Here is a 57,671-nt window from a genome sequence, read left to right as displayed (position 1 = left end):
GCGACGGCCGCGACGAAGCCGCTGGCGAGCCCGGACATCGCCATCGGGCGAATATCCTCGAACAGCGTGACCAGCATCGACGGGCGCAACGCCGCCGTGACACTGTAGTTGCCGGAGGAGGGAGTGGCGAGAACGGAGTCCAGGAGAGAGGTCCTGACTGCCATGGATTTTGACCTCGACACGATGTCGCGATGGCTGGCCGCGCCCGCACGGCGCGTAGCGGAAGCGCCGGCAAGCCGGATACGCGCGACATTACCATGAAACACGGGCGGCGCGGGGTGCCCGGGCACATGGCAGCGGCAGTGCGTCGACACTGGACATCGCGCCGGCCGCTAGTCGTAAACCACGCCTGCGAAAGTCTTGCGCATTCGACGGGGCGGGGGCAGCATCGTTGCGAACGGAACAATGTGCGGTGGCCGACCGGGGACCGGCCGCGATGCGTGGCGAGCTTGCCCGTCGACAGATGTCGATGCCGGCCGAAGCCGATGCGACGGGACGCAAACGCGCGCACATCGACGACGCATTGCGCGCCGCGACCGTCCGCCGCAGCCCGTATGAATCCCGTTATAAGAAATTCAATAAGTATTTCATGCGAGAAATACTATAGGCGATATATCTAAAACAATGCCAGAATGCGCGCCGCTCCGAACGCCGCGACACCCGATCGCCGTCCGAGCCGCATCAGGAGGTTCCCCCACATGAAAAACCACGGCCTGTCACGGCGGGGTTTTCTGAAAGCCAGTGTGCTGGCGGGCGTCGCAGTGTATGTCGCGCCCCTGGGCAGCCGCGCATTCGCGGCGCTCTTCGAAGAAAAACTCCTCACCCCCGTCAAATGGGATAGCGTCACCGGCATCCCCCAATTCCGCATCGACGGCATCGCGAAGGTCACGGGCGCGAAAGTGTTCGCCCGCGACGTCCGCGCGGCCGACATGCCGCACTGGCCGCAGCAGCAGTCGCATGCGCTGATCCTGCGCGTCACGCAGGCCGACCGCACCTACGAAGGCTTCGACCTGTCGCTGCTCGGCGACGACCTGAAGCCGGACCGCGTGGTCACGGCCGACGATCTCGCACGCGACGGCGTCGCGTTCCCGACGTTCTACGGCGACGACATGCTGTTGCCGGCCGGCAAGACGCCCGCGTATCTCGGCCATGCGGTCGCGATCCTGATCTATCACGACTTCGCGCGCTTCCGCTTCGCGAAGAACACGCTCAAGTTCCGCGACGACGTGATCCGCTACGGCGCGGTCACGGGCCCGCTCGAGCGCGATCCGTGGGGCACCTTCCGCTACGTGCGCGTGGGCGGCAAGACGGCCTATGACGACGACGTCTATTCGAGCCTGAAGGATGCGCCGATCTTCCCGAGCATGATGCGCAAGCACCTGCCGGTCTGGCCGGACGGCAAGGAGCACGGCAAGCTCGACGAGCAGGGCATGTTCCTCGCGGGGCAGATCGCGAGCGAGCTCGATCATCCGTCGGCCGACTGGCTCGTGTTCGACCGCGAGTACAACACGCAGTCGGTCGATACGGCCGCGCTCGAACCCGACAACGCGAACTGCTGGTACGACGCCGCGACGCAATCGCTGCACCTCGTCGTGCCGACGCAGTCGCCGCTCGAAGTGGCGGAGAACGCGGCCGCGATGGTCGCGAAATGCCGCTTCCCGGTGAAGAAGCTGTTCGTGCATCCGTGCTACACGGTTGGCTACGGTTCCAAGGATCACTTCAACGTGCCGTTCTACGGGCTCGTCTGCGCGCTGTACGCGGACGGCCGCCCGGTGCGTTTCGCGAACGACCGCTACGAGCAGTTCCAGACTTCGCTGAAGCGTCACGCGTTCAAGATGCATTACCGGATCGCGGTCGACCGCAACACCGGACTGCTGCAGTCGTTCAAGGGCGACTTCGAGGCGAACGGCGGCGGTCGCATGAACTTCTCGCCGTCGGTCGCGATGGTCGGCGCGACGGCCGCGCAATCGATCTACTACTTCCCGAAGAGCGACCTCGCGGCGGTCGCGATCGCGTCGCGCGCGATCGACGCCGGTTCCGCACGCGGCTACGGCACGCTGCAGAGCATGGCCGCGACCGAGATGGCGGTCGACGAAATCGCCGCGCAACTGAACCTCGACCCGATCGATTTCCGGCTGCGCAACGCGCTGCGTTCGGGGATGAAGAACACGCAGGGTGCGATTCCGGCCGGCGCGCTGCGCGTCGACGAAGTGCTGGAACGCGCGAAGCAGCATCCGCTGTGGACACGCCGCGTCGCGCGCAAGGCCGAATTCGAAGCCGCGAACCCGGGCAAGCGCTACGGCGTCGGCTTCGCGTGCGTGCAGAAGGATTTCGGCACGGGCGCGGAAGCGTCGTTCGCGAAGGTCGAATTCGACGAGCACGGCAAGGTGTCGCTGCAGCACACGGCTGCCGAGATCGGCACGGGGATGTCGACGTCGCAGGCCATCGCGGTCGCGAAATGGCTCGGCCGTCCGGCGACCGACGTACGGGTTGCCGTGACCGAGTGGCCGGACCTGCCGGTCGAGACGAGCGGCGATCCGTACCTGATGTCGCAGGCCGACCAGGATCGCCTCAGCGCGAACCCGCGCTGGTCGCCGAACTATGCGTCGCCGTCGAGCGCGACGAATTCGGCGTACTACTTCACGCACAGCACGCGCGAAGCCGCGCGTGCGGTATTCCGCTACGGGCTGTGGCCGGCCGCGATGTCGATCTGGACGCGCGGCCTCGGCGGCGGCCAGGCCGCGCCGTACACGATCCGCATCGAGGATGCGCGCTGGGTCGACGGCAAGCTGACCGCCGACGGCCTCGAGCCGCTGACGTTCGAACAGCTCGCGAAGCAGGCGCATGCGCTCGGCCTGCCGACCGGCGCCGTCGTGCACGTGTTCAACCGCTGGCAATGGACCGACGCCGAGTTCGAAGTGGGCGGCACGATCGAACGTTTGCCGATCGACGGGCTGTCGCTGCGCGTCGGCGCGCCGAAGACGGGCGACCAGACCGGCGACGACAACGGCCCCGTGCCGGGCACCGCCGCGCCGGCCGGCGCGACGACGATGCGCGTCACGCTCGCGCCGACCGCGAACGGCTATCGCGTGCTGGACCGCAAACGCGTGTTCATCCCGCCGACGAGCCGCAACAACGCGGCCGTCACGTACTACACGGCCGTCGGCACGCTCGTCGAGCTGGCCGTGCACGAAGCGACCGGCAAGGTCGAACTGCTCACGCACCACTCGATCATGGAGTGCGGCAACCAGATCTCGCCGCAGCTCGTGTCGGGCCAGTTGCAGGGCGGTCTCGCGATGGGCATCGGCCATGCGCTGCATGAATACCTGCCGCTCTACGAGGACGGCCCCGGCAACGGCACGTGGAACTTCAACCGCTACCCGTTGCCGCGCGCGTCCGACGTCGCCGTGTGGTCGCAGACGGGCGACATCCTGCCGCCGTTGTCCGAGACCGATCCGCCGAAGGGCGTCGCCGAAGTGGTGATGATCCCCGTCGTCGGCGCGATCGTGAACGGCATCGCGCACGCGATCGGCCATCGTTTCACCGACCTGCCGGTGACCCCGCAAAAGATTCAGGAGGTGCTCGCATGACGACCGCCCAAACCGCGGCTTCGGCCGCGAGCGCCAGCGCCGCCGCGACCGGCGCTTCCGCGCCGACCGCGGCTTCGGCCGCCCCGGCGTCCGCCCCGGCGGCTGCGCCGGCCGCCGTCGAGCGTCCGCTCGTCCGGTTCCAGCAGAAGCCGCTGTCGGTCAACATCAACGGCAAGTCCGTCGGCCCGATGCAGGTGCCCGAAGGGCTGATGATGATCGAGTTCCTGCACGAGTACGCAGGCCTCACCGGCTCGCGGCTCGGCTGCGGGCAGGGCGTCTGCCACGCATGCGTCGTGATCGTCGACAAGCCGGACGGCACGAGCGAGGAAATGCGCACCTGCATTACCGGCGCGCACTTCTTCCACGGCCGTTCGATCCGCACGATCGAAGGCCACGCGAAGCGCAACGACGCGGGCGAAGTGGTCGAGCTGTCGCCCATCCAGCAGAAGTTCCTCGAGCACTTCAGCTTCCAGTGCGGCTACTGCACGCCGGGCTTCGTCAACGCGGCAACCGTGCTGATCGAACGCCTGAAGCGCGAGCCGGTTGCGAAGGCCGACGTCGAACGCACGATCACCGACGCGCTCGACGCGCATATCTGCCGCTGCACGGGCTACGTTCGCTACTACGAAGCCGTCAAGGACGTGGTGCTGACGACGCCGGGACTCGTGAAGGACGCCGCATGAAACGCACATTCGCCCATCGTGTCGCGCGGGCCGCGGGCCTGCCCACGCTCGCGGCGGCCTGCGCGCTGCTGCTCGCCGCCTGCGGCGGCCATGACGCGCCGGCCTCGAACTCGGCATCCGGCGCACCCGGTGCCGATCAGGTCGCGCGCGGCCGCTATCTCGTGAAGGCCGCCGACTGCGCGGCATGCCACACCGCGAAGGACGGCGCGCCGTTCGCCGGCGGCGCGAAGCTCGATTCGCCGTACGGCACGTTCTACGGCTCGAACATCACGCCCGACAAGGGTCACGGGATCGGCAACTGGAGCGCGGACGACTTCTACGCCGCGCTGCACGACGGCAAGGCGCCCGGCAAGCGGCTGTATCCGTCGATGCCTTACACGTCGTACCGGCAGCTCACGCGCGCCGATACCGACGCGATGTACGCGTACCTGATGACGGTCAAGCCGGTCGCGCAGGAAAACCGCGCGCACGAGCTGAAGTTCCCGTACAACCTGCGCTTCGGCATGGCCGTGTGGGATCTGTTCTTCCTGAAGGACAACCTGCCGGACGCGTCGGCCGGGCAATCCGCCGACTGGCAGCGCGGCCGCTATCTGGCGAACGCGCTCGGCCACTGCGCGGAATGCCACACGCCGCGCACGTTCACGGGCCAGCTCGACAGCGCAAAGCCGCTCGCGGGCGCCGCGCTCGGCCGCGTAGCCGCGCCCGACATCACGCCGGCCGGCCTCGCCGCGCGCGGCTGGACCGGCGCCGACCTGCAGACGTTCTTCGGCGTCGGCATCGCGCCGCAAGGTTCGGCGTTCGGCGAGATGTATCCGGTCGTGCACCTGAGCACGCAGTACCTGACGAAGGACGACCTGCGCGCGCTGTCCGTGTATCTGCTCGGCGATACGCCGCCCGCGCCGCAACCGGTGAAGCCGGTGTCGGCCGACGCCGCGCAGCTCGCGGCCGGCCGCTCGGTGTATCTCGCGGTGTGTGCGGGCTGTCACGGCTTCAACGGGGAAGGCAAGCCGCACGTCGCGGTGCCGATGAACGGCAACTCGACGGTGCGCCAGGGCGATGCTCGCAACTTGCTGGTCGCGATGCTCGACGGCATCGAAGAGCAGAAGTTTGCCGGTTTCGAAAACCTGCAGCCGATGCCGGGTTTCGCGTACACGCTGAGCGACAACGAACTCGCCCAGCTCGCGAACTACCTGCGCGCGACGTGGGGCGGCCAGCCCGCGAGCGTCACGCCGGCCGACGTGAAGGCGATGCGTTAAGTCCAGGTCGTGCCGCAGGGCGGGGCGTCGCGCGCGATATAGCCGGCTTCCGGTGATCGCGCGCGATGTGTCGCCCGACTTGTTGCGGCGGTTTTTCAGTAGCCGCCGCCACCTCCACCGCCACCTCCGCCTCCACCGCCTCCCGCCCCGCCGCCGCCGTAGCGGCTCATGCCGGGCCCTTGAGAAGCGCCGCCGCTCGACGGCGTACATCCCGTCGACAGCACAAGCATTAGCGCCGCGATCAGCGCCGCGGCCAACGTTGCCGATTTCATTGCAATCTCCTTGCAGCGCGCAGGCCGCAGGACAGGCCGGTTCGCGTGAACCGAGCGTCTGCGCGATGAAGAAACGGATCGGGCGAGCCGCTTATTCCATGCTTTTTGCGTATCGTCGCGCACGATGGTGCCGGATCGGATCCGCCGCGCGGTGCGTTGGTACACTCCAGCACGCCGCCATTCCGATTCCGAATACAAAAACCATGAGTGCCACTCTCGAGCGCCCTTCGCGCAAACCGTTGCGTGCGTCCGGCCGTGCCGTGTTCGGCTGCCTGTCATTTGCCGTCGGCGGCCCGCTGGTCGCGTCGCTCGTCTGGCCGGCCGTGATGCTGATCGCGTGGACGTTAATCGACGGTCCGTCGTGGGACGAACTGAAAATCAGCGCCGGCATGGTGCCGCTGATCTTCTTTGCGTCGTTCCTGTTCGGCTACTTCCTGCCCGCGATGGTGACCGGCGGCATCATGGGGGCGCTCGGCACGCGCATCCGGCGCCGCTGGTTCGTGTTGCTGGGCGTGATCGTGGGCGCCGGCACGATGGTCGGTTATGTGCTGCTCCAGACCTGGCTGATCAAGGCTGACAAGGTAGGCGATATCAACGCGATCGCCACGCTCGATGCGATCGTCACGTCGGCCGTGATGTCGCACTGGCTGCATCGGCGGCTCGAGCGCCGGCGATGAGCGGGAGGTGCCGCGCATCGGGCGCATGACCGGTGACGCGCATGAACCCCGCGAGCCGAATGGCACTGCCCGGCCGCGACTGCGGCCCGCGGCCCGCTACGCATGTCCGATGCTTTCCTTTACGCGGATGCCGCCGTCGCGGCGATGTCCGCTCAACGATAGACGAGATCGGCGCGGCGGTTCTGCGCCCACGAATCCTCGTCGTGGCCGAGCGCGACCGGCTTTTCCTTGCCGAGACTGACCGCTTCGAGTTGCGTGGCCGGCACGCCGAGCGTTTCGAGTGCGCTCAACACGGCTTGCGAACGGCGTTGGCCGAGCGCGAGGTTGTATTCGGACGTGCCGCGTTCGTCGGTGTTGCCCTGGATCAGCACGCGCCGCGACGGATGGCTGCGCAGGTAGCCGGCGTGCGCCTGCAGCAGCGACTCGTATTCGGGCTTCACGGAGTACGCGTCGAAATCGAAATAGACGCTGCGCTTCGCGAGCGGGCTGTTCGGATTGTCGAGATCGTCGGCCGTCACCGTTGCGACGGCTTCGCTCGACGGCGTCGGCGCCATGCCGGCATTCTCGGGTGTCTTCGCCGCGTGATGGCAACCGGCCAGCAGTGCGACGGCTGCCAGGACCGCAAATCGGTTCGTCTTGCTCATCGTTCGTCTCCAGCAGTGGACTGCGTGGGAAGCGTGGCGCGTGCCATCTGCACGTACGTATCCGGCTGCAACGGCGCGAAAGGTCCGGCTTCGTCGACGCGATGCATGTCCGTAAGCCGGTGGTGCGCCATATGAAAGATTGTTGCGCCCGGAACGCCGGATTTCGGCGTCGCTGCAAACAGATTAGGAAAAATGTCACAACGTCACCAGTTTCTCCGCATTTTTTGCGCAGACGCGACAGTTCGGAAGGCATTCTTGCGCTCGCCGTCGCCGCACGGCACGCAATGACACAGCGCAAAGGCCGCGCACGGGCGCGGCCGTTTCAGCGCGGGTCGCGACGATCACGCGGGGCTTGAAACGCGTGCCGTACGCAGCCGGCGACGCGGTGAAGCGGCGAAGCGCCGCGTCGTCAGAACTTGTGCCGCAGCCCCAGTGCGACGACGACCTGGTTGCTGTTCGCCGAAGGCGTCAGCGTCCAGACGGTCGCGTTGAACGCGGGATTGCCGTTGCCGCCGCTCACGCTCTGGTAGACGCCTTCGAGATACGCGTCCGTGCGCTTCGACAGCGCATAGTCGGCCTGCGCGACGACCTGGTTCCATTTCGGGCGCGTCTGGCCCGTACGCGTGTCGAAGCGGCCCATCGTGTACGTGTACGCGGCGGCGAGGCTCAATGCGCGCGTGACGAAGTAGCGCCCGTCGACCGTGAAGTTGTCGAACACGAGCGATTCGCCCTTCAGCGGCGCGATATTGCCGCCCTGGAGCACGCCCGTCACGCCGTCGGTGGTCGAGTGCGACCACGCGGCGCCGACCGAATGCGGCCCGAACGCATAACGGCCGGCCGCGGCCCAGATCTGCTGGTTGCCGCCCGTGATCGTCGCCGAGCCGTCGACCGTGCTCAGCGCGCCGTCCGGGTTCGGCGAATTGCGGTCGCGGCTGATCTTCAGGTAGCCGGCGCCGAGTTTCAGCGGACCGTTCGCATACGACAGCCCCGCGCTCCATGCCGCGTTGTTGGCGAACTGGCCTGCTGCGTTCGAGAAACCGAACATCGCGCCGAACGTCAGCCCGTGGTATGTCGGGCTCGTGTATTTCACCGCGTTGTTGATGCGCAGGTTGCGGTTCGAATCGTCGTTGTCGTACGGATGGACCGCGAGGTTGCCGCCCCAGCCGGGGCCGGACGCACCGAGCGGCGTCACGAAGTCGAGGATCAGGTCGTACTGGCGGCCGAACGTCAGCGTGCCGGCCGCCTTCGAGCTCACGCCGATCCATGCCTGGCGGCCGAACATGTCGACGCCTTTCTGCGACAGCTTGCCGGTGGTGCCCGAGAAGCCGTTTTCTAGCGTGAAGACCGCGGCCATCCCGCCGCCGAGATCCTCGCGGCCGCGCAACCCCCAGCGCGACGCGTTCAGTGCGCCGCTCGTCATCGCGACGCTGCCGCTGCCGGGCGAGCCGGCGCCCTGCGTGCGCTGGTTGGTCGAGTAGGTGATCGACGTGTCGATCAGGCCGTACAGCGTCACGCTGCTCTGCGCGTGCGCGATGGCCGGCGCGAAGCCGGTCAGGCATGCGGCAATCACGGTCCCCGCGACACGTGTGCCGGCATGCTTGTTCATCTGGTAGGAATGCATAGGAGTTTTTATCGTTGGTCCGGCCCGGTGGCCGGCGGGTCGCGTCGGCGCGCCGGCCGACGGATCGAGCGGCCATTATTGGAGATCGTGCGACGGTCGATTAAGGCGTTGCACAGGAAAGGTCCTCTGCGGAATCGAGCGGAATCGCGGCGTGTCGGTGCCGGGGGCGGCGTCGGGGATTCAGTCGGAAGCGGGGCGCGTGCGGCGCAGGAGGCGCGCGTCGACGCGATTCAGATTCAGTTTCAGTGTGACGCCGAGCGGTTCACGCCGTCGGCGCGTAATCGACGGTCGAACGATTAACGGCGTGCAACCGGAAGTGCAGCGTCGACGCCGCCGCTTCGATACGCTGCACGAACGGCGATCGCTTTGGCTTCGATCGCCTCCGGCGACGGGCAGGGTCTCAGGCGAACGGCAACGCGCGGCAACTCGGCAAGCTGATTGCGAAGATGCACGATCGATCGGCAGCACCGGAATGCCGACGACGACGCATCGGCACCCGACGCGGCTTCGGCAAGCTCGGCCGCCCACTCGACACCGCGATGGCGCCTGACCTCGTCGAGATGCGGCAGGTAGCGTGCGTCGCCCGATAACGCGATCAGCAGCGCGGCCCAATGCGCGCCGCGCCATCCGTGGTTCATGTCGCGCGTCAGGTCGGCGAGCAGCGCGTCGGCCAGCACGGACAGGCTTTGCTGGCAAAGGTAGTGGAAATCGAGCGGCTGGTAGCGGACATGCGGGTAGTCGCGCAGCACATGCCCGAGCTCGGCGCCGGTATCGACGGCGGCGGCCAGGAACCGTTCGGCCGGCGCGGGGCGGTTCAGCAGCAGCGTCGGCACGCTCACGAACAGCCGGCCGATGTCGTCGGGGTGGTAGTGCATCGCGAATGTCGCTTTCGATGAAGTGTTGTCGTTCGTCGTTCAAGCCACCCGGAAACGGCGACGAACGTCGAAGCAGTGCCGCGACCGCCGCGGCTTTCGCCAGACCAATGAGTATGGATGGCCGGCACCGCCGCAGGCAACGGGAAAATTTACCGCTCGTGCGGCACCGAGCCGGCATCGGCAAGCAACGGCGGTTGCCCGCGTCATATTCGTAGCGCACGTTTCCCGGTGCCGGCGTAACGGGGCCGGCGACTACGTAATTCGCGACTTTTTGCGCGTTCCCGGTTCGGCACAATGGATCGTTGCGCGTGGCGGCCTGCCGTTTCCCGGTACGTCACGCATGCCGCGGGAGAACGGACATGGTGTTGATGGCAGTGGGAGGAGGCGGGGGCGGGCCGGTCGACGTGCCGCAGCCGCAGAACGACAACAACCCGACGAACAACAACGGGACGAACAGCAACGCTGCCAGTGCCCCGCCGGCCCAGACACCCGAACAGAAGGCCCTCGCCGCGGCGCAGGCCGAGACGCAGCGCCTGCTCCAGCTGGCGCAGGCGGAAATGGCGACGCTCAAGCGCCTGAACGACCAGGGCGCGTCGCAAGCCGACCTCGACAACCAGGTCAAGAAGGCCGAATCCGCGTGGGGCGCGGTGCAGGTGGCCGTCGAGAACCAGATGCGCGTGGCCGCCGACGGCGGCGGCGACACGAACAAGGCGATCGCGGGCGTCGCGGCGGACCTACGCAACGCGACGCCGAACGATCCCGTGCTCGGCGAAGTCCTCGACGACGCGCAGAAGGCGGTCTCGGCGGAATCGGCGCCGCAGCGGGCGACCAACGAGAAGGCCTTCCAGCTTGCGCAGGCCGCGCAGCAGGACCAGAACGCGAATGCCGACTTGCAGCAGTACAACGCGTTGCCGGGCGGGATCCGGCGCGACGACCCCGATACCGGCGCGCAGTTGCGTCAGGCGGCCAGCACGGCCGATACGAACAGCAATACCGCCTACACGGCACTGACGAACGCATTGCGCCACGAATACAGCGCGTCGGCCGCGACGCTGCGCCTGAACGACGCGAAGGCCGATTACGCGGCGTGGCAGAAGGAACCGGGCGGATTGCGCCGCGCCGACGAGGCCGACATCACGCAGGAACTGTCGCAGGCACAGAGCCAGTACGACAAGGTGGTGACGGGCGGCGACGACACCGCGCTGACCTACGTGACGCCCGACGAGCAGAACCAGGCCGTCGCGTCCGTGAAGCAGAACCACGACGGCATGTGGTACACCGGCCTCGTCGACGTATTCGGCGAGCAAAGCCAGCTCAAGCGCACGATCGCGACGATCAATCCCGACGATCCGTCGTTGTCGCCGCAGATGAAGCAGCTCGCGCAGTCCGATCCGGTCACTTTCGCGCTGCTGCAGGACACGGGCCAGACCGTCGATCCGAAAGACCCGAAGCTGTCGAACCAGGAACAGGCGCTGGCCGCGCAGAATCCGCTCGCGGAGGCGTTCGTCAAGCTGACGGGCGTGCCGGTGAACCCGGCGGGCCTGAGCGAGGCGGATGCCAAGGCGTTGAACGCACAGATCGCCACGGCGGGCGGCGTGTTTGCGTATGCGATGGCGCACGTCGACAAGAACTCGCCCGCGTACCAGAAGATCCAGACGCTGCTCGCGGCGGCGCCCGACGTTCGGCTGCAGTACACGAAGCAGCAGGTCGACCAGCTGATGCAGAACCCGGGCAGCAATCCCGGCGCCGCGCTGCAGGTGCTGAAGACCAACATGGACGCGTCGTTCTCGCTGGACGAGCGCCAGACGCTGTGGACGCAGGCCGGCCAGCCGCATTTCGACGCGAAGTTCATCCATTCGCAGATCGATCCGCTGATGCAGAAGCCCGATGCGGATGCGACGGATCAGGCGAGCATGCGTGCGCGTTACGACGACACGATGAACGCCGACAAGGCGGGCAAGTGGATGCAGGACATCCTGAACAACGCGCCGCCCGAGTTCGCGGGCGTCGTGCTCGACACCGTCGAGAAGGATTTCAGCAACAAGTGGATGCAGACGAACACGGGCACGCCGCAGCCCTACGGGCAGGGCACCGAGTTCTACAAGGGGCTCAGCAAGGCGGTCGGGCTGGCCGACCAGCAGCCGACCGCGAACGGCGTGCCGGTGCAGCGCGAGGACGACGTCGCGAACTGGCTGCTCGACGACAAGAGCAACGCGAAAGCGGTGATCTACACGCTGCGCGGCAGTGACACCGGCTACGGTTTCGACAGCGTGCGCGTGGCGCTGTCGTCCGGCGTCGATTCGTCGCTGTCGAAGGCGCTGCTGTCGAAGATGCAGGGCGACGACCGGTTCCGCGGGAACTTCGCGGTCGACTTCCAGCTGCGTTACCAGCAAGGGGCCCAGAACGCGCAGAACAAACAGAACAGTCAGGCCGCAACGGCCAGCTACAACCTGTTCAAGTCCAATCCGGACCAGCAGCTGCAGGCGTATTTCAACGACTTCCAGAAGAACTTCGACGGCCAGTCCCGCACGTTCACGGTCGGTTCCGACCAGTTCACGAACTTCGTCGGCGTGGGGCTCGGGATTCAGCCGGACGACCCGGGCGCGGTGCCGACCGACCGGAACGACGTGCCGTCGATGGCAACGCTCGAGCAGATGATCGTCAGCAACGGGCAGTTGCAGAATGGCACGGCGGTGAACAGCCAGTCGTTGTACGCGAAGAATTCGGCCGCAACGCAGATGATCCAGACCGTCGTCGACCAGATCCGCAAGGTCGGCGGCGATCACGCGGTCGTGTCGCTGGTGCCGATCTACTACGTGTCGAAGGGGACGGGCACTGCGCCGAGCGCGCTGTTCAAGGTGCAGGTCGCGGGGCATCCGGACCAGTACCAGCTGATCGACGATCGCGGCTGGAAATACGACAGCGTCGACAACTACCAGCACAACAATGCGCTGTCCGACGACGGCCAGCTGTATGTGCCGAAAAGCATGACGACCGATTCCGCCACCGGCGGTTTCTCGCAATACCAGTCGATCGACGCGCACAAGACCGAGTGGTACCAGCACGTCGAACACTACCTCGAGATCGGCACGGGCATACTCGCGGCGGCCGGCGGTGTCGTGCTGGTCGCGAGCGGGATCGGCGCGATCGGCGGCGGCCCGCTGATCGGTTATTCGATGGCGGCCATCGGCGCGGGGATGGCGGTCGGCGTGCCGACCGCGATCGCCGACCTGAAGAACCTGAGCGATCACGGCCAGTCGATCGGATTCGGCAATGCGCAGGCGCGCGGCGACTGGATCAGCCTGATCGGCAGCGGCACGGGCATCGCGGGCGGCGGGCTCGGCGTCGCGGCGAAGTCGCTTGCCGAAGCGTCGTCGCTGCTGCGCACGACCGGGCAGGTATCCGACATGCTCACGCTCGCATCGCGTGGCGAGGGTGTCACGGCCGAGGCGGCCGGTGTCGGCCGTTTGACACAGGGGGCCGATGCGTTCCAGACGCTCGCGCAGATGACCGGCCGCACGGCCGGCGTGTTCAACGTCACCGGCGGCGCGATCGGCGGTTACCAGATGCTCGACCAGGGCGTGTCGCTGGTGAAGAACTGGGACGCGATGTCCGATTCCGATCGCGCGCAGCAGTTGCTGAACCTCGGGATCGGCGTCGCGCAGATGGGCCTCGGCTCGCACACGCTGATGGAACGGCCGATCCGTGCGATCACGAAGACGCCCGCGCCGCCGGCGATGCCGCGGCCGGTCGCGGTCGACGTCGTGAACTCGATGCTCGGCAACGGGCTCGCGAACCAGCGTCTCGCGGTGGGCGAGATCGGCAACCCGTGGCAGCATGCGGAGGAACAGGCGAACAGTTTCGGCGAATCGGCCGACGACGGCGAACCGGTCTCGCCGGCCGGCACGGGGCTGCGGGCGAGATTCTCCGCGTGGCTGCGGGCGCACCGCACACTGGGCATGCCGGAAGGCGGCGACGCAATCCCGTTGCGGCTGGCGCCCGACGCCGAAGCAATCGACGGCGAACCCACGCCGGCGATCGCGCACGCGCTGGCCGCCGACGAGGCGCCGCCCGCCGAGGCGGGCACGCCGGCAACGACGGGGCATCCCGCGTCATGGGAAATTCCCGCGCGGGCGGCGGCCGATCCGGACGTGCTGCGCAGCGTGGTCGGGTCGGTTCTCATCGGCGGCAACCGTCTCGAAGACATCGAATACTACGTGTACGCGCTGGAGGATACCGAAGGCAACGTGCGCAACCCGGAGGCGGACGGACTGCCCGCGACCGACCGCGGCAACCTGGCGGACGACATCCGCGCGGCGAACGCGGACGAACGGCGCGCGGCCGCGGGCGACGATGCGGCGGCACGCGCGGCCGCGGCCTCCGAAGAGGACGGCACGATCGGCGTGACGCGGTATGCGTCGTACCACGACGCGATGATGGTCGCGCTCGGCGGGACGGTGGCGGGCCGCTACCAGGTCGCGCTGGTCGACACCTCGAGGCTCGCCGCGGACGGCACGGTGCCGCCCGAAGCGATGGTCGGCCATGTCGGGCTCGACGACACCGGCAAGGCGCTGACCCTGTCGATGAACGATACGTACGATCGCACGCTGCGCGTGGTGTATCCGCGCGGATTCGATCCGGCCAAGCCGCTGATCCGCTTCGAGGACGGCAAGCGCATCGACGTGGTCAACGCGCTGGTCGGCATGTACGAAACGCAGTGGGGCGCGTATCCGCGGCGCGAAGCCGACCTCGCGATCTATTCGAACCACCCGACGCAGCCCGAGAACCGGCTGCCGGCGGGCGAGCGGCCGTTGATGCCGGTGCCGCCCGGCTACTTCGCCGTGTATGCGCACGCGTGGTCCGATGCGTTCGCGAGCGCGACCGGCAAGCCGATGAGCGCCGACGACGTGGCCGCGATGGTGCGCCAGAGCGGCTGGGACGGCAAATCGCCGGTGATCCTCTATGCATGCGGCGCGGGCACGCGCGTGACGTCGTTCGCGCAACTGCTGGCGAACGTGCTGGGGGTGGACGTGTACGGCTCGAGCGGCTTCGTCGTGTGGCGTTCGCCGCGCTATCGCAGCGACGGCCCCGACTCCGGTTACACGGCCGGCATCGAGCTGGAACCCGGCGCGCCCAGTTACGCGGGGAAGCCCGACCACTCGGTGCAGCATGCGCCGCGCACCTACCGATTCTCGCCGGCGCTGGCGGTGATCGATCACGGCGCGCATGCGGTCGACTGGAGCACCGTGGCGCCGCGCCCGGTTTCGAACCGCTGGGGCGGCCGCGACGCGACGGGTCAGTCACGCGTGCCGCTCGGCGTGTACGTGTGGCGCGTGCTGACGAATCGCGGGGCGATCGTCAATCCGCGCAGCGGCCGCTCGGCGAGCGCGCTCGAGATGACGTACGCGCTGGAGGATCTGGCGTGGAAGGGCTACACGCCGGGCACGCCGGTCGCGCTGGAGGGGCCGCACAGCGGCGCCGATCCCGAGTTGCTGCAGGAATTCGCGGACCTGATCCAGGCGCCGGTATTCGGCCGGCTCGGCGACGACGACGCGGCCGGGTGGCGGCGCGCGATCCCCGATCCGGGCCGCCGGCTCTCGCGTTTCCAGATCGAACCGGACGTGGGCGGCAAGTTCTCGCCGGGCCGCGCGCAGCCGGTTCGCGTCAATCCGCTGGAGCTGCGGCCGGTGCCGGGCACGAGCGTCGTGAACCTGCTCGGCCACGCGACCGCGCGGCAGTTCCTGAAAGTGTCGGGTTTCGACATCGTCGAATCGCACGGCACGAAGCCGCGCGACGTGAGCTGGGACAGTTCGAGCGCGGTCACGCAAGGCGGCAGCAGGATGTCGCCGCGGGAATTCGCGAGCAAGCTGCTTGAGGATCCAGCCTATACCGAAGGCAACGGCGTGCTGCTGACGGGCTGCTATCTCGGCTCCGGCGGCTATCCGTTCGCGCAGGAGCTGGCATACGAGCTGCAAGTGCCGGTGATCGCGTCGATCGCATCGAACTCGGTGCGCGGCACCGGTGCGCTGGAGCTGCATCCGAACAGCGACGACATCATCGTGCCGGCGCACGACCCCGATGTGTCGACGCGGCTCTACCTGCATATCCCCGAGGCGCCCGACGCGAGCGAACCGCCGATGGTGTTCGCGCGACGCGGCGAGCCCGTGCCGAACGCGGCCGCGCATGGCGACGCGCCGGTCGAACCGGTGCGCCCGATCGAAGCGCAGATCGATCCGGAAGCGGACAGCGGGCGGCGCGGCAACGCCGGTGCGCAAGGCGATGCCGGGCGGCCGGTGTCGACGCCGCGCGGGCCTGCGCATCCGCGTCTCGGGCCCGAACCGGATGCGGGCGAGCCGCCCGTTTATGTGCCGACCCCGATCGTCGAGGTCGGGCCCGGGCAGATCTTCACGGCGGACGAATGGGCGGCGCGCACCGAGCAGGCCGTCGCGGACGAGGCCGACGACGGTCTGTCGGGCATCCCGCAGAAGACCTATCCGAAGAACAGCCGCGTCTATACGGATCGCCAGATCGTCGACGGCGGCGTCGTCACGACGACGATCCACGGGGAGTCGGTCCTGCAGACCGGATTCGACGACGTGACCGGCGTCGACGCGACGCAGCACCCCGAATTCCTGCGCCCGGCCGACACGCTGCTGATGCCGCCCGGCGACCCGCTGCATTCGATCGGTGCGCGCGCGCTGATGTCGCCGCCCGGCCATCACGTGGTGTTCGGACACGGGATGTCGGCCGACGCGATGCTGGGCCCCGAAGGCCGGCCGCTCACGCCGGACGAGGTGGCCGCGCGCGTCGCGCCGCATCTCGAACCGGGGCAGGACGTGACGCTGTATTCGTGCTTCGGCGGGTCGAGCAAGCACGATCCGTTGCGCGTCGCGCCCCGTCAGGTGAGGGCCGCGAGCACGACGTTCGCCGCCACGCTCGCACAGCGCCTGTCCGAGCTCACGGGCCGGCCGACGACGGTGTGGGCGCCGCCGGACATCCTGCTCGTGCAGCCTGACGGTTCGACCGCCGTGCGCGGGACGCGACCGACCGGCCAGGTCGACAAGGATCGCCTGGCAATGCAGAGCTTCCGCGGCGACCCGACGCGCGCCGGACGCCCGGCGCTGCCCGCCGGGGCGGGCGCGGAGCCGGGCGCCGAGCCTTCGCCGGCCACCGCGTACACGACGGCCCGGCCGATGCGCGAGGCGCCGGTGCGGCCGACCGTGCCGCGCGTGGCCGATCCGACCTTTGCCGATCCCGGCTACGATTTCACCGCGATTCCGGACAATACGTTCGAATCGGTCACGCTCGACCATCCGTTCCGCAGCGCGCTGACCGATCGACCGGGCGTGATCGGCGACGCCGCGCGCGTCACGCGCGCCGGCGGCACGGTGAGCCAGCGCTGGCCGAGCTATTTCCTCGACGAACCGCAGCCGACCCGCGTGATCGACGGCGTGATGCAGGCGTTCGACGAAGCCGGCCTGACGAACCTGCGCGTCGAATTCGTCACGCACGAAGGCAGCATCGTGCTCGGCAGCGGCACCGATTTCGGCGCGCTCGATCCCGAGGACGGCTGGTTCCGCTTCAGCGGCACGGTGCCCGACGCGACGGCCGCGGCAACGCATGTGCAGGGCCACACGATGCCCGACGGACCGCGCGCGCTGCCGGAGGGCACGCGGGTGGTCGCGCACGACGATCTCGGCCCGGCGCTCGATGCGGCGCATGCCGGGCCGCGCCATCACGCGTACGTGCCGGCCGATGCGTTGCCGGACGCAACCGCGTTCGCGCAGGGCGACCTGACGGCGCAGGAACGCGTCGCGGCCCACGCGGCCGCGAACCTCGCCGCCGTCGGGGCCGCAGCGCCGGCCGATGCCGTGCTGTTGTCCGCGCTCGGCCACGATCCGGCACGCGCGCTGCGCATCACGACGCCCGGCGGCGAGCTGTTCAAGCCGGCCGGCGTCGACATGTATGTCGTGCGAACCCGCGACGCGGCTACCGGCGACGTGTCGTACCGGCTCGCCGGCGTCGATCGTTCCGGATTGCCGGAAGGATATGCAGCCGTGCACGACTCAGGACTGCGCGCGGTCGGCTCGGTCGGGGGCCGCCCGGTCTGGCCGATGCTCGGCGGAGCGGACCCGGCCGCCGGCCGCCTCGCGGGCACCGCCGGCGCCCCGTCCGGCGCCCCGTCCGGCGCCCCGACGCCCGCCACCGTCGCCGGTCATGCGGGTGCGCCCGCCGCGCCGCAGGGCACCGCGGTGGCCACAGCGGCCGAACAGCAGGCGCATGCCGCCGCATGGCTCGACAGCGTCGGCCGGCGCACGCTCACACGCGTCGACGGCCGGCACGCGCCGACCCTCGACGGGCTGGCTCGCCAGCTCGGCCCCAACGCGCACGTGCTGATCACGACGCATGCCGCGCCGCCCGCCGACGGCGCCGAACACGCGGTGCCGGCGGTCGTCGCGGTGCTCGAAACCGATGCGCACGGCACGCTCGGCCCGGCGCGGATGCTGAACGGCAAACGCGTGCAGCAGACGCTTCAGAAGGCGCTCGAGCAGGCCACCGGCCACGGGCGCCGCGCGCGGCGCCAGTACGATTTCTACGTATCGCCGGTCGCGCACGACGAGCTGGCGCAGCTCGGCGGCCCGTCGAAGATCGAGACGCCGGACGGCAAGACGTCGTGGCCCGTGACCGCGTCGGGCCGCACGATCGATCCCGAGCTCACCGCCGCCGTGTCGAAGCTGCAGGACGCGCCGGGCTTCAAGCGGCCGCGCCAGGCCGTGCGCGCGGTCGAAGGGGCACAGCGCTGGATTCACGTGGTCGAGGACGAGACGGGCAAGGTGCTCGGCTACGCGCAGCGCAACACGAACCACGAATGGAAGTACGTCGAGAAGGCGCCGCTCGGCGATACCGAGATTCCCGAGCAGAACCTGCGTACCGTGTTCCGGCGGCGGCGCCGGGGCGGCATTCCGGTCGGCCGCTCGCCGCGCCGCGGTATCCGGTTCGTGGTCAGCGATGTCAAGCCCGAGGTCGTCGATCGCATCGGCGGGTTCCGGCCGGCGAAGGACGCGGCTGCCACCGACAAGAAACCGTTGCGCTCGGCCGGCGACATGTTCCAGTCGATCGTGCCGGTCCGCAAGCCGCTGGCAACCGCGGAGCAGGGCGGCGGCACGAACGCGGCGCCGCGGCCGCCGGTCGATCCGCACCTGTTGCCGTCGGACAAGTCCACGCTCAACGCGGTCGACTTCAGCGGCAACGGCGTGTCCCACCTGTTGACCGCGATCCGCAACGGCTCGCTGGACGGCGAGCATCACGTGATCTACGTGTTCAGGACGGACCGGGCGGTGGCCGAGGCGCTCGACAATCCGCTCGGCGCGATCGCGGCGCGCAACGGCGAGATGCGCTGGTTCGACGAGATCAAGCACGCGGGCAACCAGAACAAGCCGGGCGTCCCGCTCGACGAAATGCCGATCGGTACCGATCGCTTCGGCGCGGACATGCATTTCCTGCTCACGCAGTTGCAGCCGCGCGACTTCCTGAACAGTGCGCGGCCGACGCGCGTCTCGGCGCTCGAGGCGCGCGAGAAAGCGCTCAAGGAGCAAGTGTCCGACGCGCAGGCGCGCGGCCAGCAGTCGGCCGCTTTCCGCGCGCTGGCGGCCCGCCTCCAGCACGGCTACAACGACGTGCTCGGCGAGCTGCGGCGTCTGCGGAGCAGCGGTCAGGCGCCCGAGCCGCTGTCGATCGAACCGTACCAGCCGGGGTTGCCGTCGGCCACGGTCGTCGAGTTCAACCTGCGCCACGGCGCGGTGAAGCCGGAGGATTATTTCGCGACCCACGAGCAGATCGAGGCGTACAACAAGCAGGCGCAGCGGCCCGGCAACGTGAATCTCGTGCTGAAGGGCGACCCGCAGGCCGTGATGGTCGACGTCGGCATGTGGCGCACGCTGCTCAACAAGCTGTATGTCGCGCGCGACGTGTCGACGTCGGCGTCGCGATTCCTGCCGGTCAACGGCAAGCTGCGCCCGCGCACGCGCGGCGTCGGCGCGGCGACCGTCGCCGACCGGCGGATCCGGCAATTCTTCACGCGCTCGGACCCGCAGTTGCAGGACCGGATGGTGCCGATGGCGCGTTCGTACTCGCTGAGCGACGATCCGGCGCTGATGGGCGCGCAGGTCGAACGGTACGGCGGCGTGACGCCGGTCGTCACGCTCGTGATCGACCGGCATTCGCTCGCGGCGGCGCTCGGCAAGGCGCACGATCCGGATTTCCTGCGCGCGGTGAAGGCACTCGGCGACCAGAAGCATGCGAAGTTCGACGGCGAGAACGGGATGATTCATCCCGCGCCGGGCTCGAAAGGAAAAGCGCTCGCGCTCGACGATCTCGACCATCTGCACCGCTGGCTCGACGAGGCGGCGCGCACCGGTTTCGCGATCCGACTCGAGACGGCGCCGTCGCGCGCGCTCGTGTCCGGCGTCGACTACCGGTTCCAGTCGGGCACCAACGACACGTATCACGACTATGTGCGGGTCGTCACGGCGCTCGAACGCTGGTCGAACGCGCATCCGGACACGATCGCGCCCAACGTGATGGTCACGTTCCACGGCTGGGATACGGTGCCGGAATCGGTGCCGGGCGCGGGGCACGAGAAGCTGCTGCGCGCGGTGCTCGAGCGCAAGGGGCTCGAATGGGTGCACATGGGGTTGTCGTACGGCACGCATGGCGCCGACTTCATCGGCAATCAGGATCTGACCACCGCGCTCGCGAAGCTGATCGTCGATAACCGCAAGCGGCCCGACGTGATCAACCGCCTGCACGGCGCGGATGCATTGACGCGCGTATTCGAACGAGTCGACCGGAAGACGCTGGCGAATCAGCATCAGCTGCTGTTCGCGGAAGTCGAACGGATCGGCGCCGCGCAAGGGATGACGCCCGCCGAGATCGCCGGGCTGCGCCAGCAAATCTATGAAGGCAACACGACGGTGTGGCTGAACCAGGCGCGCAAGGCGACGATCGAGCACGCGACGAAGCAGTGGGACGCCGATGGCAACAAGCCGTACTTCCCCACGGACAAGGGCGCGCGCGCGTTCGGCGGGCGCTGGCTGGCGGAATACGGCGGCAGCGTGCCTGACCGGGTGACCACGCTTGCGCAGCCTGCCTCGGCGGACCCGCTCGACCACTGGCGTGCGGTCGTGCGCGATCCCGCGCTGCTCGACGACGGCACGAAGCCGATCGGTGCGAGCCGCCGGGAGGCCGCCCAGCTCGCGAAGGTCGATATTCCCGACGCGCAGCGCGCACAGGCGGAACTGCATGCGCTGCGGGTGCACGACGAGCCGATCGGCGTCAACCGGCCGCCAACGTCGCGGCGGCGGCGGTTCACCGGCGACGTTGCGGCGGCCGCCGTGACCGGCGGCGCCGGGGCGGGCGTGCTCGTTACGGTCGGCAAGGAATCGTTGCGTACCGCGACGAATTCCTTTTACGCGGGGCTGCGGGTCGGCCGCGTGTTCCAGGCGCTGCATCACGGTGCGGTCGCGAGCCTGAAGAACGGCGATCCGCGTGTGTTCGACCGGGTCGTCGACCGGCTCGTGCGCGGGTTGCAGACGCAACTGAAGGTGAACGGCTTCGACGTGGCCGGGCGGGGCGCGCAACTGGAGCAGATTGCATACGAAGGCAAGGCGAAGGCTGCGCAGCTTCGCGCGCTCAACGACGACGGCCAGCTGTCGTTCGACGACACGGTGATGCATACGAAGGCGATCGCCGCCGACATGCTCTCGCAGATGCAGGGCGTGGTGGGCGGGACGTCGCTGAAGCTGCTGCACCACGGCAGCCCGCGGCACTCGGTCGGCCGGATCGGCCGCGTGCTTTCGCTGGGCGGTTACGGCGTTGCGTTCAAGTTGAACGTGGACAAGGTGAGAAAGACCGGTGACTTGCTGGCCGGCGGGCAGGCCCTGGGCGGGATGTTCGGCGCCGTGTATACCGGCATCGTCTACCGGGGCAGCCTGCGCGGCGTGAATGCCGATAATCGCAGCCAGCTCGCGCGTACCGTGAGCGCGACCGGCGATTACCTGACCTCGGCGATGAGCATCGCGGGCGGCATTCATACCACGATGACGGGCGATCCGTACACCGGCACGCTGACGACGATGTCGGGCTTGCTGCTCGGTGCCGGGCGCCTGCATTCGCATTTCCCGAACGCGACGCCGTGGCTCGCGCGCTTGCCGACCGGCATCGCGCTCGCGCCGGTGGCAATCTTCGGCATCACGCAAGGGATCAGTCTGATCACGGCGTCGGACGACAAGCACAAGCCGTCCGGCTCATCGACGAATCATCTGGGCCCGAGCAACGGGATGCCGACGCCGGGCGCGACGACGGCGCCGGCTCAGCCGAGCGCATCCGCGACGCCGGCTCAGCCGAGCGCGTCAGCGACGCCGTCGCAACCGAGCGCATCCGCGACGCCGGCTCAGCCGAGCGCGTCAGCGACGCCGTCGCAACCGAGCGCATCCGCGACACCGTCGCAGCCGGCGCAGCCTCCGTCGAGTACGCCAAGCGCCACGCCGCTGACCGTGAACGTGGCCGCGGGCGATTCGTTGTGGACGATCGCCGAACGTCACGAAGGATCGCTGCTGGCCGCGGCTCATGTTCCAGCCGACGAACAGCAGCGGATGTCGGACGGTCAGCGGATCAACGTCGCGCTCAACGAGATCCTGCAGCTCAACCGGAACCTGGCGAGCAATCCGGGCGAGATCGCTCCCGGGCAGCAGGTGATTGTCGGGTGACGGAGGTCAGGTGCCGGCTTGCGGCGGCGGTCGGGAGGTCGGGCCGCCGCCGTGCCGCGGCGCGCTCAGGCCTTGCGCGCGATAACGCCAACCGGCGAAGCGGGCACGCGTTTCGGCGCGGTCTTGTAGTGCGTGCTGTATAGCGCCGCGCCGACGAACACCAGCCCGCCGACCAGGTTGCCGACCACCGTCGGAATCTCGTTCCACAGCAGATAGTCGACGATCGTGAAGTGGGCGCCGAGCATCAGGCCGGACGGGAACAGGAACATGTTCACGACCGAGTGCTCGAAGCCCATGTAGAAGAACACGAGGATCGGCATCCACATCGCGATCACCTTGCCGGGAACGGACGTCGACATCATCGCGGCGACCACGCCGGTCGACACCATCCAGTTGCACATCACGCCGCGCACGAACAGCGTGAGCATGCCGGCGGCGCCGTGCGCCGCATAACCGAGCGTGCGTGCTTCGCCGATGCCGCCGATCTTCTGTCCGATCGCGTTCGGCGCTTCCGAAAAGCCGAACGTGAAGATGATCGCCATGAACAGCGCGACCGTCAGCGCGCCCGCGAAATTGCCGAAGAACACCAGCGTCCAGTTGCGGAACACGCCGCCCCAGGTCGCGCCGGGCCGGCGGTCGATCACCGCGAGCGGCGCGAGCGTGAAGACGCCGGTGAGCAGGTCGAAGCCGAGCAGGTACAGCATGCAGAACCCGACTGGAAACAGCAGCGAACCGGCCAGCGCGTTGCCGGTGTTGATCGTGATGCTGACCGCGAACGCGGCTGCGAGCGCGAGGATCGCGCCCGCCATGTACGCGCGAATCAGCGTATCGCGGGTCGACATCGACAGTTTCGATTCACCGGCGTCGACCATCCTGGTGACGAATTCGTTGGGCGTGAGGTAGGCCATGGTGTGCGCTCGTAAAGTTGGACGGGCAAAAAAAACCGCGCCAGGCACTCGCTCGACATGCGAGTGCCTGGCGCGGACGCTGTTATCCACGTGATCGGCCGCCATGGTTCGACGTGGCGCGACCGTCAGGCCGCCATTAGCCTGACGAACGTGTTGTTCGCAACTTTCATACCAGTGACGGGGATATCGCGCTTCAGGCAGGCGGGGCGCGACTTGCCGGGGCGCAGTGGTCGCGAGCCGATCGCGGCGAATCGCACACGCGCGGTGCAATCGGCACCTCCTGCACGCGCTTCGGGCGCTGCCGCGGTGCGTGATGCGTGGTGCGTTCCGGTCAGGTCAGGTCGTGTCGTCGTCGCGCGGCGGTGCGTCCGGCGGGCGTTGCTGCGGACGACGCCGCGCGGAAGGGGGCGCGTGCTCGTCGACGAATTGCGCAGGTGACGCCAACGCGTCTTCCGCGATATCGGCAAGCGGCCGATTGCCGTCCATCGACGCTTTCTGCAGCATCCGATACGCTTCGTCTTCCCGAAGATTGAAGCGCGCCATCAGCGTGTTTTTCGCGCGCTGCACCAGCTTGCGTTCGTAGAGTGCGCGACGTGCCGTGTCGAGTTCGACCTCCGCGCCGGCCAGTCGCGCCGATTGCGACTCCAGCAGCGATTTCAGGCTGGTGAGGGTCCACGAATCGGAGCCGGACAGGCGTTCCGGAGGTTCGTGCACCGCCGCGCGCGCCGACAACGGATCGCCGGCGAAGAAATGGGCGAGGGCCTGGATATGCGGGGGCGGATTGTTCCGCAACTGCGCCATCAGGCGCTCGGAGTCGCGCAGTGTCCGAAGGGCGTCGTCGATTCGTGCGTCGCACGTTTCCTGCACCTGCAGCGTCAGCGCAATCTGTAGGTGCCAGAGATCATCGATGCGGGCGCTTGCGGCGTCGAACCATGCTTCGCTCAGGCCGGCATCGAGCGCATCGCCGGCGTGCGCTGTGCACAGTACGCGTCGCAGCTTCTCGAGCATCGCCATGTGCGGCTCCGCCATGCGCGTTTCCCGCCATGCGTTTTGCGTCGCGCTCGCGAAGTTCGCGAAGACTTCGAGACTGCGCTCCTGCGCGGCGATCAGATACAGCAGGCGCTGCTGCTGGTCCGCCGAAAACGTGCCGGCCGCGAACATGTGCGCACCGACGGCGCGCTCCTGTCCCGCTTCCTCCTTGCCCTCGACGACATGGACGAGCGCAATCAACATGCGCGACACCGCCGGATCCGCAGCGCTGTCGGCGAGCTGGAAAATCAGCTCCACCAGGCCGCCGATCACGGTGCTGAACGCCTGGACGGAATCCGGTGCGGACAGCGCGATGCGGTCGATCCGTTCCCGCAGCACTTCCAGCGATTCCAGGTCGAGCAATACCCATGCGATCAGCGACAGCAGGCGCGACGTCGAGCCGTGTGCGGGAGTCAGTTCCAGATCAAGGCGTTCGCGCAGCTGGGCGACGAGCGGCGTGGATTCGTCGCGTGAAGCCGCGCGTTCCGCGGCGAAACGCCTGCCGTGCGACGCCAGATAGATGCTGGTCGCGCCGCGCTCACGCTGCAACGCGTGGATCAGGCGGCCGAGGAGGTCGACCAGCTCGATCTGCCCGGCCAGGCGACGCAGGGACGCGATTTCCTGCTGCTTGGCGAGCAACGCGAATTGCAGGGCGGTGGCGGGCATGGTGGGGGCTGGCGGTCGGCGGGGACTCGGTTCCAGTGTAGTGCGGACAAAAATCGTGATCTTTTTGACGCGTTGCGCCGCGAGATCGGTGCTGTCGTGTTCGCAGCATCGAGCACTTGTCTCGTTCGTTTCCCCGCAGTCACTTCCGGCCGGTGACGTACTGCAATAGCTGGGTCATGCAAGGGGAAAATAGGTGATGTCCAGTGCCGGCGGAGCGATGGGAGTCTGGGATAACAGCGCATGAATTTGACCGCGGTGGTGCGCGTGATGTAGAAAGAGATGCGACAAGACCAGGTGGCGCGGCAATCGTTGTGGTCGCCCGTCCATACTGACGTAGGCGAGGTCCTCGTCGAAATCGCTGACGGGCACAGTGCTGATGACGCGGGTAAGCCGTTCGTCTTCGGTCTTTCTTGCGGCGCGAAGGCTTTCAAAATCCGGGCAGACCATATGATCCAGAGACGGGATGTTATGTCCCTCTCCAGAGATGCGACCGAGCCAGATTCGGTCCGTGGCAAGAAGATGATTGAGCGTATGGTGGATCGACCCGAACGCGCAAGGGCGCTCGAGGAAGTAGTCGTCTTGCGAGAGTTGCGCACATGCATCGTAGATGCGTTCGTTCGCCCAAACGGTCCAACGTGCCAACATTTCAAAGCTGTTTCGCATTGCTGATCCTTGTGTTGGGAGATACGGATGGACACCTTATCGATGCGGAATAACCCAGGTCAATGGAGTTTTTCTTATGCGTGAAAAGGTCTGTTAATGCCTGTACGCCGTGATCCTCCCCAGACACATATGCTTCGAGCTTTTGAGGCCGTTGCCCGACTGAAAAGCTTCAAGCAAGCGGCCGTCGAAATCGGCGTGACGCAGAGTGCTGTAAGCCAACGCGTAGCAGCCCTCGAGAACCGGCTTGGCACATGCCTCATCCATAGGGAGCATGGCCGCTTCGAGCTTACCCGGGACGGTGTCGCCTATCTGGCGACCGTCGAAAGTGTGCTGAAAACGCTGGAACGCGCCGATGACAGGCTGGCGGATCGCCGAGATACGGTTCGCATGACAGTCGTTCCTTCTTTTGCGCGATGCTGGCTCGCACCGCGGCTCGGTGCGCTCTCGTCAAGATTTGAAAATATCAGCCTCGATCTGCACGTTTCCGACAAGATCGAAGCGGTCGATGATGGGGAGTACGACCTGGCAATTCGCCTGCTGCCGAAGGAGCGTAGCCTGGGAGAACGGATGACGGCGACCGACGATGTCATGACACCGGTCTACACACCCGGCAGTCGAAAAAAACTGGTCAACGGCCGCTCGGACCCGTTCGAGGGCATGACGTTGCTGGAGGATGACTGCAGCCGTCTGGGCGGTTCGCGTGATCAATCGTGGGCAAGCTGGTATGCGCGCAACGGATACGATCTTCCGCCAAAGCACCGGAGGATCGTATTCAGCGATGCGGGGTTGATGGTCGACGCCGCCCGAAGCGGAGTAGGCGTTGCGCTCGCGCGCCGGTCGTTGGTTGAGGGCCATCTGGCGACTGGTGATCTGACGGAACACGCGGGAACGGCGCTTGAAAGCATCGGGCAAACATGGCTGATTCAGAGACGAGTCGGCCGCCGTAGCATCGCGAGCCAGTGCGTCGTCAAATGGCTTCTTGACGCCGTGTCGGTCGATCAACTGACGGGTTGACTTGCGCTGAACAAGACTGGGGCTGACAGGCACGCTGGCCAAGCGGTTTGTTCGAGGTGATCGGCTGTCGGCATGGCGAGATCCAGATCTCGTATGCTCATGGCGATCGGTCCAGGATGGCCCACGATGCGCTCCGGCAGTCCAAATCGCCGCCAGCATGCGCTCAAACCCTCGAGCTACGACATTTCAACTTTGCCCAGATGCGACATTACAACTTTGCTCTTACACTCAAACTATCGATAATTCATGTTATGTAAAATCATGGGCTCTACCCAACGCAAGCCTTTTGGCATCACTGAGCTCAGTAACTAGTCGTCGTATTCTGAGAAGGCGCCACGATAGATCTCTGGAGGGACCCGGTCCGGGTCGTTTATTTCAATGTGATGCTCGGGGTTGTCCCACAACGAGTTGCCCCCGCGGCGAAACTCATCGATGACCTCAAAAGGATTGCTGCTGAGGAGTGCGTCTCTCCAACAGTAATTTACAGTTATCGATGACCAATCTTCGCGCAAAAAAATCATCCAATCCTTCATTATCCCAATCGGGAAGGCCGGAGGGCGAGCTACGTCATATTTTTCTTGAAGTATCAATCGTTCTACGTCATATGGCCTTGCGTGCTTTAGGCTTGTTGCTGCGTAGCAATCTTGGCAGCCGAACTGTACGCCCTTCCAATACGTTCCATCGAGGGTAATTGGTCTTCGCGTCACACATCGGAATCGAATGAGAAATTGACGCGCCAGATTGTGCATCGGGAATGGCGATAGCCAATATGGCTCAAGATCTATATCCGTTTCGTTGGCGCAGTCGTCTCGCCAGCCTGCAGCCTTTAATTCTTTAAACAGATCTGAATATGCGTCTTCGAATTTCGCTAAATCGAAGTCAAAGTTAGTTGATGCCATTTTCCATCACCCTATCAGGAATTCTTGTTTCTTCGTTCGGAAAACCCAAATTAGACCCGTGACGAATGCGAGCGGTCCTGGCTATGGGGGACGCGTTTGGTGGCAGATTGCCCGCAGGTTTTAGCTGCGGATTCAGCTTCAGGATGCTTTCGTCTTTGCCCGGTGTGCCTGGAGGGCCACCGCAATTCCAGCATGCATTCTTGTGATAGTAGTAAGGGCCATTTTTGTCGTTTCTGTACCCATAGCCACCATTTGCCACGTAAATGTCGTCGTCCTTGCTCATCCCCATAGTTTTTCGCCCACTTTGTATTTCCTCGGCGGCTCGTGGCATACCGCAATGTCCCGGAGGATTTTTTGCTCTACCCCGATCAGTGGCTGGAAATTGTGACTCATCAGACATATTGATGTGATCCTTGGATGCCCTATCGCCGCTTCTTCTGACCACCAAGCGTCCTGTTTTGGGATCATACGCTCCTTCAAATATCTTGCTTTCACTGGAGCGCTCGGCCCAAGACGCATCCTTGAATTTTTTCGCTTCTTCATGGTGAAATCTGCGCTCACCGGGGTCCCCGGCTCCCTTGAGAGCATCATACTTTTCCTGGTGGTATTTCTGACGCTGCTTGAGTGAGTCTCTCCACGCTGAAACCTCCGGGCTTTCATCATATTTTTTCTGCTCATATACAGCTCGGCGCATTTCTCGATCTAGCAAAGGAGCGACATCGCTTCGTGATAGGTTGGAGCCAACGTGTATATCCGGCAAGGCTGGAGGGGAAGGACGCTCTGCGAGCGGTGGTGGTTCTTCGGGGGGCGCTTCCTCCTTGATTTTTGGTGTTTCTGAATTATTTTCGTTGTCGCCGGCGGTATTTCTATCTGGGCAGCCTGTTAACCCCAATACATCGACATTTGCTAACGGGTTCGTTAAATATGCGTATAAATTAATTCCTCCAGATTGTCCGATTGGATCCGTTTGCAGGTAGCGGCCTAGTTCAGGGCTATAAGAACGAAACCGATTGTAGTGAAGTCCAGTTGCAGAATCAAAATAGTGGCCGGGGAATCGCAAATTGTAGGTGATTGCGTTGCCGTCGGCTACCTTGAGCACTCCATACGGATCAACGTCTGCAGCTACCCAGACGGAGGATCCTCCGCTGTCTTCAATCCATCGTGGTAGCCCAACCTGATCGGAACAGACCAGATAAGCCTGACCGTTTTCCGGATCGGCATCGGCTGAAGGATAGTCGATGAAGAGGAACGGAACGAGTGACAATTCGTTGATGTAGACATAGAGTCGCAACCGTCCATCGGCTACCAGTTCTGCGGCAATTCTGTCTCCATCCCAGTAGTAGTCTGTCCTTTTTCCGTCATATGCTTGATAGATGCGTCGACATAAACCGTCGTACCCTGCGCTCCATACGTCGGACCGATCACTCCAGCCGACCTTCACGAGAAGATCCAGACTGTTGTAATGGTAAGTGATGCACACACCATCTGAGCGCATGAATTCGGTCAGATGGTTTCGGTCGTTGTATCGAAAGGTTCCTATGGACGAATTCGCCAACCGGTTTCCTTCGATATAGCGCATCCACGTTACCGTTGGCGTCGACAGGAGGTTACCTCCGCGGTCGTACTCGAACCGCCTTAGGGCATTGCCATTGAGGTTTTCCTCGATCAATCGATGTGCGGCGTCATACCGATACTGTTTCCAGTTGCCCGTGCTCGATGCAATTCGTTGCAGTTCTCCCGTCGCACTGTATCTGTACTCGATGCTCAGAGGTTGCTCGTCACGCTGTCGATTCCAAACGACCTGTCCGATACACCGCTTTGCATTGTCGAAGCCGCTCAATATATGTGTACCGTTGGCAGCCGCGAGCAGAACCTTGCCGTCTTCGTCGCGCATTAGCCGGTGGCATCCACCATCAGGGGTGTGAATTCGTACTTCATGTTCGTCCACTGATTCGTAATACACCGTGAAACGGCTTAAGTAGGTCGTACTCACGAGACGCCCGCGCAAGTATGCGTGTTCTATGCCGTAGCCGTCCCGCTTGTCCGCAGTGCGGTAGCGAGCGATGTCGTATGCCAGTGTGACCTCGTGCTCGTTAGTTGATGCCTTGATCGTGTTTCCTCTAGCATCGTAGTCGAAGACATGTGTTTCGCCGCTGGCTAGTATTCTTTTGCTATACAGTCCGGAATTCCCGGGCTCGAATTTCAACAATATCTTGCCTGCGCCGTCAAGCTTTTCGGTTAGCAGGTCGGCGGCATCATAGGAGTACGTTTCGCGTACGACGCCATGTCGTATGACGCTTGTAATCCGCCCTTTTTTGTCGTACGCATATGAGCTTTCGTTGCCGTTTGCGTCGACGATTGCCTCAATCTGTTGCTTGGCTGTATAGCGATAGCTGATCGTGTTACCCATTGGGTCCCACTCGGCGACGCGCAGGTTCCATGAGGCTATGTCATAGCGATAGTTGCGACTGCTGGTATCACTTCTTTGAATCACATTGCCTGCCGCGTCGCGCTGGAGGTATTCGGTATTCCCGAGTTCGTCGGTGCGTTCGACGACCCTCCCCGCGGCATCACGTAGCTTGACTAAGTTCGCACGCGGTGACGCACCGGATCCAAGAATTGATTCCGCAACCTTTGAAATTCGAAGAGGTAAGAGAATTTTTTCGGAGAGTTGGGACGGGGCGATTTCTCCCCATAGAAGTTCCAGAGGCGTGCAAGGAACGGTGCGGGGCAAGCGATGTGGCAATACCGGCTTTTTGTCCTTTACAGGCCAGAGATTTCCCCACTGGTCTACGCGTCCGGTATTGCGCCCGCGCGAACTGTAAAGCCAGATTACGACACGACCGCCTGAATCGATTTCACTCTCAATACGACCGTTCGCGCCCAGGAGATACTCGGCCGCGTCTCCGTATGGATTGATAACGCGCGTTATTGTTCCGGCTTGATTATAGACGACTGTCCATTTTCCACCGTCACTTTCAGTGACGATCGTCCGTCCCGGATGGTACTGGAGTCGCACATGCCATAGGCCGTCCTGCCCTCTACTTTCGATGCAGCGCCCCTCAATGTCGTAGCGATAGATGAACGAATACCCGTTCGCATCGATGAGACGTGTTATTTGACGGTTGCCGTTGTAGATGCAGCTCGTCGTAGCCCCTAGCGCGTTACGACAGATGACAAGACAGCCATTTGCATCGTAGGCATACTGGGCAATTCGACTGACGTGGCCGTCGACATTCGTTAGCGCAATTTCGACCATCCGTCCGAGCAGGTCATATTTGAATGCGATTGTACGTCGGACCTGACCATGCTCATTGGCTTGCGTGACTTTCCCGAGACGTCGTCCATTCCAATAGAGGACGCTATGTGCTCCGTCGCGGATGTGACCTACACATTGGGCGGTCTGATCTGCTGCTGAGGTGCGCTCGAACGCTAGGTGACCCTCTACGTCATGACGGACGATAAAGTGCCGGCCGTCGACCTGTTCGAGTTCGTATCCCTGAAAATGGCTGCGGTAAGCGCCGCCGGGTACTCGATCAAACGTGTATTCCGTTCCTCTCGGGTCGATATACACGACTCGTGTCCGCAGCAACCGCAGTTCATGCTGCCATGTATGCCGAAATCCGTATCCCAGCACGCCGTCGCGATTGTGCCAGCCACTGCTGTAGTGACGTCCCCACCTAAACGGCACTACGTCGTCGGTTTCGTAGTCGATGAAATCGTTCTCGACTTCTCCAGTGACCGCGCTAACCGGCTCACCAAACATCTCACAGGCCAGTTTCTGCGTCCACTTCGGCAACTTCGGCCTTACCCTCTTCCCAATCCCATGCTTCGCCCCGTGCCACATCATCTGCGAATCCGGCATCGGAAACCCGCCGATCAGCACCGACGGATCACCCATGAGCAGCGTGCCCATACTTGGCTCGATACCCGGATCCTTGCCCATCAGATTGCTGAGCATCATGAACGCGAGATCCGCCGCCGTCTGCGCGGCCATCATTGCCGCCGCGGCGATCTCCCCTTGCGATACGTCATCGGCAGCAGTCACCGCCCCTGACGCCGGCCCGAGCGCCGCATTACCAGCTCGCCACGCCTTCCCCGCCCGCCCCAACAATTTGGCTCGCCCCGTCACCTGCGCCGCCTCGCTCGCCACCTCCTCGCTTTTCTCGGCAGCGCTCGCCGCTTTACCACCCGAGTGCCCGACATGCCCCATCGGATTGCAGTGCCGCGTCATGTCGATGCCCATGCGCGCGGCACGCATCCCGCCGATGAACGTATTGCTCGAGCCGGTCTGAATATCGAAGTAAGGCGTCAACCCGCCGCAAGTCGGCGCATAGCCGATATCCAGCACCCGGGCGGCCGGAATGCCGCCGATCAACACGCTTAAACAACCGCTGCCGATCGTCAAGCCGACACTGGGTAACGGAAATCCGCTGCTCGGTGGATGGGCATGCGCATGCGGCGTGCCGAGATGGGGAACGCCGATCGTCGCCGCCGGCATCCCCGGCATCTTGTCGAGCAGCGGGATTTGCGCGATGCCGGTGTTGAGCAATTGCGATGGCATGCTCTGCAAGGATGCAAGCGCATTCACCGCTTCACTGACGTGGTGGATTGCGCCGCCCTCCGACGAGAACGTCTGCTTGAACGGATCGAAGGTCGACTTGACCGTACCTAGCAGAGAATCGCATGCGGTGTCCGTCTTCGATTCCGATTGCGCGGCATGGCTTTCGACAGGTTCGGACGCACGCGTCAATCGGGTTGCCGTTTCACTCATTGGCGTGCCCGTTCGTATCCGGCCATCGCGTCGCGCATGCCCGGCGCTATCGTTCCCCGCAGGCGAGCCATGTAGAGCGGGTCCTTTTCCAGCTCATACGCCCTCGCCTCGGTTTTCAGGCCGGCGTTTCCATAGAGTGACACGAGTCGATCGAGAATGCCGATGCGTTGCCGTTCGCAGCCGAATTGCTCGCACAGCCCCTTCGCGGCAATCCAGCTTTTCGCGGCTTCCGCCGCCTGGCCGCATGCCAGCAGCGCGACACCGCCCTTCTCCATCGCCTCGATCTTCGTATGCACGAGCATCAGCCTGCCGGCGGCACCGCTCGCCAGATCGAAATAAGTCGCCGCCTTCGCATGTTCGCCGAGCGTGTTGCAGCAGCTACCCGTCGCCATCAGAGCGTTGAGCACGACCAGCAGATTCCGGCCGTCGAGTGCTGCCGGCAGTGCGCGCAGGTACCAGTCCCTGGCATCACGCGGTGATCCGTGGCGCAGCGCCACGTCGCCCAAGCCGTGCAACGCGACTGCGCAACCGGTCGAATCCTTCCGCTCCGCATGAAACGAAAAGAGCGCGTAATACTTGCGCTGCGCATCGGGCAATCTGCCATGTGCAAGATCGATCCCGGCAATCTGCATCAAGGCGCCCATGCGCTGCTCGATCGGGTGCGCCGCATCGTTCGCGATGTCGACCAGATGGCGGGTCGCTTTTTCGGACGAGAAATCCACCGGCAGGATCAACACATGCGCTGCCTTCTTCTCGCGAACCAGCGGAATCAGGCACGGATGTTTCCGGTCATCGCGGATGCAGAACCGATGTCCTTCCATCCATTCCTCAAAGCCGTTCAGCGCCAGGCATTGCAGCACCAGCTTCGCAAAGCCGCCGAAATCGCCAACCGGCGATGGCAACCATGCCCAGACGACTTTGGTGCCGTCCGGCATCAGCGTGCGAACGTGCATGACGGCATCGCGCAGCCGCGTCGCCGGCGCGCGCCTCGGGTCGGTGCAGGTCAGCGGCAACGGCGGCCATCCTGTTTCGCCACGCTCGATGCGCGCGCGGCTCGCTTCGTCGATCTGGCGTGCAAGCGCGTCCATGCATGCCTGTAAATACGCATCGACAGAGTCGCAAGGAAACGGAAAATTCAGGAAAACCGCATCGCCGACACGCTCGTCGAGCGATTGCATCATCTTCAGTACAGGCACGACATCGTTGTCGGTTGCCTCGATCAACAGCGTCGGATCGTCGGGCTGATCGATGAACGCTTCGATCGACGATTCGATGGCGGCGAATTCACGATGCATGACGTCTGGCTGCCTTCTCAGTTCAGGCGGACATACCGGCTGCGCACGACGGTGTCCGCTTCGGTCCGGATGTCGACACCGCCTCTCCCACCTTCCAGTTCGAGTGTCTGCGCGCTCAGCCGCAGCTTGCCGGCGACTTCGATGTTTACGTTCCGGTTCAGCAACGTCACGACCGGCCCGTCCGGCGATGCGCGCACCTGCAGCAGCGGAGTGCCTGCCGCATCCGCTATCTGCACGCATTTGCCGGCTTCGAGTGAAAGCGCCATCGCAGGCTCGATAACCGGCTCGACTGGCTCGCCGTGTCCTTTACGCGTCAGCAACCCGGCGATCAGGTAATCGGTCCAGTTCGCCGGCGATTGCAGCAGCACGCGGTCGCCGATGCGAGGCTTCACGCCGTCGACGCATTCGAGCCAGCGCTCGCATGTGTCGCCGTCCTGTACCGACCACTTCACGCGCATGAGTCCCATCGCGTCGGGATGATGCGTATCGGTCACTTCGCCGATCAACGTCGACGATTCGTGGCGTTCCGCAGGCGGAGTGCGATCCGGCGTCAAATCGCTGGCGAACAGCCGACGCAACGCCTCGACGGTTTCCGCTTCGAGCGCTTCATTGACCGTCATCTGATCCGATTCGTTTTCCATCGAATATCTCCCATGCTTGCGGATGCAATCGGGCAACCGGCACGCACCGGTCTAAATCAATTGATGTGGGCAATCGTCCCCTGGATCGTCACGCCCGATCCGTCGAGCGTGATCGATCCACCACCGGTTGCCAGCACGATCCTCGTCGCGTTGACATTGACGTTGCAGCTGGCCTTGCCGTTGTCGATATTCACCGTTGGCGCCTGGACATTGGCGGTTGACTTGCCGGAAAGATTGAGATCGTTCTCGCCGTAGATCGTCACGCCCTTCGCATAGCCGGAAATGTTCACGCCCTGGTCGTATCCCGCGATGTCGACGCCGCCACCCTGACCGGTAATGCCGACACCGACATCGCTCGCAAGTCCGCCAATCAGAACCCCGACGTTCTCCTTGTTGATCGACACGCCGCTCTGTCCTGCGCCCATCTCGACGTATTTACCGGCCACCAATGACGCCACTTGATCCACGTCGACGGAATGGTTTCCCGTATTGACCTTCGTCGCATACGATCCGGTGCCGACGACATGCGTACTGTTTCCCTCGACGAAAACGTCATGCGTACCTGCAACCACCGCCAGGTTGTGATTGCCTCTCGTCACGGTATGCGAGCTATTGCCGTCAACGGTCACGCTGCGATTCCCGGTCACCCCATGCGTCTCATTCCCCCCGATCTGCGCAACCTTGTGCTGCTTGATATTCACCGTCTCGTTCTGCCCCACGCTCCGTTGCCGGTTGTTCTTCACCTGCATCGTCTCGTCGTTGCCGACCGTATGCGTGTGATCGTGCCCGACAGAAAGCGAATGATCGGCCTCCGTCTCCGCATCGAAATTCCGTTCCGCATGCATCCACAGCTGCTCCGCGCCCTTCTTGTCCTCGAACCGGAACGCATTCGCATGCTCGTTCGTTCCACCCGGCGATGATCTCGACAGCAGCCCGCTTTGCGTCGCACTCCCCGGCAGCCCCCACGGCGGCATCTTCTCGCCGTTATAAACGCGCCCCGTCACGATCGGCTCATCCGGATCGCCGTTCAGAAAATCGACCACGACCTCATCGCCCACACGCGGAATCTGCACGCCCCCGAACCCGCCCCCGGCCCAAGGGCTCGACACTCGCACCCAGCAAGACGAATCCTGATTGCTCTGCCCGTACCGATCCCACCGAAACTGCAACTTCACGCGCCCGTACTGATCGGTCCAGATTTCCTCACCGGGCGGCCCGACGACGGTCGCCGTCTGCGGCCCGTTGGTACGCGGCCGCGGCGTCTCACGCGGCGACCGGAACGGCAAACTCGACGGCTGTGCGAGCATCATCGTCTGATGCACCACAGCCTCCGCGCCCTGGTCGCTCGCATACGCGTTCTCCTGAAAGCGGTACTGGCACCGCACGATCAGATACTCGCGGTTCTGATCGGCCCGCGGGCAATGCGCGAGCGTGAACAGATAACCGGGCGCGGCACCGCGCACGTCCGTATCGGCACTCGCACGCTCATGTTCGGCCTGCTGTTCCTCGAGCCGCACGCGGCTGTAATGCGCACCGGGCGCGTCGTCGCGATAGCCGCCCGGCCATTCGAACGACGCGAAGCCGTCGTGATCGTGGCCACGCGGGTCGACCTTCTGCGACGAAAGATCGGCGCGCGGCTTCGTATAGTCGTAGTCGGTGGTCTGGTGCTTGCCGACGCTCACCTCCTGCGCAGGCAGCCAGCCGTCGATGTGTTCTTCGTCGGCGATCGCGGTGCGGTCGCGCGCGATGTACGGAATCGCCTCGTAGCCGGGCAGCGCCGCGTGCGACGACATCGCGTCGCTGAGCATCAGCGTATGCGTGTCCTCGGCGTGCCGGAACCAGTAATAGATGCCCTCGAACTCCATCAGCCGCGACACGAACGCGGCATCGGTCTCGTTGTACTGCACGCAATACTCGCGCGGCACATACGATTCGGCGAGATGGTTCTCGATCGGAAAGCCGTACGTCGACAGCACCTCCTGCACGATCTCGGGCACCGTCTTGTTCTGGAAGATCCGGCAATCGGAGCGGCGCGTCGCGAGCCACAGCCACGGGCGCACGACCAGCTCGTAGCCGTAGTACCGCTCGGCGCGCCTGCCGGCGAGCGATGCGCGCGCAACGATCCCGTTCAGATAGCGCGTCGACTGGTCCTGCTGTTCGATGCGGACGGTGACGGGCTTGCCGAGCATGTCCTTCAGCGACAGGCTGTGGCTGTCCGCGAGCGCCTCGATCCGGAATTCGAACAGCCGGCCGAGTTCGTCGCTGCCGTCCAGCGTATGGAATTTCAGGTCGTCGCCGTGCGGGCTGTCGAGGGTGAATACGCGATTCACGTCGTTGCCTCCCCGTCGAACCGGTAAGCGAATTCGCCGTCGGCCGCGCTCACGTCGATCGACGACAGCGTGCGGCCTTCGAGCGTGGCCTGCAGGATCGCGCGGCTGATGCGCGGCATCACGGTATGCGTGAGGATCGCGTCGACCATCCGGCCGCCGGATTCGATCGTCCGGCAGCGCTCGACGATCAGCGCGGTCGCCGCGTCGGTGCAGCGCAGCCGGATGCCGTGATGCGCGTCGATCCGCTTCTCGATCCGCCGCAACTGCAACGCGACGATCCGCGCGAGCGTCGCGTCGGTGAGCGGGTAATACGGCACGACGGTCAACCGGCCGAGCAGCGCGGCCGGGAACACGTCGAGCAGCGGCGCGCGCAGCGCATCGGCGAGCGTCTGCACGTCGGGCAGGCGCTCGGGGTCGCGACACATCTGCATCACGCGATCGGCGCCGACGTTCGACGTCAGCAGGATCACCGTGTGCCGGAAATCGATGTCGCGCCCCTCGCCGTCCTCCATCCAGCCCTTGTCGAACACCTGGAAGAAAATCTCGTGCACGTCGCGATGCGCCTTCTCGATCTCGTCGAGCAGCACGACGCTGTACGGCCGGCGGCGCACGGCCTCGGTGAGTACGCCGCCCTGCCCGTAGCCGACATAACCGGGCGGCGCGCCCTTCAGCGTCGATACGGTATGCGCCTCCTGGAACTCGCTCATGTTGATCGTGATCGCGTTGTGCTCGCCGCCGTACAGCGTGTCGGCCAGCGCGAGCGCGGTCTCGGTCTTGCCGACGCCGGACGGGCCACACAGCAGGAATACGCCGTGCGGTTTCGTCGGGTCGTCGAGCTTTGCGCGCGCGGTCTGGATCCGTTGCGCGATCAGTTCGACCGCATGCCGCTGGCCGACGACGCGTTCGCCGAGCGTATCGGCGAGCTTCAGCACGGCTTGCGTCTCGTCGCGCACCATCCGGCCGAGCGGAATGCCGGTCCAGTCGGCGACGACCGCCGCCACCGCATGCGTGTCGACGGCGGGCAGCACGAGCGGCGCGTCGCCCTGCACGGCGGCCAGCGCCTGCTGCGCGGCGGCGAGGTGCGCCTGGATATCGGCGCGCGTGGCGGCGTCGAGTTCGCGCGACGGATCGTCGTCGAGCAACGCGGCGCGCGATTCGACGATCGCCGCCAATGCATTGCGTTCGGTTTGCCAGCGCACGTCGAGCTGGTCGAGTTCCGCTTGCGCGGCCGAAATGTCGGTATCGATCGCGTCGCGTCGCGCGGCATCGCCGGTGCCGAGCGCGCACTCGCGCGCGATCCGCTCCTGTTCGACGCGCAGGCTGTCGATGCGGCGGCGCGCGTCCTCGATCGGCGCGGGCACCGCGTGCTGGCTGACGGCGACGCGCGCGCAGGCCGTATCGAGCAGGCTGATCGCCTTGTCCGGCAACTGCCGGGCCGGGATATACCGGTGCGACAGCGTGACGGCGGCCTGCAGCGCGTCGTCGAGCACGAGCACGCGGTGATGGGCTTCGAGCTTCGCGGCGAGGCCGCGCAGCATCGTCAGCGCGGCCGCTTCTTCCGGCTCGTGCACGTGCACGAGCTGGAAGCGCCGCGTCAGCGCGGGATCCTTCTCGATGTACTGCTTGTACTCGGACCACGTGGTCGCGCCGACCGTGCGCAGCAGGCCGCGCGCGAGCGCAGGCTTCAGCAGGTTCGCGGCGTCGCCGGTGCCGGCCGCCCCGCCCGCGCCGACGAGCGTATGCACTTCGTCGATGAACAGGATCGCGGGCCGCTCGGACGACATCGCTTCGTCGATCACGCCGCGCAATCGGCTCTCGAACTCGCCCTTCACGCTCGCGCCGGCCTGCAGCAGCCCGATGTCGAGCAGGTACAGCGCGACGTCGCGCAGCGACGGCGGTACGTCGCCGGCGGCGATCCGCAGCGCGAAGCCTTCGGCGACGGCCGTCTTGCCGACACCGGCCTCGCCGACCAGCAGCGGGTTGTTCTGGCGGCGCCGCAGCAGGATGTCGACGATCTGGCGGATCTCGGCGTCGCGCCCGACGACGGGATCGATCTCGCCGGCCCGCGCGCGGGCAGTCAGGTCGACGGCGAAGCGCGCGAGCGCCGAGCCTTCGGCGGCGGTCACGCCGCGCACCGCCGCGTCGCCGCCGTGGCCGGCCCGCGAAGAATGTGCGGCCGGTTGTGCCTCCGGCGACCCGTCGACGATCGATTCGAGTTCGTCGGCGAGCAGATCCGGCACGATGCGCTCGAATTCACGCGTGATCGCAACCAGCACGTTGCGCAACTGCGGCGTCTTCAGGATCGCGAGCAGCAGCACCGCGCCGCGAATGCGTGTCGCGTCGTACTTCAGCGTCGCATAGACCCACGCGCGTTCGACCGCATCGTCGATGTGCACCGACAGGTCCGACACCGAGCCCGCACCGCGCGGCAGCCGGTCGAGCGCGGTGACCAGTGCGCGGTCGATCGCGGCCTCGTCGATGTCGAAGCGGCGCAGCACGCGCTGCAGGTCGCCGTCGGGCCGCTGCAGGATCTGCTTGAACCAGTGCGCAAGCTCGACATACGGATTGCCGCGCAGGCGGCAGAACCCGGTCGCCTGCTCGAGCGTCTCGTAGAGGAACGGATTCAGTTTTCCGAACAGGTTGACGCGGCCGATATCGGACATGACGGTTCCCGTTTAGGCGGTTTCGTTATGAAGGGTTGCGCCGGCGCGCGGCGTGCCGCCACGGCGCACGTCGTAGCGGACGACGAGGTCGCGCGCGGGGCCCGGTTCGAGCCGCTGCCCGAGCCACGCGGTGCGGCCGATCCCCTGCGGCGTGCCGAGCGCGATCGCCGGCACTGCGTCGGCCGCCAGTTCGAGCTGCACGTCCCAGTCGAACTCGATGCCGACGTATTCGCGCACCCATAACGCGAGCTGCCGCGCATGCGGGCCGCCCGGCAGGAAGCCGCGGTAGGCGTCGAGCGACAGCGGGCCGAGCACGATCCGGAAACGCGACTGCGCATCGCGCACCGCGACGCCGAGCGCGACGGCGCCGACGCGCAATGTCGGCCGCGTCGCCCGGATCGTGCAACGCTGCGAGCGCTCGATCGCGACCCATTGCGGCACGTGCTCGACGATGCGCGCATCGACGCCGAAATGTTGGCGCAGGATCTGCACGAGCCCTTCCGGGTTGCGGGTGTGCCGCACGAGATGGCCGGCATGGAAATAGCGCGCATGCGGCGCGAGCGTATCGGCCGTTGCCGTGGCTGAGGCACCGGCTTGCGCGGCCGGCCTGTCGCCGTGCGCCGCCCGTCCGATCAGGCTGGCGATATAGCCGTCGAACCGTGCGCGCCCGGGGCGATCGAGGCTCACCGTCGGCTGCGCGTCGGCCCACGCACGGTAGAACAGCAGGATCAGCCGGTGATGGAACAGGTCCGCGAACGCGGCGAACGTCGGGTCGTCGTGCTGGGCCGCGCGCTCGTGCGCGTATTCGGTCAGGTGCGTCGGCAGCGGCCCGTTCGGCCCGAACAACCCGAAACCGTGGATCGCGATGCGCGGCGGCGCGGTGCCGTTCTCGTACACGCCGACCAGCATCGACGCCGCGAATGCGAGCGACGGCTGCTGCCCGAGCCGCACCGGCTCGTCGCGCGGCCGCGCGGCATGGCCGAGCGGCGCGCGGCCGGGCGACAGCGCGTCGAGCCAGCGCAGCGCCTGGAACAGGTCGTAGCCGTGCGGCGCGGCGTGCAGCCGTGCCCACCACGCGTCGCGGCGCGCGGCTTCGGCGGCCGGTCGAGTGCCGGGTGGCGTGTCGCGCTTCATATCGCGGGCCGCCTGCCGATGCGCGCGGGCCAGTGTGCGAGCGTGCCGCGCTGCGCACTGGTCAGCACGCATTCGGCGAACGCGTTGATCGACACATGACGTGCGAAGAACTGTTCGAGCACCGCGCCGAGCAGGAACGGGCTGTCGCCGGAGAACGCATGGTCGTCGACGGTCACGTCGACCTGCACGCCGCGCCCGAACATCAGCGGCCCGGACGCCGGCAGCCGGCGGAACACCGGCGAGAACGCGACGCGCTGCACGCCGTCGATCTGCCGGCGCATCGCGGCGTCGGCCGGGTCGGCATGCAGGCCGAGCAGTTCGCGCAGTGCATGCGCACCCTCGTCGTCGTCGAGATCGGTCAGCGTGTGGCGTGCGAGCCCGAGATGGCGGATCAATCGCCACGCGGTTTGCGCGTCGGCGATCGGCGGGCGCGGCCGCGACGGGCCACGGATCGCGACGATGCGCTCGACCGGGGCCGACACGCGCAGCGTGAACGTGTTCGCGTCGCCGGGCGGCTGCAGCAGCACGAGATCGCGGTTCGTGCACAGCGTGTCGGCGGACAGGTAGCGCATCGTTTCGTCGTACGGCGCGCACTGGCTGTCGACGAGCGACACGTAGGTTTCGCTGCCGACGTAGCCGGTGCGCGTGCCGTTCGAGCGCGCCTGAGCGGACACGAGCCGCGGCTCGCGCCGCACCGTGTAGTACGCGCCGTGGTTGCCGTCATCGCGGGCGAACGATGCGTGAAACGGCCGGAATTCGCGCGACTGAGCGTCGTCGCGCTGCTCGCTTGCGAGCCGCTGCACCGCATAGACCTCGTAGTCGAGCGGCCGGCTGCGGTCGACGACGACATGATGCTCGCGCGCGCCCGGCTGCAGCGGAATGCGATCGGCGCGGCGCGCGAACAGGTTCACGGCCGGCGTGCAGTTCAGCGCGAGGTGGCGCGCATCGACGGCCGCTTCGAGTGCCGCGTCGTGGCGATCGAACAGCACGGTCAGCTCGCACTCGTCGCCGGTCGCGCGCGCGAGCGCGGCACGCAGCCCGCCGATGCTGAAGAACAGGAAACGCGCCGGAAACGCGAAATACTCGCGCAGCAGCCGGTAGCCGTGGAAGCTGCGGCCATCGTCGGGCAGTATCGCCTGGTCCGGATCGAAACCCTCGTGGACGATGGCGTCGGCGTCGAGCGTATGCAGCCAGCGCGGCGGCTGCGCCGGGTCGTGGCACACGACGCCGAGCGCATGCGCGGCGATCAGTTCGAGCAGATGCAGCGCGTCGCGCTCGGGGCCCGCGAGATGGAACATCAGGCGGTCGAGCGGCAACTGCGACAGCTTCGCACCGCCGCGTGCCTTCAGCCGGATGCGCAGCGTGCCGCGCACGTCCTGCCGCGCGGCGACAGCGCCGCGCGGCAGCCACGACGGCGCGCCGGTGACGGTCGCATCGGTCAGTTCGAGCGGCCACAGCGTCAGGTCGTGCGCGGTGCGGAATTCGCACGCGGTCTGCTCAGACGCGGCCGGCCGCGCGCGCAGCGCGGTGCCGGCCGGCAGCCGCCAGCCTTGTGCGAGGCTGCCTTCGTTCATCAGCGGCGCGAACCGGACGATCGTCATCGACGGCAGCGGCGCGATATAGCCGGGGTACACGGCGTCGAGCAGCGCCTGCGTGAAGCGCGGGAATTCGGCGTCCATCTTCAGCTGCACGCGCGCGGTGAGGAAGCTGAAACCTTCGAGCAGCCGTTCGACGTACGGGTCCGGCGGCCCCGATTCGTGCAGCCGCAGCCGCGCGGCGACCTTCGGGAACTGCTGCGCGAATTCGCCGCCGAGTTCGCGCAGGTACGCGAGTTCGCGGTTGTAGTAATCGAGCAGGCGCGTATCCATCGCGTCAGGCCCCCACCACGGATTGCAGCGACATCGCGCCCGTTTCCAGATCGAGGTCGGAGCGCAGCACGAATTCGAGCGGATGCGGGATCGACCACAGCGTGCCGCGGATCTCGAACAGCAGCACGTTGTGGCGCCGCTCGCCGGCCCGGCCGCCCGGCGCGTCGATCACGCTGCGCACTTCGACGCTGTCGGGCGCGATGCGCGGCTCGAAGCGGATGATCGCGTCGCGGATCGACGCCTCGACCGACATCCGCTCGACACCCGACATCGGCTTGCCGACGAGCGGCCGCATCCCGTAGTTGAGCACCGACGCCTGCGCGTGCGCGAACGCCGACCAGTCGACGAAACCGTCCTCGGCGTTGCGCGTGTTGAGCAGCCACGCGAGATCGCGCAGCACGGCCGCGCGCAGCCGCTCGGTGCCGATCCATTGCGCGCCGGGCGCTTCGGTTGCGCGCTGCGGCGCATCGTCGGTGAGGCGGTCGAGCAGCGCGGGCTGCAGCCGGTCGCGGAGGCTGCCCTCCCGGCCGTCGCGGGTTCGCGGGTCGTCCATCGTCGTCTCCGTGCCTGTTCGTGCCGTCACATCTCGGTGTTTTCCTTGATGTTCCAGCCGACCGTCACCTCGGCGCCCTTGCCGCCGTTGTCGTTCTGCTGCCAGTACTGCTTCTTCACCTTCGCGGCCTGGAAGCCGTAGTGCATCATCAGCCGGTCGGCGACGTCGCCCGGATCGACGCCCGCGACCTGCGCGGACGTGACGAGCACCTCCTGCAGCGTCACGCGCATGAACTCGACCTGCGTGCCGCCCGTCTTGCACGCGGAAATCTCGACCGACGACAGGTGCTTGCCGTTCGCGCAGTTCTTGATGATCGCGGGCGCGCCCTTGTCCATGTACGCGGCGACGACGAGATCGTTGAAGCTCGCCTTGCCCGCATTGCCGCCGCTGCCGCTCGCCATCGCGCCCGGCTGGCTCGCGCCCCACGTGAACGACTGGATGTCGGTCCAGCCCTTGTGCTGCGCGTCCGCCGATTCGCCGGTCACGCCGTCCACCTTCATAAACATTGCTACGCCCATTGCCGTCTCCGTTTCGGTTCGAGGTCAGGTTGAATGCCGTGTCGAATGCCGGTTGCCGCTCGTTGTTCCGCTCATTCGTTCGCCGCCTTCGCGGTCGGCAGCCGAGAGATCAGCCGCAGCGACACGGTGAGCCCTTCGAGCTGGTAGTGCGGCCGCAGGAAGAATTTCGACGTGTAGTAGCCGGGGTTGTCCTCGACCTCGTCGACGACCACCTGCGCGGCCGCGAGCGGCTTGCGCGCCTTGGTTTCCTGCGACGAGTTCACGGGGTCGCCGTCGACGTAGTTCATGATCCAGTCGTTCAGCCAGCGCTCCATGTCGTCGCGCTCGCGGAACGAGCCGATCTTGTCGCGCACGATGCACTTCAGGTAGTGCGCGAAGCGGCAGCACGCGAACAGGTACGGCAGGCGGCCGGACAGCCGTGCGTTCGCGGTCGCGTCGGGATCGTGGTATTCGGCCGGCTGGTACAGCGACTGCGCGCCGATGAACGCCGCGAAATCGGAGTTCTTCCGGTGCACGAACGGCATGAAGCCGTTCTTCGCGAGCTCGGCCTCGCGGCGGTCGCTGATCGCGATCTCGGTCGGGCATTTCTGGTCGACGCCGCCGTCGTCGGTCGGGAACGTGTGGCTCGGCAGCCCTTCGACCGCCCCGCCCGATTCGACGCCGCGGATCGACGAACACCAGCCGTACTGCTTGAACGAGCGGTTGATGTTCGCGGCCATCGCGTACGCCGAATTCGCCCACGTGTAGCGGTCGTGGTTCGCGGCGTCGGTGTCTTCCTCGAAGTCGAATTCGTCGACCGGGTTGGTGCGCGCGCCGTACGGCAGCCGCGCGAGAAAGCGCGGCATCGCGAGGCCGACGTAGCGCGAATCTTCCGACTGCCGCAGGCTGCGCCACGCCGCGTATTCGGTGTTCTGGAAGATCTTCGTCAGGTCGCGCGGGTTCGACAGCTCCTGCCACGAATCCATCTGCATCAGCTCCGGCGACGCGCCGGCGATGAACGGCGCGTGCGCGGCCGCCGCGATCTTCGACAGCTCGCCGAGCATCTCGACGTCGGGCGGGCTGTGGTTGAAATGGAAATCGCCGACGAGGCAGCCGAACGGTTCGCCGCCGAACTGCCCGTACTCTTCCTCGTAGATCTTGCGGAACAGCGGGCTTTGGTCCCACGCGACGCCCTTGTAGCGCTTCAGCATCCGCGCGACCTCGTTGCGCGACGCCGGCAGCGCCTTGATCTTCAGCAGCTCGTCGGTCTCGGTGTGCGTGACCAGGTAATGCAGGCCGCGCCACGCGCCCTCGAGCGTCTGGAAATCCTCGTGATGCAGGATCTGGTTGATCTGGTCGGACAGCTTCCGGTCGATCTCCGCGATGATCTGCTTCACGCTGCCGTACGCGTCGGTCGTCATGCCGACGGTATGTTCGAGCGCCTGTTGCGCGAGCGTGCGCACCGCGCGCTCGACCGACTCGCGCGCCTCGGCCGTCTTCGGCTTGAATTCCTTCTGCAGCAGCGCGGCGAACTCGTCGTGCGCGACGGCCGGCTGAGCGGCGTCGCGCGCATCGGCGCGGGATTGGACGGGGTCATTCATCGCGGGCCTCCGGTTGGGTCGCAGCGCCGCCCTGCGCGACTTCGTGCGGATTGCGCACGAGCGTCTTCAGCAGGTCGGGATCGTTGATCGCGCGCTCGATCAGCTGTTCGGCGCCGTGCTTGCCGTCCATGTACGACAGCAGGTTCGACAGCTCGGTGCGCGCTTCCAGCAGCCGGCGCAGCGCGTCGACGTTGCGCGCGATCGCTGCCGGCGAGAAATCGTCGATCTGCTCGAACGTCATGTCGACGTTGAGCATCCCTTCGCCCGTCAGCGTGTTCGGCACCTGGAACGCGACGCGCGGCGCGACCGACTTCATCCGCTCGTCGAAGTTGTCGACGTCGATCTCGAGAAACTTGCGTTCCGGCAGGTCAGGCAGCGGCTCGGCACGCTTGCCCGCCAGGTCCGAAATCACGCCCATCACGAACGGCAACTGCACCTTGCGCTCGGCGCCGTAGGTCTCGACGTCGTACTCGATCTGCACGCGCGGCGCCCGATTGCGCGCGATGAACTTCTGTCCGCTGCCTGCTGCCTTGGTTCTGTCAGTCATCGTCCACTCCTTCACTTTCACTTCGATCAGGTTGCGCAGTCCGTTGCCGCCGCCCGCGTGGCGGCTTCCTTCGTTCGTTTCATTCGTTCGGCTCGTTTCATTCGCTTCGCTCGCCGCTCAGCAGGTCCAGCTTCGGCAGGCTCTCCGGCGCGAGATCGCGGATGATTTCGTAGAAGTCGAGCGCAAGCAGCCGCTGCGCGCGCCGCAGCAGCAGCGGCGCCGGATGGCTCGGCTCGTGCAGCTCGAAATAGCGGCACATCTTGTCGAGGCCGAGCCGGACGTCGTCGCGGCTCGTCAGCTCGGCATCGCGCCACGCATGCGCGTTCGGCATGGCCGCGGAAGCGGCCAGTGTGACGCCGGCCTGCGATGCGTCACCGGATGCGGCCTGCAGCGTGGAACTCGTGCCGTCCGGCGTACCTGCCTGCGGCTCGGGCAACGGCACTTCACGCACGATCCGCTGCAACGCCTTCTCCGCATCGCCTGCGTCGGGCGCCCACTCGCGGCCGAGCTTGTCGGTCACGGTCGCGCGGATCGTGTCCAGCGCTTGCAGCGCGGCGCGCGCAGCATCGAGCGGCGTCGTGCCGTCGCCGCGAACGGCCGACAGCGCGGCAAGCAGGCCTGCGCGGCCACCGGCGTCGTCGCGGCCGTCGAACTGCCGTTCGGCATCGCGCACGCTCGGGCCGCCGTCGAACAGCGGCTGGCGGCGCGCCGCGCGTGCGCAGTCGTGCGCGCCGGCCACGTCGGCGAGCGCGTTCATCCGCGGCGTCGGGTCCGGTTCGCCGTCGGCGTCGAGCCGTGGATGCAGTTCGTCCCACCGGCGCTCGAGCAGGTTCGCGACGACCGCGAGCGCGTCCGCATAGCCGGGCATGCCGTGCTGCTCGATCCAGCTGCGCGCGAGGTACGCGACGACGCGCAGATCCTTCGTGCGTGCGGACAGCGCCAGCGCGAGGCGCTCGACCGCGCCCCAGTCGGGCGCCTCGGCCGGGATCACGGTGTCGCCGTACTGCTGCTCGGCGCGCGGCGTCGCGCGCTCCTGCAACTGCAGGAACTCGGCGTCGTATTCGAGATTCGCGCCGCACGGCGCATCGGGCGCGACGTCCGCGAGCAGCCTGTCGATCAGGTCGGCACGCGGCGACGCCGCCGGCAGGCCCGGCGACGCAGGGGAAAGCGCGGCGGCGGCAAGTGCCGCCTGGCTGACGTCATTCGAATGCATAGTCGATGTTGATCGGTTTGCTGCCGAAGTCGATCGCCACGGTCCGGCGCAACGGCGGCAGCGAGCCGTTGCGGATCTCGATCTGGTAGACGCCCGGCGTCAGCGACACCGAGCGCAGTGGCGGGCTCGCACCGCGCCGCGCGCCGTTCACGTACACGTCGCCCCACGGCTGCACGTTGAAGCGCACCTGGACGGTTTCCTGCGTCTTCGGCGGGCGCGGCTCGGCAGGCAGCACGTTCACGGCGGTGATGGCCGTCTCGGCCTCCGGCGGCGGCTTGGGCGCCGGGGTTGGCGTGGTCGCCGGTGATGCGACGGCCTCCGACGGCGGCACGTTGACGACGCGCTCCGACGCGTCGAGGCTGCCGGCGGGCGCGATGGCGGAACGGGAGCCGGCTTGCGCCGGGGCCGGGTTCGTGACGGTGGTCGCGACTTGCGGTGCGGCGGCGGTGGCGGCGACGGCCGGTGTGCTGGCCGGCGCGGCGGCGACGGGCGGCGGCGGAACCTGCGCCGACGATCCGGCCGGCAGGCTCGACGGCGGCACGACGGTCGGCGTCGGTCCGTGCAGGGCCAGCGTGGCGTCCGGCGTGCTGGCGGGCGATGACGTGCCGGCCTGCGGCTGGCTCGCGCCTGGCGCGGCCTCGTCGGCCACGCGCGCGGGACGCGACAGATAGGTCGCGGCGAGGCCGACGGCAATCAGCGCAACGAGCGCTCCGCCGACGTAGACCGGAATGCGGCGGTTGCGCGATCCGGCGGGTGCGGAGTTGCGTTGGGCGCCGGTTGGCGCGGATGCACCGCCTGATGACGATGCCGATGCGGCGGGATGCGGCGCGGTCGTGCCGGCGGCACCGGTGGCCGCATACGCGTTCCCGTTCGTGTTCCCGGAATCCGCGGCGCTGCGCTTGCCGATGTCTGCGTCGGCACGTGTGGCTCGCGTATCTGCCTCGTCGTGCGCGTGGGTTCTTGCGACGGAGGATTCATTTGCACGCTCGGCGTTTCCGTCCGGCGCACCGGATTCAACCGGCTTCGCCGCCGGCTGCGACGCATGCGATGCGGACGATGCCGACGCCGCCAACCCGCCCGCAGCCGCAATCGCGGCGCCCTGCGCAGCTGCCTTCGACGCTGAAGGCGCGCCCGCCTCCGGCTTGGCACCGAACGCGGCAGACGAAGCAGATGCGGTTTCCGATGGTGCCGACACATCGTCCGGACGTTCGCCCTTTGACGACGGCACATCCGACGCAGCCTTGCCCGCAGCGAACCCGCCCGCGCCGATCGCCGCCGCAGCATCAGCCGACGCGGTGCCCGACGCAGCGGAAGCCACCGAAGCGTCACTCTTCCCTTCCCCGCTCCTGTCCGCGTCACCCACCGGCGGCACGACCGCCGCGCCATACCCGCCGCCGGTCCGGTCGACGTCCCGCAACCCGAGCTCCGCCGCGAACGCCGCGACCGATTCCGGCCGATCCGGAATCCGCAACTGCAGCGCATGATCGACGGCCGCGAGAAACGCCGGGCTGTACACCTCGCCGGCCGGCAATTCGCGCGACACGAGCGGCCGGTACGTGTCCTTGATGCTGCGTACGACGGCCGCGGGCGGCAACTCGCCGGCGATCATCGCGTGCATCACCGCGCCGAGCGCATAGAGATCGGTCCACGGCCCCTGGCTGAACGCCGGATCGTCGGTGTACTGCTCGATCGGCGCGTAGCCGGGCTTGATCATCATCGCGCCGTCGTCGACGAGATCGCCGATCCGTTTTCGCGCCGCGCCGAAGTCGAGCAGGATCGCGCTGCCGTTCGGGCGGATCAGCACGTTGTCGAGCGCGACATCGCGATGGAAGCATTGCGCGCGATGCAGCGTGTCGAGCGCGCCGAGCAGCGCGCCGACGATGTTGCGCAGTTGCGTCTCGCTGATCCGCATGCCGCCGTCGAGCAGTTGCTTGAGCGTGCGCCCCTCGTAGAACGGCATCACCATGTATGCGGTGCCGTGGCTTTCCCAGAAGTGCAGGACCTTGACGAGCCCCGGATGGTCGAACTGCGCGAGCAGCCGCGCCTCGTTGAGAAACGCGCCGCGCCCTGCGTCGAACGCCTGCGCGAACCGCTCGGAACGCAGCGACACCGTGTAGTCGCCGCCGCGCGTCGCGAGCATCGACGGCATGTACTCCTTGATCGCGACCGCGCGCCGCAACGTGCGGTCGAACGCGCGATAGACGATCCCGAAACCGCCGATCCCCAGCACCTCGTCGAGCTGCAGTTCGCCCAGGCGATGGCCGAGCGGCAGCGGCCGCACCGTGAATTCGGATGCGTCGCCGCGTGTTGCGGTGTCGTACTCGTTGTCTCTCGATCCAGCGTCCTTCATGTCCACCTCTTGAAACCGTGTGCCTTCTGCCCGCCGCGTTTCAGCCGCGCTGCTAATCGCCGCCGAACAGCGTCAGGAACAGCGCGTTGTCGGGCGTGCCCGTATGCGCATGCGTGCGCAGCGGCGATCCGTCGGCGCGGTTGGTCCACCAGAAGCTGGTGCCGCCGTGCGGATCGAAATAACCGGACAGCCCCGGCCATGCGGCGGGCGCCGGTTGCTCCGGCAGCGTTGCCGGCGTACCGTCGACGCGTTCCGCGTACCTGCCGCCGCCCGGCAAGAGCCGCACGCGTTCGAGCGTCTGTTCCAGATGGCCCGGCGCGCGCGCATGGCGGATCGCGTCGAGCAGCGCATGGCCGACCTGCCAGTAGTACGCGTCGGCGGTGTCGGGCAGCCCGTTCCAGTAATCGGCCGCGCGCATCGGCAGCGTGACGATCACCGGGTAATAGCGCCCCACGCGGTCGCAGCTCGGCGCGAGGCAGCCCGGCTGCACGCACGACGCGCCGGCGCCCGCCGGGATCAGGAAATTCCAGACCGGCGCGACCGTGTAATGGCGCTCGATCTCGTCCGCGCCGCGCTGGCGCATCGCGGCCATCCCCTGCTGGAGCCAGCGCTCCCACCACAGCGCGAGCGCATGCGGCAGCCGGCTGTTCACGAAGTCGCCGGCGCCGGGAATCTTCCCGTACCAGGCCGGCGCGTCGCCTGCCGTGCTCGTGAGCGGCGGTATGGGGCTCATTGCTTCGGAGGGCATGTAAAGGACTCCATCTGGGCCAGCCTGAACGGGTTGCGGACGCTGCCCGCATTCACCTGCAGCACGATCGGTTTGCCGTCGACCGTGAAGCGCGCAATCATCTGGTCCGAGCCGCGCCCGGCCGACACGGCCGCGCGGTCGAACAGACGGTGCAGCGCCCACGGCCCGTCGGTCGTGAAGCCGTCGGCCGCGCCGGCCTGCCCCGACACCTGCAGCCGCACCTGGCTGCTGCCGCGCGGGCCTGGCCAATCCACCGCGCTCTGCACGAGCGGGCCGTGCGCGTAGCGGACGATCTGCCCGTCGACGTCGAGCACCATCTCCGTGATCGACGGATCCATTTCGAGCGGCTGGATCTGCACCTTCAGTTGCGCGGTGCGCGCGCCGTTGCCGAAATACGCGTCGCGGATCACCGCGGCCTTCTCGAACGACGCGAGCATCGTGGCCGCCGCCGGATCGGCGTCCGCATTGCGGTTCGCGAAGCGCCACGGGTGCGACGTCGTATCGACGATCGACTGCAGGTTCTTCTGGAAGAAATCGTCCATCAGGCCGCCCGGCGCGAACATCTGCGTGAAATCCGCCGGCGCGACGTCGCGCGACGATCCGCGCGCGAACGGATAGCGGCCCGCGATCGCCTGCCGGCAGAAATCGCCGACATTCGCGCCGGCCCGCAGCGCGACGCTGCGCTGCTCGACGGTCGCGACGCTGCCGTTCGCGACGTTCGACAGGTCGTCGAGCACTTCGCGGAACGGCGTCGGCAGGCGGCCGGCCTGCGCGCGCAGCCGCGCGGGCGCGTCGGACGGCGGCGGCTGTGCGCCGCTGCGCAGCGCGTCGTCGGTGGCCGTCAGGTACGTGTACAGCGCGTCGATCGACTTCAGCACCGCGTCGAATCCCTGCGCCTGGTCGCCGCTGCCCGGCGCGAACGCGCGGAACCCGGCGAAGTGGCTGTCGACGATCTGCTCGGCGCTCGCGGGCGCCGCCGCGGACGGATTCGCATCGCTGGCCTGGCCCGCGAAGATCTGCGACAGCGAACTGCGCGCCTCGTCGACCTTGTCCTGCGCACGCGCCGCGAGATTGCGCGCCCCGCCCGGCGCATCGCCGAGCGCCGTGTCGCGCGCGAGCGCGACCATCAGCCGCGTGAGCGGCGAATCGGCCGACGACAGCGCGCGCGCCACCTGGATGCTCTGCGCGAGCGTCGCCGTGCGCTGCAGCTTGATGTCGGCGAGATAGTCGTCCCAGATCTTCAGGTAGTCGTTCAGGTAAAGCTGGCGGATGTCGCGCGCCCACGCGGCCGCGTCGTTCGGCCCGGGGATTTCCGACAATCCGAGGTTCAGCACCCACACTTCCTCGCGCCCGTATGCGTCGACCTCGCCGGTCAGGCGCGGCGCGAACACGTTGCGATAGCCGTTGCGCGTATAGAGGCCCGGCACGCCCTCCGACAGCGGCTTGCCGCTCTGGCGCCGGAACACCAGCGTCGCGTCGGGGCCGACCGCGCGCGCGACGCTGAAGTCGAACGCGGACGTCGCCGGGCGCAGCGTGCGCGTGAGCTGCCGGTACAGCCGCTGCGAGAACGGCACCTGCCGCAGCCGGTCGCGCACGTCGGCCACGAGCCGCTCGTTCATCGGATACGGCGACACCGCGACGCGGTTGCCGAACAACGCGGCGAGATGCGCGCGCAGCGCGGACCGTTCGGCCGGCGAGAAATCGGGCGGCAGCGAGCGCTCCATCTCCAGGTCGACGACGGCCTGCACGAACGCGGGATCGTAGTGCGCGCTGTCGTACAGCATCAGGTACGCCTTCAGCGCCGCATACGCGTAGTCGGTTTCGTCGGGCCGCGCGTCGCGCAGCGCGGCCTCCATCCGGCTCGCGGCGATCGGCAGCAGCACGTCGTTGAGCGCGCGCCGGTACACGGAATCGACGGCCTCGTCGATCTTCTCGCCCTGGAACAGCCCCCACCGATACGCGAGCGGCGGATGCTGCAGGTCGACGCCGCCCGCATTCGCGAGCCCGCCGAGCGCGTCGAGCACGGGCAGCAGCCGGGCGATATCGGACGCGTCAGAGAACTTCGCGCCGGCGATCTGCGAATCGACGGCCGGCACGCGCGCGGCGATCTGGTCGAGATACGCGCGATTGTTCGAGTAGCTGCGCAGCCACGCGACCAGCATGGCGACGCATGCCAGCGCGACCAGCACGTAGCCGGCGATCTGCAGCACGCGCCGCTTCTGATGCCAGCGCAGGTCGCTGCCGGCGAGCGCGGCTTCGCGGAAGATGTGCTCCTGCAGCAGCGACTTCAGGAAGAAGCTGCGCCCGGTCGAGCCGACCTGCGCGACCGGCGGCACGCCCTCGATCTTCAGGAAGCGCTTGATGCCGCTCATCACGCGATCGAACGCGGTGCCCTCCTGCGTGCCGCTCGTCAGGTAGACGCCACGCAGCATCGGCATCGGCTCGTAGCTCGATACGGAAAACACCTCGGCGACGAACTGGCCGAGCATGTCCTGCAGGTCGGCGATCTGCTGCGGCAGCAGGTACGTCATCTCGCGCTGGCGCGCGTCGGTCTGCGCGGCCAGCAGGTCGGGCAGCCCGTCGTTCAGCCGCTGGTGCAGCAGCCGGTATTCGCGGTCGAATGCCGCGCGCAGGTCGAAGCCGGGCGCCTCGCTCTGCGCGAGCGGGAACGTGAAACCCCACACCTGCGCGCATTCCGCGCGGCCGTAGTTGCCGAAATACTCGGCGAAGCCCGCGAGCAGGTCGGCCTTCGTGACGAGCAGGTACACGGGAAAGCGGATGCCGAGCTGCGCGCGCAGCTCGAGCAGCCGCTTGCGCAGCACCATCGCGTGCTGCGTGCGTTCGGATTCCGACGCGCCGAGCAGGTCGGCCACGCTGATCGTCAGCATCGCGCCGTTCAGCGGCTGGCGCGTGCGGTATTTCTTCAACAGGTCGACGAAGCCCTTCCACTCGGCTTCGTCGAGCGCGCGGTTGCCTTCGTGCGTCGTGTAGCGGCCCGCCGTGTCGATCAGTACTGCATCGTTCGTGAACCACCAGTCGCAGTGCCGCGTGCCGCCCACGCCGCGAATCGCCGCGCGGCCGAACTGCTCGGCGAGCGGAAAGCTGAGCCCGGAATTCACCAGCGCGGTCGTCTTGCCCGAGCCCGGCGCGCCGATGAACACGTACCACGGCAACTGGTACAGATATTGGCGCGACATCCGGTCGAACCAGTGCGGCAGGCCCTTGCGCACCGTGTCGGCCTGCCCGAAGCGGACCTTCTTCAGCAGCGTCGCGGCTTCGTCGAAACGGCTGCGCAGTTCGTCGAGCTGCGCCTTCGCCGGATCGTCGGCGGTGGCAGGCCCCGGCACGGCCTCGCGCAGCTGGTTCAGCAGCTGCGCATTGAGGCGGCCCGCGCGCCAGCTTCGCCACGCGACGCGCGCGCCCCACGCGGCGAACAGCACCGCGATCGTCAGCCCGCGCGCCCAGCCGCTTTCGAGCGGCCGGACCTCGGCGAACGCGAACAGCGGGCCCGCGAGCCACACGAAACACGCGAGCACGACGAGACCGGCGAAGGTCCAGATCTCCCGCGACGGCAACGGCCGGACGAAACGCGCGACAGCCTGGTTCATGTCAGTTCGCCCCCTGCGTCGCGCCGACGGCGGCGCTGCCGGGCGCCGGCAGCAGCGTGATCTCGACGCGCCGGTTCAGCGCGCGGTTCGCGGGCGTATCGTTCGGCGCGACCGGATCGAGCGTGCCGCGCCCTTCCGCCGCGAGCCGCTCCGGATGGTCGAGCCGCGCGGCGATCATGCTGCGCACGGCTTCCGCGCGTTCGCGCGACAGGTCCCAGTTCGACGCGAAGCGCGCGGTATGCACGGGCGTGTCGTCGGTATAGCCGGTCACGCGGACGTTGCCGGGCACCTTGTTCAGCGCATCGGCGACGCGCGCGAGCACCGGCACGTAGCGGTCGATCACCGACGTCGAGCCGGACTTGAACAGCCCGTCGCCGCGCAGCACGATCACGCTGCGATCGGCGTCGTCGCGCACCGACACGAGGCCGGCCGCGATCTCGGGTTCCAGGAACTTCGCGATGCGCGGCGCCGCCGCCGGGCGCGGCGGTGCCTGCGCGGGCTGCAGTTTCGGCACGTGCAGCGCGTCGATCGACGCGAACAGCCGATCCGAATGCCCGGCGAGCGCGATGCGCAGCCCGACGAACACGCCGAAGCCGATCAGTAGCGCGAGCGCCACGCACACCCACAGCGGCACGACGAAACGGCGCGCGACGTCGCGCGTGACGACGTCGCGCCAGTGCGGCGACAGCGCCGGTTCGAATTCGCCGCGCACCGAGCGGATCGTCAGCGCGAGCTGGTGGCGCAGCGCGTCGAGTTGCGCATGGCCGTTGTCGAGCACGCGATAGCGGCCCTCGAAGCCGAGCGCGAGACAGAAGTACAGCAGCTCGAGCAGGTCGAGATGCTGGCGTGGCTGCTGCGACAGCCGTTCAAGAAGGTGGAAGAACTTCTCACCGCCCCAGGTTTCGTTGTGGAACGACACGAGCAGGCTGTGCGACGACCATACGCTGCCACCCCACGGCGTCAGCGCGGCGGCCTCGTCGAGCGCCGTGCACAGGCAGTAGCGCGCGCCGATGATCGCCTCGGACGGCACGCCGGCTTCCTGCGCGCGCGCCTCGAACTGGCGGATCTCGACGACGAGATGCTCGCGCAGCCACGCCGGGTTCGGATGATGGACGGTCGAGCGGATCTGCGGCACCAGGTTGAGCAGCGGGTTCGCGGCTGCGACGAGCGGGTTCGTGCCGCTCGCGGCCCAGCGGCCCGGCCGCGGCTGCGTGGCCGTCGGCCCGGCCGCGCCGGGTGCGCCGGATGCGCCGGAGGCGGCGGCCGGATGCATGCCGCCCGGATTCGGCGGCACAAAACCGCCCGCGCCTGCGCCGGTGGCGATCGAATCGGAGGAAGTGTTCATCTCGATGTCCCGCCCTCACCCGCGGATCGCCCAGAACTCCATCGAGAGCCCAGGGAATTCGCCGGCAAAATGAAATGCGAGACCGCCGGAACGCGCCAGTTGCTTCCACAGGTCGCTGCCCTTGTCGATCTCGAAGTACGTATGACCCGCGTGATACGGGATCTGCCGCGGCGCGACCGGCAACTGGCGCATCGTGATGCCCGGCAGTTGCAACTGCACCAGATCGCGGATCCGCTCGACGGGCCCGAGCTTCGCCTGCGCGGGAAAGCGCGCGCGCAAGCTGTCGGCCGGCACGTCCGCGCGCACCGCGAGCACGAAGCCGGCCGTGTCGCGCAGCGCCGGGTCGGCCAGCGTCGCGACGCGAATGCCGTTGCCCGCGTCGCGCAGCTCGATCTGGATCGCGTTCTGTTCGAGCACCGTCGACAGCGACCGGCGCAGTTCCGTCATCAGTTCCGCGAAGCTCGTGCGCAGGTCGTCGTGCACGTAGACCGCGAGCGACTGCGGGCGGCGGCCGGCCGCCGTGAACGTGCTCAGGTCGCACGCGAGCTTCAGCCAGTCGCAGAACAGCGCTTCCGGATGCGTCGCCACGTGCTGCTGCGCATGCCAGGTCAGCGCGAGATAGCGGTTCACGAGTTGCAGCAGCAGGAAGTCCGCGACTTCCGATACGCCGCCGCGCCCCGGCTCCGACAGCCGTTCCGCGAGCGCCTCGCTGCGCTGCGTGAGCAGCCCGTGCAGCTCGCGCGTATAGGCCAGCAACACGGCATCGCGCTGCGCGACGAGCCGCGGCGGAATATAGCCGTCGTCGACGAGCAGCCGCGCGTCGGTGCGCCGCTCGACGACCTGTGCGACGCCGAGCGCGTGCCAGTCGCCGGTCAGCTCGGCTTCGAGCATCAGCCGCAGGTTCAGTCGCCCCGTCTGCAGCAGCGCGGGGCCGAGCGCGACCGCGTTCGCGTCGGCCACTTCGTATTCGCGCACGACGTAGCGGGCGACGTCCGCGTTGCCGTTTCCCCCGTTTCCACCGTTTCCCCCGTTTGCGCCGTGGCTGCCGTTTGCTGCGCCTGCGCCGAACGACACCTCCTCGCCGCCGCCGCGCCACAGCGGCAGCGCGAGCACGACGAGCTGGTCCTTCGCGTCGGTCGGCACGTCGAGCGGTTCGGGGAGATCGTCCGGATGCGACAGGTCGAACGGCGTACCGTCGCGCATCACGCCCGACGCGGCGCGCAGCGCGACCTTGCCGAGCGCGAGCTGCTCGCGATCGATTTCCAGCGTATCGAAGCCCCAGTAGAACCCTTGCAGCGGCAGGCAGCGCAGCGCGACGTAGCGTTCCCAGTGCCGTTCGAGCTGCTGGAAATGCTGCGGCCGCAGGAACATCCCCTCGGTCCACACCACGCGCTGGCGGAGTGCCGCGACCGGCGTCGCGGACATCGTCGGTTCGGTCATGGGCGCCCCCGCGCGTCGTTCAATGCGATGCCGCCGTTCCGGACCGCGATCGACAGCTTCAGCTCGCCCGGCGACGTCTGCCAGAACTTGTAGAGGTTCAGCTGCTTCGCGCGCGGCAGCGGCACCGTCAGCCGCCAGCGGTTTTTCTCGAGCATCCGGTATTCGGCGATCACGCCGATCGCGCCGGCCTCGACGTTGCCGCGATAACGCAACGTGCGCGATTCGCCCGGCCGCAGGATCACGCGGTCGGTGCCGAGCAGGTCCGCGCCGAGTACGTTCTCGGGCTTGTCCTGCAGCGAGAAGAAGTCCGCGCTGTCGAACGCCGATGCCGCGCGAAGCTGGAACACCTTCAGCACGATCGGCGAAGGCTTGCGGTTCAGGTCAGGGTTGACGTCCTGCGCAACGTCGACCGTGATCGCATACGGCACCGCGGCCGCGTGCTCCGTCGCGCCGCACCCCGGAAGCAGCAATACGCATCCCCATACGATGAAACTGCTCGACCGCCATTGCATATTCCACCCTCGCCACCCAATAGCCATCCGCCGGTTTCCGAGTTCGAAACCGGTTGATCGGATTAAAAAAAGGGACAATTAATTGACCGGTAATTATGTTGTTTACATATCCTTCCGTTGAATTTTTTGCCGGCAAATTGTTCTCTTGAAAAGCCGGGACAAATCATCCAGGGTTTATGAAAGTTGAATTATCGAGATGACAGGCAATTGAATCGATATCGGTTATTAATCGAAAAAGCTGGCCCGACCGGTTCGCCCTGGCGGCCCGGTTCTATTGCGTGGACACCTGTCGGATGGGCGCGGAGCGCAAGCCGGCCGGCCGCCGGGCAAGGGCTGCTCGCGACGCTGATGGTGTGCCAGGCTGTTCGTGCCGCCCGAACGGACGGTCCGGTTTTTCGTGCATTGACGAGCGCTGACCAAACAACTGACGAATCGGAAAAACACAGCGAACTATAGATCGTTTTCTGGGATTAACAAGCCCTGAAATTCGTAGTCTATTTTCAGGTTCAAATGGAATCGGATCGGCCAGTTGAAACAAAACGTAACAGCGACTTCGGCGCCGATGATTGGCACTAGAATCCAACAGCGCTTGTGTGCCACCTTCCAATTACGCAAATTCTTCATTTCAAAAATGAAAGGCCGTTCATTGCTCGTTATTTTCCTCGGCGTCTTGTTGCTGGGGGCCGGCGGGTGCAGCACGTCCCCGACGCAGTCGGCCGCGCATGCGACGGTCGACAGCGCGCGCGCCGCGTACGCCGCCGGCGACTACGGGCGCACGATCGCGCTGCTGAGCCACGCGAAGGAGATCGACGGCGCCGACACCGACACGCAGGTTGCCGCGCACAAGCTCCTCGCGTTCAGCTATTGCGTGACGAACCGCGTCACGCCGTGCCGCGCCGAGTTCTCGAAGATTCTCGACCTCAACCCGCGCTTCGACCTGTCCCCCGCCGAGAAGGGGCATCCGGTCTGGGGGCCCGCGTTCGAGTTC

General features: G+C 66.7%; 33 protein-coding genes (2 of these 33 running past the window's edge). 7 read left to right on the top strand and 26 right to left on the bottom strand.

The window, feature by feature from the left end; genetic code table 11:
- Window positions 1-164, bottom strand: partial view of a sensor domain-containing diguanylate cyclase gene (locus LXM88_RS23380; protein WP_262544721.1) — the 5' end (the start) only. 1,387 nt of this gene lie to the left of the window's left edge; the window shows 164 of its 1,551 coding nt (coding positions 1-164); it begins with the start codon at window positions 162-164; its stop codon lies beyond the left edge, outside the window.
- 534 nt (window positions 165-698) lie between these two features.
- On the opposite strand from LXM88_RS23380, the gene LXM88_RS23375 reads away from it, so the two are divergent.
- The 4 genes from LXM88_RS23375 (at window position 699) to LXM88_RS23360 (ending at window position 6,478) form a co-directional block, all read left to right on the top strand.
- Window positions 699-3,590, top strand: coding sequence for a xanthine dehydrogenase family protein molybdopterin-binding subunit (locus tag LXM88_RS23375; protein ID WP_262544720.1), 2,892 nt, complete (start codon window positions 699-701; stop codon window positions 3,588-3,590).
- A complete protein-coding gene (locus tag LXM88_RS23370) occupies window positions 3,587-4,273 on the top strand; it encodes a (2Fe-2S)-binding protein (protein ID WP_262544719.1) in 687 nt (228 codons plus the stop codon). Before LXM88_RS23375 ends, LXM88_RS23370 begins: the two co-directional genes overlap by 4 nt.
- Complete coding sequence (locus tag LXM88_RS23365; RefSeq protein ID WP_262544718.1) at window positions 4,270-5,529, top strand: cytochrome c; 1,260 nt, start codon at window positions 4,270-4,272, stop codon at window positions 5,527-5,529. The genes LXM88_RS23370 and LXM88_RS23365 overlap by 4 nt, the downstream gene beginning before the upstream one ends.
- Before the next feature lie 337 nt (window positions 5,530-5,866).
- Window positions 5,867-6,478 carry a hypothetical protein gene (locus LXM88_RS23360; RefSeq protein ID WP_262544717.1) on the top strand — a complete coding sequence of 204 codons (612 nt, stop codon included), beginning with the start codon at window positions 5,867-5,869 and terminating at the stop codon, window positions 6,476-6,478.
- 152 nt (window positions 6,479-6,630) lie between these two features.
- Here the strand turns inward: LXM88_RS23360 and pal are convergent, their stop codons facing one another.
- The 3 genes from pal to LXM88_RS23345 all read right to left on the bottom strand — a co-directional run bounded on the left by pal (window position 6,631) and on the right by LXM88_RS23345 (window position 9,618).
- Entirely contained in the window at window positions 6,631-7,122 is a 492-nt protein-coding gene (gene pal / locus LXM88_RS23355) for a peptidoglycan-associated lipoprotein Pal (RefSeq protein WP_262544716.1), read from the bottom strand.
- A gap of 409 nt (window positions 7,123-7,531) precedes the next feature.
- Complete coding sequence (locus LXM88_RS23350; RefSeq protein ID WP_262544715.1) at window positions 7,532-8,743, bottom strand: porin; 1,212 nt, start codon at window positions 8,741-8,743, stop codon at window positions 7,532-7,534.
- 296 nt (window positions 8,744-9,039) lie between these two features.
- Window positions 9,040-9,618 carry a hypothetical protein gene (locus tag LXM88_RS23345; protein ID WP_262544714.1) on the bottom strand — a complete coding sequence of 193 codons (579 nt, stop codon included), beginning with the start codon at window positions 9,616-9,618 and terminating at the stop codon, window positions 9,040-9,042.
- A 359-nt stretch (window positions 9,619-9,977) separates the two neighbouring features.
- Between LXM88_RS23345 and LXM88_RS23340 the strand changes: the two genes are divergently transcribed.
- The gene (locus tag LXM88_RS23340) at window positions 9,978-22,385 is read left to right on the top strand and encodes an LWXIA domain-containing protein (protein ID WP_262544713.1); all 12,408 of its coding nucleotides are present in this window, start codon (window positions 9,978-9,980) and stop codon (window positions 22,383-22,385) included.
- A 65-nt stretch (window positions 22,386-22,450) separates the two neighbouring features.
- Here the strand turns inward: LXM88_RS23340 and LXM88_RS23335 are convergent, their stop codons facing one another.
- The 3 genes from LXM88_RS23335 to LXM88_RS23325 all read right to left on the bottom strand — a co-directional run bounded on the left by LXM88_RS23335 (window position 22,451) and on the right by LXM88_RS23325 (window position 25,651).
- Window positions 22,451-23,293 (bottom strand): formate/nitrite transporter family protein, encoded by an 843-nt coding sequence (locus tag LXM88_RS23335; RefSeq protein WP_128844059.1) that lies wholly within the window; start codon window positions 23,291-23,293, stop codon window positions 22,451-22,453.
- A gap of 336 nt (window positions 23,294-23,629) precedes the next feature.
- Window positions 23,630-24,988, bottom strand: coding sequence for a nitrate regulatory protein (locus LXM88_RS23330; protein ID WP_262544710.1), 1,359 nt, complete (start codon window positions 24,986-24,988; stop codon window positions 23,630-23,632).
- A 174-nt stretch (window positions 24,989-25,162) separates the two neighbouring features.
- On the bottom strand, window positions 25,163-25,651 hold the full coding sequence (locus LXM88_RS23325; protein ID WP_262544708.1) for a DinB family protein: 489 nt from the start codon (window positions 25,649-25,651) through the stop codon (window positions 25,163-25,165).
- Between the two features lie 129 nt (window positions 25,652-25,780).
- Here LXM88_RS23325 and LXM88_RS23320 point away from each other — a divergent pair, with 129 nt between their 5' ends.
- The gene (locus tag LXM88_RS23320; protein WP_262544706.1) at window positions 25,781-26,665 is read left to right on the top strand and encodes a LysR substrate-binding domain-containing protein; all 885 of its coding nucleotides are present in this window, start codon (window positions 25,781-25,783) and stop codon (window positions 26,663-26,665) included.
- Window positions 26,666-26,973: 308 nt separating this feature from the next.
- Here the strand turns inward: LXM88_RS23320 and LXM88_RS23315 are convergent, their stop codons facing one another.
- The 19 genes from LXM88_RS23315 to tssJ form a co-directional block, all read right to left on the bottom strand.
- Window positions 26,974-27,564 (bottom strand): hypothetical protein, encoded by a 591-nt coding sequence (locus LXM88_RS23315; protein ID WP_262544704.1) that lies wholly within the window; start codon window positions 27,562-27,564, stop codon window positions 26,974-26,976.
- Window positions 27,551-32,338 (bottom strand): RHS repeat-associated core domain-containing protein, encoded by a 4,788-nt coding sequence (locus LXM88_RS23310; protein WP_262544703.1) that lies wholly within the window; start codon window positions 32,336-32,338, stop codon window positions 27,551-27,553. Before LXM88_RS23310 ends, LXM88_RS23315 begins: the two co-directional genes overlap by 14 nt.
- The gene (locus tag LXM88_RS23305; RefSeq protein WP_262544702.1) at window positions 32,335-33,633 is read right to left on the bottom strand and encodes a hypothetical protein; all 1,299 of its coding nucleotides are present in this window, start codon (window positions 33,631-33,633) and stop codon (window positions 32,335-32,337) included. Before LXM88_RS23305 ends, LXM88_RS23310 begins: the two co-directional genes overlap by 4 nt.
- A 17-nt stretch (window positions 33,634-33,650) precedes the next feature.
- On the bottom strand, window positions 33,651-34,274 hold the full coding sequence (locus LXM88_RS23300; RefSeq protein ID WP_262544701.1) for a hypothetical protein: 624 nt from the start codon (window positions 34,272-34,274) through the stop codon (window positions 33,651-33,653).
- A 56-nt stretch (window positions 34,275-34,330) separates the two neighbouring features.
- A complete protein-coding gene (gene tssI, locus LXM88_RS23295) occupies window positions 34,331-36,604 on the bottom strand; it encodes a type VI secretion system Vgr family protein (protein ID WP_262544700.1) in 2,274 nt (757 codons plus the stop codon).
- Window positions 36,601-39,267: a type VI secretion system ATPase TssH gene (tssH, locus tag LXM88_RS23290; RefSeq protein ID WP_262544699.1), complete on the bottom strand. Its 2,667-nt coding sequence runs from the start codon at window positions 39,265-39,267 to the stop codon at window positions 36,601-36,603. The genes tssI and tssH overlap by 4 nt, the downstream gene beginning before the upstream one ends.
- 12 nt (window positions 39,268-39,279) lie before the next feature.
- Window positions 39,280-40,401: a type VI secretion system baseplate subunit TssG gene (gene tssG / locus LXM88_RS23285; RefSeq protein ID WP_262544697.1), complete on the bottom strand. Its 1,122-nt coding sequence runs from the start codon at window positions 40,399-40,401 to the stop codon at window positions 39,280-39,282.
- On the bottom strand, window positions 40,398-42,269 hold the full coding sequence (gene tssF, locus LXM88_RS23280; protein ID WP_262544696.1) for a type VI secretion system baseplate subunit TssF: 1,872 nt from the start codon (window positions 42,267-42,269) through the stop codon (window positions 40,398-40,400). The genes tssG and tssF overlap by 4 nt, the downstream gene beginning before the upstream one ends.
- A gap of 4 nt (window positions 42,270-42,273) precedes the next feature.
- A complete protein-coding gene (tssE, locus tag LXM88_RS23275) occupies window positions 42,274-42,822 on the bottom strand; it encodes a type VI secretion system baseplate subunit TssE (protein ID WP_262544695.1) in 549 nt (182 codons plus the stop codon).
- Window positions 42,823-42,848: 26 nt separating this feature from the next.
- Window positions 42,849-43,340: an Hcp family type VI secretion system effector gene (locus tag LXM88_RS23270; protein WP_072436815.1), complete on the bottom strand. Its 492-nt coding sequence runs from the start codon at window positions 43,338-43,340 to the stop codon at window positions 42,849-42,851.
- Between the two features lie 71 nt (window positions 43,341-43,411).
- Window positions 43,412-44,920 carry a type VI secretion system contractile sheath large subunit gene (gene tssC / locus LXM88_RS23265; protein WP_262544693.1) on the bottom strand — a complete coding sequence of 503 codons (1,509 nt, stop codon included), beginning with the start codon at window positions 44,918-44,920 and terminating at the stop codon, window positions 43,412-43,414.
- On the bottom strand, window positions 44,913-45,467 hold the full coding sequence (gene tssB, locus LXM88_RS23260; protein ID WP_262544692.1) for a type VI secretion system contractile sheath small subunit: 555 nt from the start codon (window positions 45,465-45,467) through the stop codon (window positions 44,913-44,915). The genes tssC and tssB overlap by 8 nt, the downstream gene beginning before the upstream one ends.
- A 97-nt stretch (window positions 45,468-45,564) precedes the next feature.
- Entirely contained in the window at window positions 45,565-46,680 is a 1,116-nt protein-coding gene (tssA, locus tag LXM88_RS23255; protein WP_262544690.1) for a type VI secretion system protein TssA, read from the bottom strand.
- A complete protein-coding gene (locus LXM88_RS23250) occupies window positions 46,667-49,030 on the bottom strand; it encodes a serine/threonine-protein kinase (RefSeq protein WP_262544688.1) in 2,364 nt (787 codons plus the stop codon). Before LXM88_RS23250 ends, tssA begins: the two co-directional genes overlap by 14 nt.
- A 52-nt stretch (window positions 49,031-49,082) precedes the next feature.
- A complete protein-coding gene (gene tagF / locus LXM88_RS23245; protein WP_262544686.1) occupies window positions 49,083-49,778 on the bottom strand; it encodes a type VI secretion system-associated protein TagF in 696 nt (231 codons plus the stop codon).
- Complete coding sequence (tssM, locus tag LXM88_RS23240) at window positions 49,760-53,386, bottom strand: type VI secretion system membrane subunit TssM (protein WP_262544684.1); 3,627 nt, start codon at window positions 53,384-53,386, stop codon at window positions 49,760-49,762. The genes tagF and tssM overlap by 19 nt, the downstream gene beginning before the upstream one ends.
- Window position 53,387: 1 nt before the next feature.
- Window positions 53,388-54,731: a DotU family type VI secretion system protein gene (locus LXM88_RS23235; RefSeq protein WP_262544683.1), complete on the bottom strand. Its 1,344-nt coding sequence runs from the start codon at window positions 54,729-54,731 to the stop codon at window positions 53,388-53,390.
- Window positions 54,732-54,746: 15 nt separating this feature from the next.
- A complete protein-coding gene (gene tssK / locus LXM88_RS23230) occupies window positions 54,747-56,171 on the bottom strand; it encodes a type VI secretion system baseplate subunit TssK (RefSeq protein WP_262544682.1) in 1,425 nt (474 codons plus the stop codon).
- Entirely contained in the window at window positions 56,168-56,683 is a 516-nt protein-coding gene (tssJ, locus tag LXM88_RS23225; RefSeq protein ID WP_262544681.1) for a type VI secretion system lipoprotein TssJ, read from the bottom strand. Before tssJ ends, tssK begins: the two co-directional genes overlap by 4 nt.
- Before the next feature lie 631 nt (window positions 56,684-57,314).
- On the opposite strand from tssJ, the gene LXM88_RS23220 reads away from it, so the two are divergent.
- On the top strand, window positions 57,315-57,671 hold the 5' portion of the coding sequence (locus tag LXM88_RS23220; protein ID WP_262547112.1) for a TssQ family T6SS-associated lipoprotein. 30 nt of this gene lie beyond the right edge of the window; only the first 357 of its 387 coding nucleotides appear in the window; the start codon lies at window positions 57,315-57,317; its stop codon lies off the right edge, out of view.

It is taken from the genome of Burkholderia sp. S-53, assembly GCF_025560745.1.
In the GTDB taxonomy this organism is placed as follows: Bacteria; Pseudomonadota; Gammaproteobacteria; order Burkholderiales; family Burkholderiaceae; genus Burkholderia; species Burkholderia pyrrocinia.
Note: the sequence above shows the minus strand (reverse complement) of the source record. Positions and strands in the feature narration are given on the sequence as shown.

Excerpts from the sequence above, each read along its gene's own strand:
- LXM88_RS23375 (WP_262544720.1), top strand. The coding sequence starts at position 699 with ATGAAAAACCACGGCCTGTCACGGCGGGGTTTTCTGAAAGCCAGTGTG.
- LXM88_RS23370 (WP_262544719.1), top strand. The coding sequence starts at position 3,587 with ATGACGACCGCCCAAACCGCGGCTTCGGCCGCGAGCGCCAGCGCCGCC.
- LXM88_RS23365 (WP_262544718.1), top strand. The coding sequence starts at position 4,270 with ATGAAACGCACATTCGCCCATCGTGTCGCGCGGGCCGCGGGCCTGCCC.
- LXM88_RS23360 (WP_262544717.1), top strand. The coding sequence starts at position 5,867 with ATGAAGAAACGGATCGGGCGAGCCGCTTATTCCATGCTTTTTGCGTAT.
- pal (WP_262544716.1), bottom strand. The coding sequence starts at position 7,122 with ATGAGCAAGACGAACCGATTTGCGGTCCTGGCAGCCGTCGCACTGCTG.
- LXM88_RS23350 (WP_262544715.1), bottom strand. The coding sequence starts at position 8,743 with ATGCATTCCTACCAGATGAACAAGCATGCCGGCACACGTGTCGCGGGG.
- LXM88_RS23345 (WP_262544714.1), bottom strand. The coding sequence starts at position 9,618 with ATGCACTACCACCCCGACGACATCGGCCGGCTGTTCGTGAGCGTGCCG.
- LXM88_RS23340 (WP_262544713.1), top strand. The coding sequence starts at position 9,978 with ATGGTGTTGATGGCAGTGGGAGGAGGCGGGGGCGGGCCGGTCGACGTG.
- LXM88_RS23335 (WP_128844059.1), bottom strand. The coding sequence starts at position 23,293 with ATGGCCTACCTCACGCCCAACGAATTCGTCACCAGGATGGTCGACGCC.
- LXM88_RS23330 (WP_262544710.1), bottom strand. The coding sequence starts at position 24,988 with ATGCCCGCCACCGCCCTGCAATTCGCGTTGCTCGCCAAGCAGCAGGAA.
- LXM88_RS23325 (WP_262544708.1), bottom strand. The coding sequence starts at position 25,651 with ATGCGAAACAGCTTTGAAATGTTGGCACGTTGGACCGTTTGGGCGAAC.
- LXM88_RS23320 (WP_262544706.1), top strand. The coding sequence starts at position 25,781 with ATGCTTCGAGCTTTTGAGGCCGTTGCCCGACTGAAAAGCTTCAAGCAA.
- LXM88_RS23315 (WP_262544704.1), bottom strand. The coding sequence starts at position 27,564 with ATGGCATCAACTAACTTTGACTTCGATTTAGCGAAATTCGAAGACGCA.
- LXM88_RS23310 (WP_262544703.1), bottom strand. The coding sequence starts at position 32,338 with ATGAGTGAAACGGCAACCCGATTGACGCGTGCGTCCGAACCTGTCGAA.
- LXM88_RS23305 (WP_262544702.1), bottom strand. The coding sequence starts at position 33,633 with ATGCATCGTGAATTCGCCGCCATCGAATCGTCGATCGAAGCGTTCATC.
- LXM88_RS23300 (WP_262544701.1), bottom strand. The coding sequence starts at position 34,274 with ATGGAAAACGAATCGGATCAGATGACGGTCAATGAAGCGCTCGAAGCG.
- tssH (WP_262544699.1), bottom strand. The coding sequence starts at position 39,267 with ATGTCCGATATCGGCCGCGTCAACCTGTTCGGAAAACTGAATCCGTTC.
- tssG (WP_262544697.1), bottom strand. The coding sequence starts at position 40,401 with ATGAAGCGCGACACGCCACCCGGCACTCGACCGGCCGCCGAAGCCGCG.
- tssF (WP_262544696.1), bottom strand. The coding sequence starts at position 42,269 with ATGGATACGCGCCTGCTCGATTACTACAACCGCGAACTCGCGTACCTG.
- tssE (WP_262544695.1), bottom strand. The coding sequence starts at position 42,822 with ATGGACGACCCGCGAACCCGCGACGGCCGGGAGGGCAGCCTCCGCGAC.
- LXM88_RS23270 (WP_072436815.1), bottom strand. The coding sequence starts at position 43,340 with ATGGGCGTAGCAATGTTTATGAAGGTGGACGGCGTGACCGGCGAATCG.
- tssC (WP_262544693.1), bottom strand. The coding sequence starts at position 44,920 with ATGAATGACCCCGTCCAATCCCGCGCCGATGCGCGCGACGCCGCTCAG.
- tssB (WP_262544692.1), bottom strand. The coding sequence starts at position 45,467 with ATGACTGACAGAACCAAGGCAGCAGGCAGCGGACAGAAGTTCATCGCG.
- tssA (WP_262544690.1), bottom strand. The coding sequence starts at position 46,680 with ATGCATTCGAATGACGTCAGCCAGGCGGCACTTGCCGCCGCCGCGCTT.
- LXM88_RS23250 (WP_262544688.1), bottom strand. The coding sequence starts at position 49,030 with ATGAAGGACGCTGGATCGAGAGACAACGAGTACGACACCGCAACACGC.
- tagF (WP_262544686.1), bottom strand. The coding sequence starts at position 49,778 with ATGCCCTCCGAAGCAATGAGCCCCATACCGCCGCTCACGAGCACGGCA.
- tssM (WP_262544684.1), bottom strand. The coding sequence starts at position 53,386 with ATGAACCAGGCTGTCGCGCGTTTCGTCCGGCCGTTGCCGTCGCGGGAG.
- LXM88_RS23235 (WP_262544683.1), bottom strand. The coding sequence starts at position 54,731 with ATGAACACTTCCTCCGATTCGATCGCCACCGGCGCAGGCGCGGGCGGT.
- tssK (WP_262544682.1), bottom strand. The coding sequence starts at position 56,171 with ATGACCGAACCGACGATGTCCGCGACGCCGGTCGCGGCACTCCGCCAG.
- tssJ (WP_262544681.1), bottom strand. The coding sequence starts at position 56,683 with ATGCAATGGCGGTCGAGCAGTTTCATCGTATGGGGATGCGTATTGCTG.